We start from the raw sequence: 57671 nt of genomic DNA, 5'->3' as shown, positions 1-57671 counted from the left end.
CCCAGCCGCACAGTGTCACTTCCTGGTCGAGCAGGGACTCATCGACGATACCGCAGTAATGGGAGCGCATGGGGGATTCCTGGAGTGTCCTGAATGATTGAGGCTGTGGAAAACCGGTAATGGTACGGTCTTGCCAATTGGGGTGGCAAGTCCAGGGGAAGGCGCCTGGCGCCGCGGCCTCACTTCGCCCCCGTCTCGCCCTTCTTGACCGGGGGGTAGCGGGGCACCACCACGCCCAGGGACATGACGAACTTGAGGCCGTCCTCCACCGACATGTCGAGCACCACCACCTCGTCCCGAGGCACAAGGATGATGAAGCCAGAAGTGGGGTTGGGTGTGGTGGGAATGAAGACGCTGATCACATCCTTTTCGGTGCGCGCCTGCACCTCGCCCATGCCGGCCCCGGTCTGAAAGCCCAGGGTCCAGATCCCCTTCCTGGGATACTCCACCAGCAGCACCCGCCGGAAGGATTCCCCGCCCGCCCCCAACAGGGTCTCCATCACCTGCTTCACGGCGGAGTAGATGGTGCTCACCAGGGGGATACGGGCCAGGATGGCCTCCCAGATCTCCACCAGCTTGCGACCCAGCAGGTTGGCCACCACCAGGCCGGTGGTGAAGACGATGACCACAGCGATCACCACCCCGAAGCCCGGGATGGTGAAACCCAGCAGGGCCTCCGGTCGCAACCCCGGCGGCAGCAGCAGCAGGGTGCGATCCATCACGTCCAGGATGAACTTGATGATGGCCGCGGTGGCCACCAGGGGCACCCAGACCAGCAGGCCTGCGATCAGGTAGCGTCGCAGGCTCTGCATGGGTCCGCTGTGTTTGTCCGACAAGGATCACCCCCCGGAGTTGGCGGCAGCGGGACAGGCGCTGCAGGCCGGGGATTTGGCACTGCTGTCGGTGGCGCAGGGAGCGGCCTTGTCACCCTCCTTGAGATTGCGCTTGTTGTCCTTCTTGAAATCGGTCTCGTACCAGCCGCTACCACCTAGGCGAAAGGCGCTGGCCGACACCAGTTTGCGCAGTTCGGCCGTGTGGCAGGCGGGGCAGTCCACCAATGGGGCATCGGCAATCTTCTGCATGGCCTCCATGCGGTGGCCACAGGCATTGCATTCGTATTCGTAGATGGGCATCGTCGGGTCTCCGTGCGAGGCGGTCTGATCGTGCGCGAATTATACTGTCTTGGAGGCGCAATCGGGCGCCTTTCGGGTTATGGGGCCGATGGGGCATTTTGCAAGCCCCGAGAGGAGACGGGAATGGCCGAGAAGATCGTGATCATGCTGCTCAACACCCGCCTGGATGCGCCGGGCACCCTGGGCGCACCCTTCTTTCAGGCCACCGTGGCTGCAGCCATGGACCTGGAGGTGGAGATCTACTTCGCCGCCGAAACCACGCAGCTGCTCAAACAGGGCGTGGCACAGAACATCTTCCCGGGAGAAGCCCGTGAGAAGTCCGTGTACGACTTCATGCAGGATGCCCACGAGGCCGGCGTGAAGTTCTACGCCTGCGCCGGCGCCATGGGGGAACACGGGCTGGATGATGCCAATGCCATACCGGAACTGGACGGCAAGCGCGGCGGCGGGGCCTTCATCGGCGAGGTGGTGGAAGATGGGGTGGTGACGCTGACCTATTGAGTGCTAATCGGGCCGGAACACTTCCAGGGCCAGACCATCAATGTGACGGTAGTGTCGGTCATTGGCTGTCACCAGCACCTCACCCAGCTGCAGGGCCGTGGAGGCGATCAGCGCGTCGGCCATCTGCATGGAGTGACTGAGTGCATACTCTTCCACCAGATAGGTGGCACGACCGCAAATCTCGGTGTCGATGGGGATCAACTGAGCCCCCCAGTAGTGCATGGCCTGACGCAAGACACGCATTTCGTCCTTGTTTCGCAGGCCCTGAAGCAATTCCATGTACGTGACCGCGGACACTCTGAAGCCCGGGGAACCATCCAGCAGAGAAGCAGCCTGTTCGTTACCGCGTAGATTCCAGATCAGGACATCCGTATCGATCAGCACGGCCATTCATCCCAGGTCGGAGAAATCACGCCCCCTGCGCAGGGCACGAACCTGTTCGTCCACCGGGATATCCTGTTGGCCTCGCCAAAGACCGAAGGCCGGATTTCGCCCGCGGCGGACCTCCTGGGTGCCCTCCTGCCAGGCCACGAGGCGAGCACAGGGCTTGCCGCGGTAGGTGATGGCCACTTGCTCACCACGGCCCACCGCCGCCAGAAGTTCTCGTGTGTGCAAGCGCAGATCCTTGGTCGTGGCTTCCATGACGCCCTCCCGGGAAAAGTTACATCTCAAAGTGTAACCGTATCGATTGCAATCAACCAGTGACTGAAGAGCATCCACCCACGGCCCCAACCTATCGCGAGCCCCCTGCATCATGAACACCCACTCGACACCCCCATCCCCCAAAGATCGTCCCATCCTCATCACCGGCTGTTCCTCCGGGATCGGTCATTGTGCGGCCCATGCGCTGGCTCGCCGGGGATATCGGGTGTTTGCCACGGCGCGGCGGGAGGCGGATGTGGCGCGGCTGCAGGAGGAAGGGCTGGAGGCCGTGCAGCTGGATCTGGATGACAGCGCCTCCATCCGGGCCGCCCTGGAGCAGCTGCTTCAGGCCACCGATGGGCGGCTGTACGGCCTGTTCAATAATGGCGCCTACGGCCAGCCCGGGGCGGTGGAGGACCTCACCCGGGATGTGCTGCGCCGGCAGCTGGAGACCAATCTGCTGGGCTGGCTGGAGCTGACCAATCAGGTCATTCCGGTGATGCGCCGGCAAGGTGAGGGACGCATCGTGCAGAACAGCTCGGTGCTGGGCCTGATCGCCCTGCCCTTTCGTGGCGCCTACAACTGCTCCAAGTTCGCCCTGGAGGGGCTCACCGACACCCTGCGCATGGAACTGCATGGCAGCGGCGTGCAGGTGAGCCTGATCGAGCCCGGGCCCATCAGCAGCCGCTTCCGGGCCAATGCCCACGCGGCCCTGGCGGCCCATGTCGACCGGGAGAACAGTGTCTTTCGGGAACAGTATGCGGCGGCAGAGCGGCGCCTGACCAAGGCGGGGCCGGCGGCGCCCTTCACCCTGCCGCCGGAGGCGGTGGTGAAGAAGCTGATCCACGCGCTGGAGAGCCCCAGGCCGCGGGCCCGGTATTACGTGACGGTGCCCACGTATCTGTTTGGCATGCTGCGGCGTGTGTTGCCCACGCGGGGGCTGGACCGGGTGTTGAGGGGGGTGTCCCGGGGGGAAAATCGGTAGCCGGGCGGCTCCCCATTCGCGGCCGAGGGCCGCTCCCACAGAGGGCACAGGGATCTCACGAAGCCATGAGAGGGCACCCAGCACCCCGCAGTCCCCTGGGAGCAGGGTGACCCGAAGGATAGACGGGGCCCCGACAGCCGCAGCGGCCCGCAGCCCCCGTGGGAGCGGCCCTCGGCCGCGAACGGGGAGTTGATGATGCCACAAGGGTCATTGATGCTGGACCCTCCCCTTCAGGTAGCTGTAATACAGCACCGGGATCACCAGCAGGGTGAGCAGCGTGGACACCAGGATGCCGAAGATCAGCGAGATGGCCAGGCCGTTGAAGATCGGGTCGTCCAGGATGAAGCCGGCACCGATCATGGCGGCGAGCCCCGTGAGCACGATGGGCTTGGCACGCACGGCGCCGGCACGGATGACCGCATCCTCCAGGGCCAGGCCGCGACTCACCTCATGGTTGATGAAATCCACCAGCAGGATGGAGTTGCGCACGATGATCCCCGCCAGGGCGATCATGCCGATCATGGATGTGGCCGTGAACTTGGCGTCCATGACCAGACCATCCAGCAGGGCGTGGCCCGGCATGACGCCGATGACCGTCAGCGGGATGGGGGCCATGATGATCAGCGGCACCACGTAGGAGCGGAACTGCGCCACCACCAGGAGATAGATGAGCAACAGGCCCACGGAATAGGCCAGCCCCATGTCGCGGAAGGTCTCGTAGGTGACCTGCCATTCTCCATCCCACTTGATGCTGTACTGGTAGGGATCGTCCGGCTGCTGGATGAAGAACTGCTCCAGGGCCTCATCATGGACCAAGGGCTTGTCACGCAACTGGAACACCAGGTCGAACATGCCATACAGCGGGCTATCCAGACGCCCGGCCATATCGGCGGTAACATACACCACCGGCAGCATGTCCTTGTGATGAATGGAGCGCTCGCGGGTGCTCTCCACCACGTTCACCAGCTCCGACAGGGGCACCAGGCCTCCATCCATGGCACGCACCCGCACCCCGAGCACCGTCTCCAGATCCCCCTTGTCGGCGGCATCGAACTCCAGGCGAATGGGCACGGCATATTTCACGTTGGCACCGAAGAGAAAGCTCACATCCTCGCCGGCCAGGACCGTGTCCACTGCCTGGGCAATGGTCGTCTGCGACACACCCATCAAGGCAGCCTTTTCCCGGTCCACTTCCAGGATCAGACGGGGTCCGGGGTACTCCACCGAGTCGGACACATCCACCACCCCGGAGGTGTTCTCGAACATCTCCCTGAGCTGGCCGGCCAGGGCCATCTGGCCTTCGTAGTCCGGCCCATAGATTTCCGCCACGATGGGCGCGCGTACGGGCGGCCCCGGGGGGACTTCCACCAACTGGATGGTGGCCCCATGACGATCGGCAATGGCCTTGAGCGGCTCGCGCACATCCAGGGCGATGTCGTGGCTCTTGCGGCTGCGCTCCTTCTGGTGCACCAGGTTCACCTGCAAATCCCCCAGGTGGGCACCCTCGCGCAGGTAGTACTGACGCACCAGCCCATTGAAGTTGATGGGCGAGGCCGTACCGGCATAAACCTGATAATCATGCACCTCGGGCACGGTGGCCAGATAATCACCCATCTCGTGAAGCACACGCGCGGTGCGCTCAAGGCTCGTGCCCTCAGGCATTTCCAGCACCACCTGGAACTCCGACTTGTCGTCAAAGGGCAGCATCTTCAGGACCACGGCCTGCACGTAGACCAGCGACACCGAAGCCAGAATCAGCAACACCACGCCGCCGTAGAGGCCCCAGCGCTTGTAGCGGGCACCACCGCCACGCAGGAAGGGCCCCAGGGTCCCTTCGGACAGGCGCATCATCCGCATGCCGGCCTCCTCACTGCCACCCTGGCCGTGCCCACCTTCGGCAGGCGACTTGGCCTCCGCATGGCGACGCAGCAGTTTGTAGGTCATCCAGGGCGTCACCACATAGGCCACCGCCAGGGAGATGAGCATCCCCATGCTGGCGTTGATGGGGATGGGGCTCATGTAAGGCCCCATCAAACCCGTCACGAAGGCCATGGGCAGCAGCGCGGCAATCACCGCAAAGGTGGCCAGGATGGTGGGGGCGCCCACTTCATCCACCGCCAACGGAATGGCCTCCAGCAGCTTCTTCTTGCCCATCTGCATGTGCCGGTGGATGTTCTCCACCACCACGATGGCATCATCCACCAGGATGCCGATGGAAAAGATCAGGGCAAACAGGGAAACCCGGTTCAGGGTGAAGCCATAGGCCCATGAGGCGAACAAAGTGACCGCCAGGGTGATCACCACGGCGGTGCCGACGATAAAGGCCTCGCGCCAGCCCAGAGCCAGCCACACCAGCAGCACCACGGACAGCGTGGCGAAAATCAGCTTCTGGATCAGGGTGCTGGCCTTGTCGTCCCCCGTTTCCCCGTAATTACGGGTCACGGTCACTTGCACATCGTCGGGGATATGGGTGCCGCGCAACTGCTCCATGCGGATCATGAGCTGGTCGGCGATATCCACGGCATTGGTGCCCGGCTGCTTGGCAATGGCGATGGTCACCGCCGGCTCGCTGTGCCCGGGCAGCGCCCCCCGCTCGGAGCCCGCCCCCCAGCCAAAGCTGACGTAATTATGGGGAGTGGCCGGTCCCTGGCGCACCTGCGCCACATCCGAGAGGTACACCGGGGCGCCGTCGTGCACACCCACCACCAGGGAGGCCACCTCGTCCTCGGATGACAGGAAAGCCCCGGCCTTGACCGGTATCTCCTGGTTGTCGCGTACCAGGGCGCCGGCATCCCGGGACACATTGCTGGCCTGCAGGGCGTGGCGCAGATCATCCAGGCTTAAGCCGAAACCCGCGACCCGCTGCGGGTCCAGTCGCACCTGGACCACATGATCCGGACCGCCAATGGTGTAGATGTCCCGGGTGCCGGCCACCCGCTTGAGCTCCGTCTCCACCGTATGAGCCACCCGCTGCAGGTCATGGGCGCTACGCTGGCGATCCTCGGTCCACAGGGTAAAGGCGACGATGGGCACATCGTCGATCCCCTTGGGCTTGATGATGGGCTGCCCCACCCCCAGCCCCTGGGGCAGCCAGTCCTGATTGGAGAAGATCTGGTTGTAAAGGCGCACGATGGCCTCGGTACGCGGCTCACCCACCTCATATTGAACCGTGAGCACCGACATGCCGGGCTGCGAGGTGGAATACACGTGTTCCAGCCCCTCGATCTCCGACAGCACCTGTTGCGCCGGGATGCTCACCAGTTGCTCCACGTCCTCCACCGAGGCCCCGGGGAAGGGAATGAACACATTGGCAAAGGTCACATCAATCTGAGGCTCTTCCTCCCGAGGCGTGACCAGCACGGCGAACAGCCCCAGCAACAGGCCCGCAATGGCCAGTAACGGCGTGATCTGAGAGGTGAGAAAGGTCCTGGCGATGCGCCCGGAGATGCCCATGGCGCCGTCCTTGTCCGCATCACTCATCGGGCCGCCTCCCGCTGCGCCTTGAGGGCGATGCCGGCACGCACCGGATCCAGGGCCACCTGCTCACCGACCTCAAGGCCCGCCAGCACCTGCACATGACCACCCTCGGCTGGGCGCCCGGTGCGCACCTGACGCAGGCGGATGCGACCCTCCTCATCCATCACATAAACGGCCGAGACCTCCCCCCGCTGCATCACGGCCCCGGCCGGCACCAGCAGACGCTCCTGCTCGCCCACAGTGAAAACCACCTTCACGAACATGCCCGGGAAAAGACCCGGCGTACCATCGGGCAGCTGCACCCGCACACGAAAGCTGGCACTGCCGTGGTCGGCATAGGGGAACAGCGTCAGACCCTCGGCCTCCACCGGCATGGAATCATTGATCAACACCCGCGCCTGCTGATGTTCCCGCACCGCCTGAATATGCCGCTGAGGCACCTGGGTAACCACCCGCAAATGCTCCAGGGAGATCCCCGACACCAACGGCTGCCCGGGGCTGACACTCTCCCCCGTCTCCACATGACGCTCGGTGAGGATGCCCGCATAGGGTGCCGTCACCCGGGTGTGCTCCAGTTCCTCCCGTGCGCCTTCCACCGCGGCCTCGGCCGACTCCAGCCGGGCCCGGGCCGACTGCAGCGCCGCCGTGGCCCGATCCATCTCGGAACGGGAGATCAATTGCCGCTCGAAAATGCCCTCGATGCGCTCATGTTCACTGCGCGCCTCGTTGAAACGCGCCCGCGCCTCCCGAAGACTCGCCTCGGCCTGCTCCAGGCGCGACCGCTGCTCCGTATCCCGCAGCCGCAGGATCAGGTCCCCCTCGTCCACGAAGTCGTCCACGTCGAAGAAGACCTCCACCACCCGCCCGCTGGTCTGAGCCGACACGGTGGCTTGCTGCACCGCTTCGATGCGCCCGTCGAGCACCTGCTCCAGGGGCAGCGTGTGCATGCGGATCTGGGTGGTCTCTAGCGTCTGAGCCGCCACGGGTGAGGCCAGCAGGCAGAAGGCGGTGCCGACCAGCAGCCAGCGAAGTCCGGGGTGAATCATGTGGGGAGCGCTCCCTGGTTGGGCACCCCAAGGGGCGCCGACTGAATATTAGATTATGCTAATCTAGCACAAATTGATCCATTTCAAATCCCCTTGCCCCGCCCCACCCTCACCCCAACCCCTCTCCCGCCAGCGGGAGAGGGGCTCATTCGGGCGAAGCCGCCCAGGTGTCCAGATCCTCCGGGGCAGGGGATCCCGTAAGCGGGCTTCAGCCGCAGGAAGCGGCTGCAGAGCCTACATGGACGTATTCACGGCGTCCCGCTGGAGGGATCCCCTGCCCCGGAGGGTCCCACCGAACCCAACCCCAGGCACAAGCAGAAAAATGTAAAATCCCCACCCAAGCCCCCAACAAACACGATCTCCGGAACCCCCATATGCGTGTATCCCAATTCCCCCTGGCCACCCTCAAGGAAACCCCGGCCGATGCCGAGGTGATCAGCCACCAGTTGATGCTGCGGGCCGGCTACATCCGCCGCCTCGCCTCGGGGCTGTACACCTGGATGCCCCTGGGGCTGAGAGTATTGCGGCGGGTGGAGGCCATCGTACGCGAGGAAATGGATCGCGCCGGGGCGCTGGAAGTGCTGATGCCCGCCGTGCAACCGGCCGAACTGTGGCAGGAATCCGGCCGCTGGGAACAGTATGGACCGGAACTGTTGAGACTCAAGGACCGCCACGACCGCGACTTCTGCTTCGGCCCCACCCACGAAGAAGTCATCACCGACCTGGTGCGCAGGGAGATCAACAGCTACCGGCAACTGCCCGTCAACTTCTACCAGATCCAGACCAAGTTCCGGGATGAGATCCGCCCCCGCTTCGGCATCATGCGCGCCCGGGAATTCCTCATGAAGGACGCCTACTCCTTCCACACCAACCCCGAGAGCCTGCAAGAGACCTACCAGGCCATGTACGAGGCATACACCCGCATCTTCCAGCGCTGCGGCCTGGACTTTCGGGCCGTGCAAGCCGATACCGGCTCCATCGGCGGCCATCACTCCCATGAATTCCATGTACTGGCCGATTCCGGTGAAGACGCCATCGCCTTCTCCAACGGCAGCGACTACGCCGCCAACGTGGAACTGGCCGAAGCAACCGCCATTGGTCACGAACGCCCCGCCCCCAGCCAGGAAATGCGCATCGCGGACACCCCCAACGTCCGCACCATCCAGGACCTGGTGGACGGCTTCGACCTGCCGGTGGAAAAGACCATCAAGACCCTGGTGGTGGCAGCCTCCCAGGAGAATGCCACCCAACTGGTGGCCCTGCTGGTGCGCGGAGACCACGAACTCAACGCCCTCAAGGCAGAAAAACTGCCCCAGGTCGCCAGCCCCCTGCGCATGGCCAGCGAAGTGGAAATCCGCGCTGCCATCGGCGCCGGACCCGGCTCCCTGGGGCCGGTCAACCTGCCCATTCCCTGCATCGTCGACCGCTCCGTGGCCATGATGAGCGACTTCGCCGCCGGCGCCAACCAGGACGGCAAGCACCTGTTCGGCATCAACTGGGACCGGGACACCCCCCTGCCCGAGGTGGCCGATCTGCGCAACGTGCAGGAAGGCGACGCCAGCCCCGACGGCCAGGGCAAAGTGGTGATCCGCCGCGGCATCGAAGTGGGCCATATCTTCCAGCTAGGGGAGAAATACAGCCGGGCCCTGGATGCCACGGTGCTCGACGAACAGGGCCACAGCCAGATGATCACCATGGGCTGCTACGGCATCGGCGTCTCCCGGGTGGTGGCGTCAGCCATCGAACAGAACCACGACGAGCGGGGCATCATCTGGCCCGAGGCGCTGGCCCCCTTCCAGGTGGCCCTGTGCCCCATCAACGCCCACAAGTCCCAGCGCCTGCGCGACGCCGTGGAAGGACTCTATCGGGAACTCACCGAGGCAGGATTCCAGGTGCTGTACGACGACCGGGGCGCACGACCGGGGGTCATGTTCGCCGACATGGAACTGATCGGCATCCCGCACCGGGTGGTGCTGGGCGAGAAGGGACTGGATGCCGGCGAAGCGGAATACAAGGGGCGACGGGATGAAGAAGCCACCATGGTGGCGCTGGACGGACTGGTGGCGTTCCTCAAGGAGCGCATGCAGGCCGCGTGAGGCCGATGCCCACCTGACAGGACACCCCCGGGCCACCCGACCGCGGCCCGGGGGACGGGCGTCAGATCCCCAGGTAGGCTGCCCTCACCTGTTCGTTCTCCAGCAACTCCTCACCCCGCCCTTCCAGGACCACCTTCCCTGCCTCCAGCACATAGCCCCGATGGGACACCGACAACGCCTGGGCGGCGTTCTGCTCCACCAGGAAGATGGTGATCCCCTCCTGGTTGAGTTCCCGGATGATATCGAAGATCTCCTCCACCACCAGCGGCGCCAGCCCCATGCTGGGCTCATCCAGCAACAGCAGTCGAGGCCGGGCCATGAGGGCGCGACCAATTACCAGCATTTGCTGCTGACCACCGGAAAGCGTGCCCGCCAGTTGACGCTGCTTCTGGCGCAGGATGGGAAAGCGCCCGTACACCCGTTCCAGATCCTGATCCACCTCCTTGCCATGCCCGCGGGTGTAGGCCCCCATGAGCAGGTTGTCGTGCACCGTCATGTCACGAAAGACCTGCCGGCCCTCCGGGACCTGGACGATGCCCTGCGCCACGCGGCGGTGTGAAGGCCAGCGGCGCAGATCCTCCCCCTCGTAGGTCATGCGCCCGGCGTCCACCGGCTGCAGCCCGGAAAGGGTCATCAGCAGGGTGCTCTTGCCAGCGCCATTGGCCCCCACCAGGGAGACAATCTCACCACGCCGGATGGTCAGGTCCACTTCGTGCAGCACCTGGATGCGCCCATAGGAGGACACCAGACCCTGGATGGCCAGCATCTCGTGGCGATCCGGTGGAGCCTCCAGGCGGGTGGGATGACTGATCCCCAGCCCCCCCACGTGCTCCGGCGCCAGGTTGATGATGCAGTGGCGCAGGTCGCGGAACTCCTCCCGCACCCGCTCACCGAACAGGGGATCATTGTACTGGTCCCGGGCCTCGGCGATGGCCGTCCAGTCCGCCTCGTTGAGCACCTTCAGGGCCTGGGGTATGAGGATCTGCTCTTCCAGCAGGATGTGCCGGCGCAGGGTATGACTGAATCGGTCCAGGGCCGCACACAGCTCATCGCGCCCCTCGGGCCAGTGCTCCACACAGCGGTGCAGCAGCACGCGCAGGTGCTGCAGGGCGTCGTGGGCCGTCAGATAATCCGCCTCCAGCTCATCCAGCTCCTCGAAACCCCCACCCGCCCGGGCCCGCAGGCGCTCGAAAAGCAGGATCTCGTTGGGACGGCTCTGCACCCGCTCCGAGTAATGCTCGAAATAATCCAGGATGGCATTGATCAGCACCTCGTCCGGCTCGGTGCCCTGCTGATCCATGTCCTGTTGCAGGCGTTCCAGCAGCAGGATGATGCGCCACAGGTTCAGGTGCTCCTCGGAGATCGTGCCCGTGGCTCGCTGACTGGCGGTCTTGTTCGGCTCGTTCATGGCCCTCACCCCCCCAGGTAGGCGGCAATGACATCGGGATTGTGGCGTACTTCCTGCGGCGTCCCCTCTGCCAGCTTGCGGCCGTAATCCAGCACCAGCACCTGATCGGAGACAGCCATGACCAGCTTCATGTCATGCTCCACCAGCACCACGGTCACCCCCTGATCGGCAACGCGCTGGATCAGGCGCTCCAGGGCGGCGGTTTCGGCGCTGTTCAGGCCCGCTGCCGGCTCATCCAGCAGCAGGATGCCCGGCTCCGTGGCCAGTGCCCGGGCGATCTCCAGGCGCTTGAGGGCACCATAAGGCATGGCCGAGGCCTCTGCCTCCAGGTAAGCCTCGCAACCCACGAAGCACAGCAACTCCCGCGCCTGCTCCCGGCAGGCCCGCTCGCTGCGCCGCAGGGAGGGCCAGCGCAGCAAGGCGGCGAGAAAGTTGCGCTTGAGGTGAAGATGCCGGCCCAGCATGACATTTTCCACCGCAGACATATTCATGCAGATTTGCAGGTTCTGAAAGGTGCGGGACATGCCGAGCCGGGCCAGGCGCTCAGGGGGCATGCCCTGTACCGATTGTCCGTTGAGCAGCACCTCCCCCTGATCCGGTTGGTAAAGACCGGTGATCAGATTGAACAGGGTGGTCTTGCCTGCCCCGTTGGGGCCGATCACGGAATGGATGGTGCCGGCACGAATATGAAAGCTAAGGTCCTCCACCGCATGCACGCCGCCGAAGGCCTTGCTCAAAGATAGCACCGCCAGATCTGCACCGGCACGCCTGACGTTGCCCGCATCAGGCTCGGCGGACGCATTCTGTGACAATACGGCATTCATGCGCTCACCCCTCCGGACCCGACGACCGGACACCCGCCGGCCAATGACGTTTTACCAGGGCGCTCAGGGTGGGCAGCAAACCCTTGGGCATGAAGATCATGGTGAGCATCAGGATGAGGCCGAACATCATCATCTCGTACTCGTGAAAGTCGGTAAGCAACTGGGGCAGCAGCAATAGCAGGACGGCCCCGATGATCACCCCATAGGTGGACCCCATCCCCCCCAGCACCACCATGGTGATCAGCTCGATGGAGTGTTCGAAGGTGGCCAGCTGCGGTGTGATGAAGCCGGTGTAGTGGGCGAAAAAACTCCCCATGACGCTGGCATACACCGCCGAGATCACGAAGATCAGCAGCTTGTAGTGACTGGTATCCACCCCCACGGTGCGGGCCGCCACCTCGGAGCCATGCACTGCGCGCAGGGCCCGGCCGATGGGGGAGTCGATCAGATTCTGCGCAATCCACACCGCCAGCACGAGCAGGACCCCAGCCAGGGCATACCAGGCATGGGTACCCGAGATGACCAGCCCGAAGAGGTGGTATTCATCGAAGATGCTCAGTTCAAAGCCCATCAGCGACAGGGGTTGAACCGGAATCCCATCGGGCCCTCCGGTGAGCCAGCCCTCGTTGTTGATGACGATGGCGATGATGATGCCCAGGCCCAGGGTGGCCATGGATAGATAATGCCCCTTCAGGCGCAGGATGGGGCGCCCCACCAGCCAGGCCAGGGTGGCCACCAGCAAGGCCGCGCACAGCAGGGCCGGCACCGGCGTCCAGCCGTAGGTACCCGTGAGAATGGCACTGCCGTAGGCCCCCATGGCAAAGAAGGCCGCGTGCCCCAGACTCACCTGTCCTGCATAGCCCACCAAAAGGTTGAGCCCCACCACGGTGGCCGCGATCAGGGCCATCTGGGTGGCGATATCCAGATAGAACTCGTCGTTCAGAATGATGGGCACCAGCAGCAGGACAAGCACCAGCACCGGCAGACCCGGCATCTTAGAAGGCATGGACAAACGCATCACACCCGCTCCGCCACACGGCTACCGAACAGTCCACGGGGCATGAACAGCAGGATCACCAGGATGAGCAAAAAGGCCACCGCGTCCTTGTAATCGGAGGAGATGTAACCGGCGGTCATGGCCTCGGCAATACCCAGCAGCAGACCGCCCACCACGGCACCCACGCCGCTGCCCAACCCGCCGATGGCCGCGGCCACGAACCCCTTGAGGCCCAGCATGATGCCAATGTCGTAGGAGGTCAGCGTGATGGGCGCGGCCACCGCGCCGGCCACGGCGCCAAGAATGGCCGCCAGGGTGAAGGCCAGCATCACCACAAACTGGATGCGCACCCCCATGAGACGGGCGGCCTGCTTGTTCATGCAGGTGGCCAGGATGGCCTTGCCCAGCAAGGTGCGCTTGAAGAACAGGGCCAGCACCAGCACCAGGACGGTGGCAATGCCCAGCACCCACAGGCTCTGGGTGTACATCACCGCCCCCATCACCTCGATGGATGCCCGCTCACTGAAGGAAGGCAGGGCATGGTACTCCTTGCCCCAGATCACCTGGGCGATGCCCCTGAGGAAGATGGCAGCACCGATGGTGATGATGATCAGGGTGACCACATCCGCCTGCCGGGCCGTGGCGATGGCGAGCCGATGCAGGAGCGCGCCCAGCACCGCCGCCAGGAGGATCGCCATGGCAATGGCCAGAGGCATGGGCAGCCCCATGGCCATGAAGGCCAGGGTGGCCATGCCACCGATCATGATGAACTCGCCCTGGGCAAAGTTGATCACATGGCTGGCGTTGTACACCAGGGTGAACCCCAGGGCCACCAGGGCATAGATGGCACCGGTGGTGACGCCAGCGAACAGGTACTGTAGGAACTCGGCAAACATGCGGGACTCGAGGCAGGCTAACAAGGGTCATATGGAACACCCGGGTCAGGAGTCACCCGGGCGCCCATGCACTGAGGGACACGGGGTTCAGTCGATCAACGCCCAGCGACCATCGCGAACCTCCAGCAAACGGAAGGATTCCGGCTCAAGACCGTTGTGATCCTCCGGCGTCATGTTGAAGACACCGGTCACTCCGACGAAATCCTGGATCGATTCCAGGGCTTCGCGAATGGCCGCGGGGTCGGTACTGCCCGCCTGCTCGATGGCGTGAACGGCCAGGTGCAGGGCATCGTAGGCGTAACCGCCAAAGGTGGACACGGAAGTATTCCAGCGCTCCTCGTAGGCCTCCTTGTAACCCTGCACCACCGGCTTCTGCGGGTCGTCATCCGGCAATGCATCAGGCACCAGAAGCGCGGAGGCAGGCAGGCGCACCCCTTCGGCGGCCGGTCCGGCCAGATCCAGGAAGCGGTCGGAGGCCACGCCGTGGGACTGGTACAAAGGCAGATCAATGCCCAGGTGGGCATAGTTGCGCGTGACAATGGCCGGACCCTGACCAAAACCGAAATTGAATACCGCCTCAACGCCCTCGGTGTTGCGGATACGGGTGAGCTGTGAAGTCATGTCCGTATCCTGGGGGCCGTAGGTCTGATCCGCCACCACCTGGATCCCGAACTGTTCCACCACTTCCAGGGTCTGTTCCCGACCGGAACGACCAAACCCGTCGGTGCCGGAGATCAGGCCGATGCGCGTGATGCCGCGCGCCTGCATGTCGCTCAGGACACGCTCCGCCGCCATGCGATCCGACTGCGGGGTCTTGAACACCCAGGGACGCACGGGTTCGACAATGGTGAGGGCGCCGGCCATGGAAATCATCGGTGTGCGGGCCCGCTCGGCCAGGGGCACGGCGGCCATGGTGGTGCCGGTGGTACTGCCGCCGATGAGCACGTCCACGCGATCGCGGCGGAGCAGACGATTGGCGAAGTTGCGGGCCTCGGAGGCACTGCCACCATCATCATAATGGATGAGTTGCAGAGGCCGACCCAGCACCCCGCCCGCCTCATTGATGCGCTCCACATACATCTCCAGGGTCTTGAGTTCCGGGTCACCCAGGAAGGATGCGGGACCGGTGGCGGAGACGAAGGCGCCGATGCGTATCGGATCTTCGGAGGCCGGGGCGGGCCCGGCAAGGGCCAGGGCAAGGAGGGTCGTGACAGCGGCCATGCCGCGCAGCAAGCTCTTCTTGTTCACCGGGTACTCCAGTCTGTGGGGGGTGGCCAGATGGAAAAACCCGCTAATAAAACCACAAATTTGTCATAGGTGGCTAGGGGCGCCGCCCGAGCACCCCTATTTCAGGCTGGACAGGAGGGTCTCGATGGCCCGATCGAAGACCGGTACATCCTCGATGATTCGCGCCCGACCGGCGCGGAACTCGGCGGCCAGGGCGTGGGAAGTCATCTCACGGACCTTCAGACCCTGACGATTCACAAAGAAGTACTTGCCGCTGATGAGGCTTTTCCAGGACAACTTGATCCGCTCGGGCTGGTTCTCCGCATCCAACAGTTCCAGCCAGGTACCCTCGGCCAGTTCCCGGGCGGTCATCAGATGCAGATCCTCCACGGAATCATCTCCAGCGCCCTCGCCTTCGGACGCCTCCGGGGTGCTCTGACCCGGCACGCTGAAGCGCCCTTCGGAGATCAGCTGGTTGATTTCCGCTACCTTGCGAGCCATGAAGGAACGACCATCATGGATATCCGCCGCCGCGCCCTCGGCCGGGGTCTCGCGGGCCGGTGACTGAAGAAGCGGATCCGCGGCAGGCTTCGCCTCCCCGCTGGTTGGCGCGGGGTCGACAGCCTGCTTGCGGGTGGAGGGTGTCGCCGCCATCTCCTCCAGGTCGGGCGCCACCGCAGCGGCATCCCCGGCAGGCATCGGCGTCTTCACCATGCGCGTGTGTTCCCGAGCCAGCAGGGCCATGACTTCCTGCTGTTCCTCCGGCGGCCGGGACATGCGGGCCATACCGTCCTGGAGGGCCTTGAGCAAGGAGGGCAACAGACCCGTGAGTTGATCTCTTTCGTCCTGCCGCTCCTTGGGGATGAGACTCCACACCAGCAGTGAGGCCACGTTCAAGGCCTTCTGCCACAATTGGCTGTGCTGACCGTTTCTGAGGTAGATCAGCACCAGCAATTCCTTCCAGGTGTGGCGCAACAGATGCTCGATGGGTTCGGGCAGGGTACGTCCATCGATCACCCGCTCGATGGCCTCGTCCGCAACGCCCCTGGCCAGCAGCAGATTCTCGCGACCCTGGGTGGCCAGGGCCGCCTGCTCCTCCCGTTGGGCGGCCCGCTCGGCCTGCTGGGCACAGAAATCCTGCAGATCCTCGAGAACCTCCTCGAAGATACCCACATCGTCCTCGAAGTCATTCAGCAGGCGCTCCACCAGGGACTCGATCTTGACCCGCAGGCCTTCCTCCTCATCGGCGGCCTCGGACCAGCCCACGCCCACCCGGGACAGTTCCGTGAGCAGGCGGCGGGCAGGGTGGCGCTTGCGGCTGAAAAAGCCCTTGTCCAGCAGGGCCACCTTGAGTACGGGAATCTGCAGACGGCCTATGAGTTCCTTGATGGGAGCCGGCAGCGCCGGGTCATCAAAGATGAATTCGAACAGCATGGCGACGATATCGATGGCCGACTCGTCCATGCCGTTCAGGGCGACGGCCTGATCTCCACCGGTGTTCAACGCACCGACCACGGCACCCTTGAGTTCGGCAGCTCCACCCCCTGCAACGCCCATCTGCCCCCGGGAGGGCAGCGAGGACAGGGCGGCGATCACCGACCCCATATCGGCCGTGACCGCCCTGCCCTGGCCCGAAGCGGCGCCGCCCGTGCCGGAGCCTCCCCCGGGCACACCGGCACCCATGCCCCCGGAGCGTCCACCCTGGTGGATTGACCCCTGCGCGTCCCGACGACCTACCCAATGCCGCAGCAGCGCCACCAGATCGCCCTCATCATCCTCACCGTCGACACCATAGGCACCCGAGTCCATCTCCGCTTCGTCCCCGAAGCCCTCCGGGGCATCCCTGCGAGACTCGGAAACGGGCCGTCCTTCCCGGCTCTCGTGTCGCAGGTCCGGGAGGATGCGCATTTCCACCAGGTAGCGATTGATCTCGTGGTACAACGGAGCCAGGCGGGAGACCACGAACTGATCAAACAGCTTGAAGATGATCAGACGGATGCGGATATCCACATCCAGCACCTGCATGGCATCCCGAAACCCCCGACAGAACGCCACGGGGTCCACCGGGTTATCCTCCTCGCTCAAGCGGGATCGCTCCATCACCGCAGCCAGACGACGCTCAATGGCGTGCAGGTCATGCTCGTTCAGGCGCCGCGCCTTGCCCACCATGCCATCGATGGCCAGGTTTTCCTCCAGTTCCTCATCGTCCACCAGACTGAGCTCATCCGGTTCGGCGGTGGGGGACCGCGACGCTGCGGGCCTGGCGCGCAGGCATTGATCGAAGACCCGTGCCATCTGGGTGGCGTACTCGCTCTCCATGGTGGAGCGCTGCCGGCGCAACTCCCGCATGGCGTCGAAATAGGCCGTCTGGGAGCGATTGTCCTCGGCCTTCTCCGCCAGCTTGAAGAGGGCGTCGTCGGCGTTATCCAGCATCTCCCGCAGCAGTGGTTCCACGTGACGGGTAGACAGGTTCCGGCAATGGCCCAGGATCTGAATAGGCATGCGCCCCCCCGCCTTTGATTGACCTGGGGCCTTGAACGCGACCACGTTGTGTACGGCTTTCTCGTTCATGGCGATAACCTGGGGTTGCTTGGAACCGCTCCCGGCGCGGTTGACTTCAGTGTCTTATAGTCCATAGTTAGGCTTGGGAAACGCGACAAAATTCAAATTTTTTCGAGACCAATCAAGCGCATGGGCGACCTTTCAGACAAGCGGTTCGATCTCGGCGACCTGTTGAAGGACGTGTCGCACCTGATATCCCCGCCGGAAATCATCATCCGGCTGCGCCAGGCGCTGGAGGCGCCCCACTCTTCGGCCAACAGCATTGCCGCCATTGTGACACAGGATCCCAACCTGAGCGCCCAGGTGCTGCACCTGGCCAACTCGGCCATGTACGGCCTGCCCAACCGGATTGATACGGTCTCCCGGGCCATATCCATCATCGGCACGCGCGCCCTTTATCACCTGGCGCTGGCAGTAAGCGCAACGAACACTTTCTCGCGCCTGCCCTGCGAACTGGTCAATGTGGCGGTGTTCTGGCGTCACAGCATCTTCACTGCCCTGGTGGCCCGCTCGCTGGCCCAACGCTGCCACGTACTGCATCCGGAGAGGCTGTTCGTGGCAGGCCTGCTGCACGATGTGGGCAGCCTGGTGCTGTACAGCCGTTATCCCGAGGAGTTGCGGGAGGCCCTGATGATCTCCCGGGGCAATGAACAGGTGCTGGCGGAGCAGGAGCGGGAGGTCCTGGGATTCGATCACGCAGACGTGGGCGGGGAGCTGCTGCGCATCTGGGGCCTGCCACCGGTCCTGCAGGAAGCGGTGGGGCGGCATCATCGGCCTGGCGCCGCTCACCAGGCCAGCCTGGAGGTATCGGTGGTGCACCTGGCCGATGCTCTGAGCAATCGCACCGAGCACGGCAGTTTCAGTGAATATGGTGGCTATGCGTGCCTGGTGGATCCAGGCATCTGGACAACACTGAAATTGGAGGAAGAGGACACGGACGACATCTGGGACGAGATCACGCCCCAGTTCCTGGAAATCCTCACCGTCATCCTGCCCAGGGCCAGGGCCTGAGACAGGATGGCCCAGCACCTCAGCGGGTGTGAAACCCCGACTCCACCGGCCCGGCAAAGGCCTCGCAGTCGAGACTGTCCACCCTCGCCTGGGGTGGTCCCTGGCGCAGCCATTGCCTGAGCGACTCCAGCGCAGCTTCCGGGCCTCGGGCCACCACTTCAACCCGCCCATCCGGCAGGTTCATGGCATATCCATCCAGTCCCAACTCCCGTGCCTTGCCCTGGGTGGACGCCCGAAAGAACACGCCCTGCACACGGCCTGATACCCAGCAGCGCATGGTCTGGTGGTTGGTCTGCGACATGATGTTTGACTCCGTATCCGGCTGTCTTTCGACAGGTGGGCACAACGTGGAAGGGCCCGCCAAGGCGGGCCCTTCCATCAAGTACTGCGGCATTGGTCATGTTCGGGCCCGAAGCCCCCCAGGATCAACGCTTGGGAGACAGCCCATACTGTTCCAGGTAGCGCAGGTCAGAGCGCTCCACCGGGCCGACCTGCCAGGCGCCCCGGGTGCGGGCATGCCGTACCGCCTCGTCCACGTCGGCCGATGCCGGATTCCGCTCGATCCGCAACTCCTGCCCCGGGAAGATCAGGTCGGCATCGCGGATCTGGTCCACGTTGGCGCGGTAGATCAGGGGCCACTGGTAGGGGTTGCCGTACACGGAACTCTTGCCAGAGATTTTCCAGAGGCTATCACCCCGCTCCACGTGATACGACATGAAACTGGGCTCAGGTTCCGGCTCCGGCTCGGCCGGAGGCGGTGCAGGCTCGGGGGTGGGCTCTGGAGCCGGCTCAGGGGCACGGGCAAACAGCTGCGGATCGCAGGTCTCGTTGGCTCGCTCTTCGGTCCAGTAGCCGGTGCGCCAGCAGTCCCCGGCGGCGCTTCTCACATGCTCGCCACTTGCATCCACCAGGTAGGCTGTTCCTACAGGGGTCTCCGACACGGTGGCGCAGCCCGACAGCAGGGCCGCGGACACCACGCCCGCCAAAAGTATCGTGTTCTTTTTGGTTTTCACGGCCACAGACTCCCTTTTTTGATCTTGGTAAGCGAGACAAAGGGGACGCCCCCCGATGCCTGTTATTCTAGACGATCCCGCAGCGCAACGCGAACCGCACGACGGGGTCAATCCCCGGACCGAATGCGGGCCTCAATGGCCAGACGCTTGGCCTCCTTGGCCTTGTAGCGTGCTGAGCGGTACTCACCCTGCTGCAACCGGGTTTCGGCCTGCTCCAGCAGTTCTCGGGAACGCTGATAGGTGTCGCCCGCAAGGTCGGGGGCCCGAGCCTCCTCGGCTGCCCTCAGGGCCTGCCGGGCATCACTCATCTCCTGAACGGGCGGCGTGGTGGCACAGCCCGACAGCATCAGCACGGCCCCCACAAGCAGGGCCAGGGCGTATAATATGGCGCGACGCCGGCCGACAGGGCGGGGAAAGAAAAGCAGCATGCGATTAGAGTTCACGATGGCGTCTGAGGCTCCCGTGAGAGATGTGAGGACACTAGCATCAGACTACAAAACCGTCAAGGCAACAACCACCTACAGACAAAACCTTTGACGACTGTTTAAATACGGTTCGTCCCATGGCCCAGCAGGAGTGAGCATGACACTCAATCCCCAGGCAGAAATCCTTGTCGTCTATTACAGCCGCTACGGCGCCACCGCCACGATGGCTCGCCACGTAGCGCGCGGCATTGAGGAGGTGGCCGGGTGCACCGCCCGACTGCGTACCGTCCCGACGGTATCCACCACCTGCGAGGCCGTGGAGGATGCCATCCCGGCGGACGGCCCACCCTACGCCACCATGGAAGACCTGCAGGCCTGCGACGGCGCAGCCTTCGGCACGCCCACGCGCTTTGGCAACATGGCAGCGCCCCTCAAGTACTTTCTGGACCAGACCAGCAACCTTTGGTTCTCGGGTGACCTGGTGGGCAAGCCGGCGGGCGTATTCACCTCCACCGCCACGCAGCACGGCGGCCAGGAATCCACCCTGCTGAGCATGATCAACCCATTGCTGCATCATGGCATGCTCATCGTCGGCGTGCCCTACTCGGAGGCCGCACTGACCGAGACCACCTCCGGCGGGACGCCCTACGGCCCCAGTCATGTCTCGGGCCCCAAGGGAGACAACCCCTTCACGGAACACGAACGGATACTCTGCCATGCGCTGGGCCGCCGCCTGGCCCGCACCGCCCTCGCCCTGAAACAGGGTGGCGATCAAAAGGGGTGATATCGTGTCGAAGCGCAACTACCGCATGCTCACCCTGGGCGGCTTCTTCGGTCTGCTGGCCCTGATCGTGATCGCCACCACCTGGGCCTCGCCCCCGGAGGACTTCCCCCGCTCCCTGCTGCTGCTTCTGCTGGGCGGGCCACTACTGATCCCCTTGCGAGGGCTGCTGTACGGGCGCCCCCAGACCCACGTCTGGAGCAGCCTGCTGGCCCTGCCCTATGTGGTGATCGGTGTAGGCATGGCCACGACAGGCGGGCATCAGGCGTATGGGCTGCTGATGCTGGTGCTGAGTCTGGTATTTTTCGCCGGATGCCTGGGGTATGCGAAGGCCGCGCGCGGCGAGGCCGCGAAGGCCTAGTCGGCCTGGAGCACCTTGCGCACGAAAGGCAGGGTGATCTTGCGCTTGTCCCGGAGCGAGGCCTTGTCCAGGCGGTCCAGAAGCCCCATGAGTGAAGTCAGATCCCGGCGCTTGTGGCGCAGCAGGTAGTCACAGGCGTCCGGGGGCAGGTCAAAACCGCGACGGCGGGCACGGTGCACGAGCACCTCACGCTTGTGGACGTCACTGAGCTCATGGAGCTGGAACACCGGCCCCCAGAGCAGACGCGATCGCAAATCCGGGAGGGCCACGGAGAGGGACTGCGGGGCCGTGCGCGAGGCGAGCACCAGGCGCGTCCCGGCATCCCGCTGACGATTGATGAAGTCGAACAGGGCCCGCTCGAAATCTGCCGCCCTCGGCATCCGGTCCAGGTCGTCCAGAGCGATGAGATCCAGCCCCTCCCAGCCATCCAGGACGCCCGGGCCACTATCGGCCAGCAGCCCCATGGGCAGATAGGCGATCCGTCCCCCCGCCCGGCAAACCTCATGGCAGGCCGCCTCCAGCAGATGCGTCTTGCCGCAGCCGGCTTCACCGAAAAGGTACACCTGGGGCTCCCCCGTGCCCTGAGCGGCCGCACGCACCGCCTCCGGGCCCAAAGGATGGTCACCGGAGTGAAAGACATCGAAAGTGGCGCCATCACGCAGCGCCACATCCAGGGTCAGTTGCTGGGTCATGACGTCACCGCGGGGGTTCAACGGTGGCACGGCCATGATTGAAGGCCTTGCGACTCCAGGCCACCACATAGGCCAGGCCGCTGCTGACCGTGGTGAAAAGCACCAGCAGGAGCATGCCATCCAGATACCAGGCCGGCAGGGAGAGCACCCCCGCGCTCACGATGACCGAGAGGACCAGCACGATCTGCATGAAGGTGTTCACCTTGCTGATGAACAGCGGTTGCATCTCCAGGCTGCGCGTCACCGCCCGGAAGGCCAGGGCACCACTGAGAATGATGACCTCCCGGGCCACCACCAGGGCCACCAGCCACCAGGGCAGCAGCCCCGTCCAGGCCACGGTGAAGTAGGTGCTCACCACCAGTATCTTGTCCGCCAGCGGGTCCAGATATCCGCCCAGGCGGGTGTACCAGCCGTAGCGGCGCACAAGCCAGCCGTCCAGGGCATCGGACAGTCCGGCCAGGAGCAGCAGCCACAGCACCAGCCCGTATTGCTCGACCAGCAGCGCCCAGACAATGGGCACCGTCAGGGCGATGCGCAGCAGTGTGATCGTGTTGGGTAGTTGACGCAGACTCACCGCAGCAACCTGAATCCAAGGGCCTCGCCGGCCTCGTTTTCATCATCCAGGGATGCGGGCGCCAGGGTGGAGCCCAGCCGCGCGGCCCGTTCCAGATCCCTGGCCTCGCCACGCACCTGCACCAGGAACAGGGCCCGCTCAGCATCCAGGCCCTGGGGCTGCACACGGCTCACCGGGGCCATATTCGACAGGTACCGGCCGGCGCGCAGGTAGTCGGACAGGGAGCCGATCCCCGTCACCACGACCTTCACACCCTCCCGGTCCTGCTGCAGACCCGTGACCACCATCTGCCGGCTCAGATTATCCGCCACCTGGTCCACTCCCTGCTGCATGAGGCCTGACAGTTGACCATCCCGCATCTCCCAGCTGCCGCCGCCTTGCTCCACATGCAGTTGGAAACGCCCCTCCCAGTTGCCGCCGCGCTCACGGACACGCACCACGAGCATGCCATCGGGGCTGTAGCGGGCAGAGGCCTCGCGCAAGGAATCGTCAAACCCACCCACCACATCGGCGGGGCTGACACGGGCCTGGTCTTCCATGTCCAGCAGAGGGAAGATCAACGGCAGGCCGCGCTCGCGGGCAACACGCTCCATGGCGTGGCGTGCCTCACCGGCATCCTGATCGCCCACCAGGCGCCGCTCTTCATCATCCTGCACCAGCATCCAGACCAGCAAGGCCGGCCTGTCCCGTCCCCAGACCGGCAGACCACTGTCGCGCAGGAAACGCTCCAGGGGGGCCGTGTCAAAGCGCACCCATAGGGCATTGCTGCCGTCAGGTTGCTCCTGGTAGCGGTATTGACGGACATGACGGGGGGCCTGTTCCAGGAACCCGGCCACCCGCTCATCGTCAGCCAGGGCACGATCTCCGGTATATTTGACCAGCACCTGACCCAGGGCCCTGGAGAAGGCCTCGGCGCGCTCGGGCCGATCGCGGGTATCCACGGGCACCTGGGCCTCATCCAGGCCTGCCGGGGGCAGCGCCAGCGCGACCGGAGCCCAGGCCAGGGCGGCGAGCGCCAAAACCACGGATAGGAACGGCCGGGACTGAACAACTGATTTCATGGCACCAGGACTAGGGCTAGGGGTGTCTGTGCGGCTAAAATACCATAACTGCCGGGCCCACCGCCTCGGTTTACAGCAACACCCGGCGTCGCTAACATCACAGCCCCCGTCAGCACCCGGCAGGCACCGGTTCGCGACCCGATTGCCGGCCCTGCCCCGCCAAGCGCCAGCCGGCATCCATCCACTCAAGGACATGCACCATGGCCCAGAACGACAAACCACCCGCCCAGGGCATCCGGTACCAGGATGCTGGCGTCAATATCGATGCAGGCAATGCCCTTGTGGAGCGCATCAAGCCCCATGCCCAGCGCACCCGGCGCCCCGGCGTGATGGCGGGCCTGGGGAGCTTTGGTGCCCTGTTCGAGCTCCCCTGGCAGGATTACCGCGAACCGGTGCTGGTCTCCGGCACGGATGGCGTGGGCACCAAGCTGAAGCTGGCCCAGCAGCTGGGACGCCACGACAGCATCGGGATCGACCTGGTGGGCATGTGCGTCAATGACATCATCGTTCAGGGGGCCGAACCCCTGTTCTTTCTGGATTACTACGCCACCGGCGCCCTGGACGTGGACACCGCCGCCGACGTGGTGAAGGGCATTGCCGACGGCTGCGCTCTGGCAGGCTGCGCACTGGTGGGTGGAGAAACCGCCGAGATGCCGGGCATGTACGGAGACGGAGAATACGATCTGGCCGGGTTTGCGGTGGGCATCGTGGAAAAGTCCCGTCTGATCGACGGCAGCCAGGTGGGCCCCGGTGATGTCCTGCTCGGCCTGGAGGCCTCCGGCCCCCATTCCAACGGCTATTCCCTGATCCGGCGACTGATCGAGCTGACCGAAGCGGATCTGGACGCCCCCTGTGGCGAGGTGACCCTGGGTGAGGCCCTGATGGCCCCCACGCGGATCTATGTCAAACCCCTGCTGGCCCTGATGCAGGCCCAGCCCGTGCACGCCCTGGCCCATATCACCGGGGGCGGTCTGCTGGAAAACCTGCCCCGGGTGATGCCCGAAGGCACCCAGGCCCGGGTGAACCCGGATGCCTGGCCACGACCGGCCGTGTTCGACTGGCTGCGCCAGGCCGGGGGCGTGGAGGAACGGGAGATGCTGCGCACCTTCAACTGCGGCATCGGCATGGTGGTGGTGCTACCCTCCCAGGCGGTTGCTGCCGCCCAGGAACTCCTGAAGAACGAGGGCATCAACAGCTGGCGCCTGGGTGAGATCGCCCCGGGCGAGGGTGCACCTCACGTGGAACTGGTACGCTGATGGGCGCTGCCGCACAGCCGGGCATCGTGGTGCTCATCTCGGGATCGGGCACCAACCTCCAGGCCCTGATCGACGCCGTGAAGGATGGCCGCATCCCCGGTTGCATTCGCGCCGTGATCAGCAACCGCCCCGGCGTGGCGGGCCTTGATCGGGCTGCCCGCGCAGGGATTCACCATGAGGTCATCAATCATCGGGATCATGGGGACCGAGAGGCCTTCGACGCCGCCCTGATGACCGGCATCGATGCCCATGCCCCGGATCTGGTGGTGCTGGCCGGCTTCATGCGTGTGCTCACTCCGGACTTCGTGGGTCACTACGCGGGCCGACTGATCAACATCCACCCATCGCTGCTGCCCGCCTACCGGGGGCTGCATACTCATGAACGGGCGCTCAAGGACGGTGTCGAAGGTCACGGCTGCAGCGTTCATTTCGTCAACACCGAACTGGACGGCGGTCCGGTGATCATACAGGCCCGGGTGCCGGTGCTCAGGGATGACACACCCGACATCCTGGCCGCCCGCGTACAGCAGCAGGAACACCGCGTTTATCCCCAGGTGGTGCGCTGGTTCTGCCAGGGGCGGCTGACACTCGCAGATGGACAGGTAAGGCTTGATGAAAAAACCCTGCACACCCCCCTCCAGGTGGAGGCCGACACACCATTGGACGCCTGATCGGGCACCCAGGCCCCTGGCCGCGGCGCTCGCCATGGTGCTGGGCCTGGTACTGTTGCTGGCCTGTCTGCCGGTGGCGGCCCAGTCCATGCCCTTCGTCCCGCCCTCCTACACCGCGGAGTACGAGGCCCAGAAGATGGGGCTCTCGGTGGTGGGACACATCACCCTCACCCGCGAGGGGCAGTTCCTGCGATACCGCGCCCGCCTGCGACCCACCGGCGTGCTCTCCTGGGTGCGTAGTGACGAGATCATCGAACAAAGCATCATGCGCATGACGCCCGACGGCCTGCGCAGCGAGGAGTACCTCTACAGCCATACCGGCGGCAGCCGCAAGCGGCTCACCGAGAGCCGTTTCGACTGGGAGGAGTATCGGGTGAAGGGCATGCACAATGACAAGCCCTTCGAACTGGACCTGCCCCACGACGCGGTGGATCGTTTTGCCCTGCAACTGGCCATGATCAACAGGCTGCACCGGGGCGAGAAGGAATTCAGCCAGACCATCGTGGATCGCGACCGTGTTCGCACCTATCACTTCACGGTGGGAGAGCCGCGCAACATCACCACCCCCATGGGCCGGGTGGAGGCCATTCCCGTGATCCGGGAGATCGAGGATAGGGATACCACTGTCAGCACCTGGTTCGCGCCGCGCATGAACTACCTGCCGGTGCGCCTGGAGCAGGAGCAGAACGGCGATAGCGTGGTTCTCAACCTCCGCTCCCTGGAGTGGCACGACAGTCCCCGATGACATCCTCTCCCACCAGCCCACAGGGAGCCCCCATGTCCGACAACGCACCCAAGGAAGTTGACCTGGCAGTGATCGGCTCCGGACCCGGCGGCTATCGGGCGGCCGTGCTGGGCGCCCTGCGGGGACTGTCGGTGGTCATCATCGAGAAGGCCGACTGGGGCGGCTGCTGCCTCAACCGGGGCTGTGTGCCCAAGAAGGACTGGTATCACACCGCCCGCCTGGTGGCCTCGCAATCCAGTTTTGCCAACCGGGGACTGGAGGGAGAACTCAAGGCCCGCATGGACCAGGCCTGGAACCATCAGCGCGCCGTGGTGGAGCACATCCGGGGCAGCTACCAGGAATATCTGCATCACCTGAAGGTGGCCACACTCACCGGCCATGCCCGTTTTCAGGATGCCCACACCCTGGTGGTAACGACTCAGCATGGCGAACAGGCCATCAGCGCCCGTCACATCATCATCGCCACCGGTGCCCATAGCCATGTTCCCCCACCGTTTGAGGCCGTGCCGGGCCGGGTGCTCACCAGCGACATGCTGTTTGATGATCCGCCACCGCCCGGGGACCGCGTCGCCATCATCGGCAGCGGCGTGGTGGCCACGGAGTTTGCCTTCATCTTCAGCCAGATGGGCAAGCAGGTCACCTGGCTGGCCCGATCACCCATGCTCCGACGCCTGAACTTCAGCCGCCCGGCCCTGACCGCCCTCCGGGATGCGCTTTCGGCCCAGGGGGTCACATTGCAAAGCGGGGTGAGCTTCGTGTCGGTGGATGTCCATGACGATGGCGTCACACTGGGGATGGAGGGCGGCGAGGCAGTGACCGTGGACTGGGTCTGCCTGGGGACGGGACGGGTGCCCCACACCGAGGGACTGGCACTGGATGCCGCCGGGGTGGAGACGGACGATGCCGGCTTTGTGCAACGGGACGGTCACCTGCGTACCAGCGCCGATCACGTATATGCCATCGGCGACGTGGCCAGCCCCTGGATGACAGCCAATCACGCCCTGTCCGACGCCACCGTGGCCATTGAAAACATCATCACCGGCAACACCCGGGAGCAGGACCCCGGGCAGGTGCCCGTGGTGGTCTACAGTGCCCTGGAACTGGCCCGCCTGGGCATGGACGAGGATGCCGCGGAGGACGCCGGCCACGAACCGGCCGTGGGGTTTGCCGCCTTCGAGACCTCCCCCTGTGCGCTGGGCCAGGATGACACGGCGGGCTTCGTCCGGCTCATCGCCGACATGGACACGGCCACACTGCTGGGGGGAGAGATCACGGGCGCCCAGGCGGGGGAGTTGATCCATCTGCTCTCCCTGGCGCCGGACCGGGAAACGGCCCTGGCCTGGATTGCCCGCGGCCGCTTCAACCACCCGGCCCGGGCCGAGGAAGTGCTCAACGCCGTGGAGACCCTGGCAGGCAAATGGGGGCTTCGTGAACCCATCTTCGGCAGTGAAACCTCTACCACCTGACGGGGCGTGGCCCCTCGCTGCATGGGCACATGTGCTGGCTCCCCACCGGCTCGGGTCTATTCCCCAGCCACCGTCAGCCCATCAATCAGCAGCGAACCGGTGCGCACATTGCCGCGCAGGTCCATGTCCGAGCCCACGGCCCGCAGGTCGCGGAACATGTCCTTGAGGTTGCCGGCCACGGTGATCTCTTCCACGGGATACTGGATCTGGCCATTCTCCACCCAGAACCCGGCCGCGCCCCGGGAATAGTCTCCGGTGACCATGTTGATGCCATGGCCAATCAACTCCGTCACCAGCAGGCCCGTGCCCATCTCGGCAAGCAGCTGCTCAAAGTCCATGGGGCCGGGGTCGATGGTCAGGTTGCGCAGTCCGCCGGCATTGCCGGTGCTCTGCATGCCCAGCTTGCGGGCCGCGTAGGTATCCAGGGCGTAGGACTCCAGTCGTCCGCCGCTGACCAGATCCCGGGCCCGGGTGGCCACACCCTCGTTGTCGAAAGGGGCACTGCCCAGGGCCCGGGGGATGTGCGGCTGCTCGTGGATGTGCACGAACTCCGGAAAGATCGGATCGCCCAGGCGATCCACCAGGAACGAGGCCTTGCGATACACGGTGCTGCCCCGGATGGCGGCAATGAAGTGACCCAGCACGGAGCGGGCCACATCCGGGGAATACAGCACCGGGCAGCGGCGCGTGGACAGGCGACGTCCTCCCAGACGACGCAGGGCCCGGTCGGCCGCCTCCACGCCCACGGCCTGTGCCGCCTGCAGGGCGTCCCGGTGCCGGGCCACGGTGTACCAGTAGTCTCGCTGCATGTTGCCGTCATCGTCACCGGCCAGCACCGAGCAACTCAGGGAGTGCCGGGTGGTGGCATAGCCGCCCACGAAGCCGTGGGTATTACCGTAGACCGCCGTGCCACGAAAACTGTTGATTCCGGCTCCCTCGGAATTGACGATGCGCGCATCCCGCTCCCGGGCGGCCGCCTCACAGGCACGGGCAATCTCGATGCCCTCATCGGCCGTCAGACCCCAGGGATGGTCCAGGTCCAGTGCCGGGTAGTCCTGCGCCATCAGTGCCGGATCGGCCAGACCGGCACAGGGGTCCTCGGCCGTGTAACGGGCGATGCGGCAGGCTGCCTCGGCCGCCTCCCGAAGCGACTCGGGCTTGAGATCGGAGGTGCTGGCCGTGCCCTTGCGCTGCCCCATGTAGACGGTGACGGCGATGCCCTGATCCTTGTGGTATTCCAGGGTTTCCACCTCACCCAGGCGCACATTGACCGACAGCCCGGCGTCCTGGCTGGCAGCGGCCTCGGCGCTGGTGGCACCGGCGCGGCGGGCCTCGTCCAGCACCTGGCTGACGATGGCTTCCAGATCTTTCTCGTCCAGGGCCGAGGTGGTTGTTTGCGACATGGGGGCTCCTTTGTGGGATAGGTGCAAGACTGCCAGGGAATGCATCGGGCGCAGCCTGAGACAATGAGGGGTCAGTGGCTGGTGCCACCCACCGTGAGGCCATCCACCCGCAGGGTGGGCTGACCCACACCCACCGGGACACTCTGGCCCTCCTTGCCACAGGTGCCCACGCCGGTATCCAGATCCAGGTCATTGCCCACCATGGACACCCGAGTGAGCACATCGGGCCCGTTGCCGATCAGGGTGGCTCCTTTCACCGGGCGGGTGAGCTTGCCACCCTCGATGAGATAGGCCTCCGAGGCGGAGAACACGAATTTACCGGAGGTGATGTCCACCTGGCCGCCACCGAAGTTGACGGCATACAGCCCCTTGTCCACGGAGGCGATGATTTCACCCGGATCATGGGGCCCGGCCAGCATGTAGGTGTTGGTCATGCGCGGCATGGGCAGGTGGGCGTAGGACTCCCGGCGACCATTGCCGGTGGGCTTCAGGCCCATGAGACGGGCATTGAGGCGATCCTGCATGAAGCATTTGAGGACACCGTCCTCGATCAGCGTGGTGGACTGGGTGGGCGTACCCTCGTCGTCCACGTTCAGCGATCCACGACGCCCTTCCAGGGTGCCATCGTCCACCACCGTGACCCCGGGGGCGGCCACGCGCTGTCCCATGCGACCACTGAAGGCCGAGGTGCCCTTGCGGTTGAAATCGCCTTCCAGGCCATGGCCAATGGCCTCATGCAGCAGCACACCCGGCCAGCCCGACCCCAGCACCACGGTCATGGTGCCGGCGGGGGCGTCCACGGCTTCCAGGTTCAACAGGGCCTGGCGGGCGGCCTCGCGGGCGTAGCCCAGGCCACGTTCCTTCTCCAGGAAGAAGCCATAGCCGGTACGACCGCCGCCGCCGCTGGAACCTTGTTCCCGCCGCCCTTCCCGATCCTCGGCAATCACGTGCACATTCATGCGCACCAGGGGGCGAATATCCGCCGCAAGGGTGCCGTCCGTATTGAGCACCATGACCACCTCGTGGACGCCGGCAAGACTGACCATGACCTGGCTGATACGGGGATCCTGGCCACGGGCCTCGGCATCCAGGGACTGCAGCAGTTCGATCTTGGCCTGCTCATCCAGGGTGCCCAAGGGATCCACCGGGAGGTAAAGGCGATGGGCCGGGGTGGCCCGCCGCACCGGCACGCTGCCATCCCGGTGATCGCGACCGATGGCCCGGGCGGTCAGGGCCGCCTCCATCAGGGAGGCGGGGGCGATCTCGTCGGTGTAGGCGAACCCGGTCTTGTCGCCGCTCAGGGCGCGGACGCCCACGCCCTGCTCGATGTTGTAGCCCCCTTCCTTGACGATGCCATCTTCCAGCACCCAGGACTCGTGCCGGGCCAGTTGAAAGTAAAGGTCGCCACCGTCCAGTCCGGGACCGGCCAGGGTGCCCAGCACCCGATCCAGATCCGAATCGGTCAGGCCGGAGGGATCAAGCAGGTGATGACGTGCGGTTTCCAGTGTCTGGGTCATGGATAGGGGCCTTCCGGGTTTGGGATCGCTGACAGCTCATCCCGGTCGCAGTGCCGGGCCTGAGATCAGTGTTGGGGGGCTGGTTCTGTAATTCAAGCCCGAGGGCCCTGGGGTTTTTATGCCCACCGGGCCTCGGGCAACCCTCAGGTCAGATCGCCTCAGGTCAAGTCGCAGGACAGACGCCGATGATAGATCGAGGGGAAGCTGCGGCGGATGACCTTCTGGCGCTCTGGATCCATTTCGCCACACACCACGCCGGAGCCCCGGGGCAGACGGTCCAGCACGTTGCCCCAGGGGTCCACCACCATGCTGTCACCGTGGGTTTCCCGGCCGTTCACGTGGTATCCCCCCTGGGCAGCAGCCACCATGTAGACCTGGTTCTCGATGGCCCGGGCCCGCACCAGAGGCTCCCAATGGGCCCGCCCCGTAACGGCGGTGAAGGCCGCTGGCAAGGCGATGATCTCCACCCCCCGATCCAGGAGTCCGCGGAAGAGCTCCGGGAAACGCAGGTCATAGCATACCGCCAGCCCGAGCACACCAAAGGGTGTCTCCACCACCACCACCTGGTCACCGCTCATGATGGTGTCGGATTCCTCGTAGTGTTCCTCGTTGTCCGGCAGGCGCACATCGAACAGGTGGATCTTGTCGTAACGACCGACCCGTTGGCCCTGATCGTCATACACAAGGCAACTGGCGTAGATCTTCCCGGGGTCGGGACAGGCCAGGGGCACGGTCCCGCCCACCAGCCAGATGCCATGCTGGCGAGCCTGTTCGGCCAGGAACTCCTGGATGGGACCCTGACCATCCTCCTCGCGGATCTCCACCTTGTGGAGTTCGCTCTTGCCCATCAGGGCGAAATTCTCCGGCAGCACCACCAGACGGGCCCCCGACTGGGCAGCCGCGGTGATCAGGCGTCGCGTTTCCTGCAGATTGGCGGTCAGGTTGGTACCCGAGGCCATTTGAATGGCGGCGGCAATCGTCACGTTGAGTCCCTTGGATGGTCAGGGTGATGGATTGATGGTGAGTTCGATGTGTGTTTCCAGGTCGTCCGTGGGTGCCTGCCGGATGTGCTCGGAGGGCACGCCCAGGGCAACCAGCCAGTCCTGCAATTCCGCCACCCAGAGATGCCCCCGCTCGCCCGAGGGGTGGCGCAGCACGATGTGACCGCCGCCACTGGATTCGTAGCGCGACAGGGTACTGCGCAGCGCGGGCTCGGACACCAGGGATCCGGCATCGCGGGGACGGGACCAGGTGTCGGCACTCATGGAGTAGACGGGTTCGCCGGCCACCGCCAGCATGGGCGCAGCCATAAGGTACGGGAACAGCGCCCTGCGGAGGTTTGGCAACATGTCGGTACTATAGCAATACTCAGATGGAATTGACGAACCTGCGCCTACTCCCCCCCTCTCGCCACGCCCTTCACGTGGGGGCTGGACCAGGGGCCGGTGACACGATATTCCACCCGGGCAGCCTCGTCGATGTGCTCGCCCACGCCAGCCACCCGATCGAAGACGAACACAGCCAGGCCCGCCACCGGACCGCCCAGCAGGGCCCCCGCCAGGGGCAGGGTGCCGCGCACGCTGGGAATCACCACGATGGTCTGGTCGTAATCCCGCTCCACCAGCCCGGTGCGTCCCTGGATGCGGATGCGGGCGGCGGGGCCGTCGATGCGCAGGTCCGGGGTGTACACATTGCCCTCGGACAGACGGAAACTGCCGGTGAGTTCATCAAAGACAAATCCCCGCTGGAAGAAATCACGAAAGTCCAGGGCCAGGCGCCGCGGCAACAGGTTGAGACTGAACAGGCCCAGTAGGCGTCCAGCCCCCGGCTCCACCTCGACGAGGCGACCATCCCTGACCTTGAACTCACCCGTCCCCTCCAGTGTTGCCAGGTCAAAGCGATGAGGAGCCTCGGGCCAATCCAGGCTGGCCTCCACCCGGGCGCGGCCACCGCTGAAGGCGTGATCAAAGCCCAGGTCGGTGAGGCCGCGGCCCAGGTCATCGCTGTCCAGCTCCAGATCCAGCCGGGTGTGATGGGCCCCGTCATCATCCACGTTCCAGTGCCCCTGCATCCGTCCCTGCAGTTGTTCCCCCGCCGTCGCCAGCTGGCCCTCACGGATCACCAGCCCCTCGGGGGTCGGCTCGGTAACCAGGGTCAGTGAGCGAAAACGCCGCCCGTCCGTCATCAGCGTGCCCAGGCGAATATCCATGGGCGGCAACCGACGCGGGTCCACCTGGGCGGCCAGCCCCTGCCCTTCCCCGCCCGGGGTGAGCTGATCCAGATCCAGCAGGTCCAGGTCCAGCACCAGGGGCGTTTCATCGTCGGGTTCAAGCGGGATCAGCACCTGGCCCAGCACCAGCGGCGAGGCCAGTTGCAGGTCCCATTGGCCGGACTCCCGCCGGGCATGGATACTCATGTCCTGGGTTTCGCGGCCGCCGGCCAGGGTCACCGCCCCCAGTTGCAGGTCCACTTCATTGAGCGCCCCGCCTACACCTTCCAGGGGGGCCGACTCCAGCTCCGAGGCCAGCCCCCACCAGTCATCCACGTCCACCCGATCCAGCTGGCCCACCACCCGGATTCCCTCGGTCGGCAACAGGGCCGCCCCGCGGCCAATGCGCAGCTCCCCCGTGGTCCCATCGGGTTGCTCACCGGGGGAGAAGACAGCCTGAATATCCCCTTCAAGGCGCGCCCGGATGGAACCACCGGCCTCCCCAAGGGGAATCTCCACCTCCAGAGGACGACTGGATGAACGGGACTTTTCAAAGGGCACCGGCAGACTTGAGGCCACCCCCACAAGATCCGAGTCCAGCTCCAGCCTGGGCGATCCCTCCGGCGGCATGTGAAGCTGCGCCCGCCAGTGTGAGGCCCCCTCCAGCCGGGCGCCCACAGCCTCGGGGAGGGCCTCGCCCAGCAGGGCATGAAGCGATTGCATCCCCTCGGCCCGGGCCTGCAGTGCCCCGTCGGCGAAGCGGTCCACACTCAGGGTGACCGGGACGTCATTGAACCGGGCCGAAATGTCCCGGGCCTCAACGGTCTGTTCCGTGAAATCCACCTGCCCCCGGATGGCCTCCAGGGCCAGATCCTGCCCCGTCATGGACAGGCGATTACCCTGGAGCGCAAGGACACCCTCCACCTGATCCGGACGCTCCATGGCCTCGCGCCCCTGCAGGGGGATGTTCAGGCGCAGATCCAGCTGCCCCTCGCCGTCCACCTGCACATCGGGCAACCAGGCCTCCAGCCCTTCACCCAGGGGGCTTGCCGAGACATAGCGAAGATAATCGGTGAGCCTGCCCTGAACCCCGCCTTCGATTTCAAGGCGCGGGCTTTGCAGATCGTCGATCCGCACCCGGGCGTCGCTCACCTGGGCATCGAACAGACGCCCCCGGGCGCCACGCACCTCCATGGCCTGATTCTCGAAGACCAGTTCTCCAAAGAGCGCCTCGATGCGCGGCCAGCCCTCCTGGTAGTCCAGGATGCCGTCCTCGATACGCGCTTGCACCTGGAAACGCCCTTCATCCTCACGGAACGGAAAGGCAGCGAAAGGCCCCCGAAAAAGCATGCCTCCTGAGACCACACGCCCATCCACCACCGCCCGGCTCACCCATTCATGGGCTTCCTCGGGCATGATGCCTCGTGGCAGATAATGGGCAGTGCGGGCGCCGTTGCCTTCGCGAAACTCCACCACCAGATCCATGCCCGGATGCTGGCCCAGGGTCAACCCGCCTCGGGCACGGGCCTGAATATCCTCGTTGGCCAGGAGCAGATCCGGCGTGCTCAGCACGCCCCCTCCCGGGCCTTGTTTCCAGTGGATCGTGCCCCGGGCAGTGTCCGCCCACAGGGGGTGGTCGAACAGATCCGGCAGAGTCAATTCCAGCCCCTCGCTGTCGACCCAGATCTCTCCCTCATCCCCCGTGAAGGCAAAGCCCCCCTCCAGTCCGCGCAAGCCGGGTACCGGCCCGTGGGGAGATACCCCAAGCCCGCGAAAATGTCCGTGGGCGTGCAGGTTGGGGGGAGCATCGTGGGGCAGGTGCAGATCCAGGCTCACCTGATGCACCGTGCCCCTGGGGGCCAGCACGGACACATATTCCCGCCAGGCCTGGGCCAGAACCGGTTGATGTACCCACAAGGGAGCAATGTCGTCCAGGCGCAGGTAATCGATGCGGCCCTGCAACTGACGAGCCTCGTCGTCTTGCCGATAGCGCAGATCGAATCCGCCTTCGGGCCAGGCCAGGCCCTGGCGCTGCAACTGGATATCACTACCCCGCAACTGCCAGCCCCCGGGTTCTCGTAGCCACAGCAACCGCCCCGCCATATGGTCCAGGCCGGCAGGCACAACCTCTCCCACCTCATCGGCTGCCAGCTCCAGTTCGCGACCCTCCAGCTCCATGTGAACCTGCTCCACCCGACCCTGGTCCCAGGTGAGCCACACCCGGGCACCCAGTCGGCCCGACTCCAGCCCCACACGTTGGCCCGCCTCCCTGGGCAGACCCTGAACGTGGAGATTCTGGGCCTTCAGGTAGGCCCGACCGCGCCATTGATCCCGCTTCGGGGACAGGCGCAGGTCCATGCCCACCTGAAGGGCATGCCCCAACTGGGCCGGCAAAAAGACGTCGCCCGCCAGCCGCAGGCGATTCCCCTCCAGGGCCACGGCAAGATTCAGATCGTCGAACTGGTAGTCGATGCCCAGGGTGCGATCCTCCCAGCGCAGCCGACTGTCCGTGAGGGTGAGGTGGCGCCCGGCCAGGAGTTCGGTGAGATCGGCCGGTGGTGACGCCTCGCCATTCGCGGCGGGGGTGCCCTGAACCTGCACGCGACCGGACTCATCCCGCAGCACATGCACATCGGCGTCCTGCACCTGGATCCGCCCCAATGCGGGCTGGCCGCGCCACAGGCTGGCGGGCAGGTTCACGTCCAGTTGCAAACCGCCCACCTGGAGCAGGGGCGCGTGAGCATCGGCGTCATCGGGGGCGTGGATGCGCACATCGGTCAGACTCACCCGGGCCGCGACCAGGCGCCAGCGCAGGTCCACGTCACCCACCGTCACCGGGTGACCCGTCAGCTGGGAGAGCTCGGTCTCCAGCCGCGACTCCAGTCCCGGCAGGCGGGGCACCACCAGCCGAAGGACCAGGGTAAGGGCAGCCAGCAGGATGATGGCGGCCACGACAACCCGGATGGAGATGGCGAGAATCCTGACTGACAAGTGATCTGCCCCGGGGTTAGTGAATCATGCGGTTTGCCGTCAGAGCAACACCACGTCGAACTGCTCCTGGGTGTACAGGCTCTCCACCTGAAAACGAATGGGGATGCCGATGAATTCCTGCAGTTGCGCCACGCTGGCGGATTCCTCGTCCAGCAACAGATCCACCACTGCCTGGGAGGCCAGCACCAGCAATTCCCGGGCATCGAACTGCCGTGCCTCCCGCAGGATCTCGCGGAACATCTCGTAGCAGACGGTCTCGGCGGACTTGACATAGCCACGCCCGCTACAGGTGGGACAGGGTTCGCACAGTTGATGTTCCAGGCTCTCGCGGGTGCGCTTCCGGGTCATCTCCACCAGTCCCAGGGGCGAGACGTCGCAGATCTGGCTCTTGGCGTAGTCCTTTTCCATGGCCTTTTCCAGGGAGCGCAGCACCTGGCGCTTGTGCTCATCCTGGGTCATGTCGATGAAATCGACGATGATGATGCCTCCCAGATTGCGCAGCCGCAGTTGCCGGGCAATGGCCTGGGCCGCCTCCAGATTCGTCTTGAAGATGGTCTCTTCCAGGTTGCGGTGACCCACGAAGGCGCCGGTATTGATGTCGATGGTGGTCATGGCCTCGGTCTGATCAAAGATCAGATACCCGCCGGACTTGAGCTCCACCTTGCGCTCCAGGGCCTTCTGGATCTCCTCTTCCACGTTGTAGAGATCGAAGATGGGTCGCTCGCCGGGATAATGCTCAATGCGATCCACCAGTTCCGGCACGTATTCCCGGGCGAACTCGCTCACCCGCTGCACGGTCTCCCGGGAGTCGATGCGGATCTTTTCCAGATCCACCCCCACCATGTCCCGCAGGATGCGCAGGGTGAGCGGCAGGTCTGCGTAAACCTCGGAGCCGGCCTTGGCCGCCCGGGCCGATTGCTGGATGGTCTGCCAGAGTTTTTCCAGGAAGATCACATCGTTCTTCAAGGCCTCCACGGGGGCAGCTTCAGCCGCGGTGCGCACGATGAAACCATAGGAGGTCTGCACCTCCGCCTGCAGGGCCTCCAGGGTGGTCTTGAGCCGCGCACGCTCGGTGTCCGCCTCGATGCGGGTGGAGATGCCGATGGTGGTATTGCCGGGCATGAGCACCAGATAGCGGGACGGCACCGTGATGTAGGTGGTCAGACGGGCTCCCTTGGAACCCAGCGGGTCCTTGATCACCTGCACCAGGATGTCCTGCCCCTCGCGCAACAGCCGCTGGATGGGCTCGTTGCGTTCGGTTTCTTCCCGGGGCAGTTCCTCGCGTTCCACTGGTGCCACATCGGAAGCGTGCAGGAAGGCGGCACGCTCCAGGCCGATGTCCACAAAGGCGGCATCCATCCCGGGCAGCACGCGGCTCACCCGGCCCTTGTAGATGTTGCCCACAAGACCGCGCCGTCGGGCGCGCTCCATGTTCAGCTCCATCAACACGCCGTTTTCCACCAGGGCCACACGGGTCTCCTGGGGAGTGACATTCATGAGAATTTCCGTACCCATCATTCTTCGGTGCCTTGTTGCTAGGTGTCTGGGCGCCCGGAGAGGCGAAGCCCACTACACGATACAGGATGCCAAGGGTTTCAGTCCCCGGCCAGCAAGGCCCCGGTCTCGAACAGCGGCAGGCCCACCACGCCGCTGTAACTGCCCTCGATATGTTCCACGAACAGGGCAGCGAGGCCCTGGATGCCATAGGCACCGGCCTTGTCCACCGGTTCGCCACTGGCCCAATAGTCCTCCCGCTCACGCAACGACAGGCACTTGAAGCGCACGCGGGTGGCACTGAGGGCATCCCGGATCCGTTCCCCCTGAACCAGAGCCACGGCGGAATACACCGTGTGATCCCGCCCTGAAAGGCGGCCCAGCATGTCCAGGGCATGCTCCCTGTCCATGGGCTTGCCCAGGATGTCACCGTCAATACTGACCACCGTGTCGGCCCCCAGCACCGGACGTCCCGCAGCATGGTGGGCACCGGCCAGGGCCTTGGACCGGGCCATGCGCCGGGCGAACTCATCGGGCGCCTCCCCCGGGTGAGGGGTTTCGTCCACATCCACGGGGCGCACCTCATGGCAGACCCCGATCTGATCCAGCAGTTCACGGCGACGGGGCGAGGCGGAGGCAAGGATCAGCATGACGGATGAAACTCTATTCGCGGTGATAGGGGTGCCCGCGCAGCAGGGACCACGCCCGGTACAGCTGTTCGGCCAGGATCACCCTGACCATGGGGTGCGGGAAGGTCAGCGGCGACAGGGACCAGGTGAAATCGGCCCGCGCCCGGCACGCCGGTGCAAGGCCATCGGGGCCACCCACCAGCAGGCACACATCCCGACCCGACTGCATCCAGTCGTCCAGCTTGCCCGACAGGGTGGCCGTGTCCAGACCACGGCCATTTTCATCCAGGGCCACCACCCAGGCATCCCGGGGCACGGCGGCCAGCAGGGCCTCGCCCTCCTGTTCCCGCAGACGCTCCACCGGCACGCTACGCCCCCGGCGTGGCGCGGCGATCTCACGCAGTTCAAGCCGGCATTCCGCAGGCAGGCGCTGGGCATAGGTGCGGTAGCCCTCGTTGACCCAGGCCGGCATGCGGTGGCCGATGGCCAGCAGATGAATGCGCACGGTCTAGCGGCGCAGGCGACGCACGGCTGCCTCGGGGGAGTCCTCATCGGGCTCGGGCTGGGCCTGCTCATCGGTGAGCCAGAGTTTTTCCAGGTTGTAGAAATCACGCACCTGGGGGAGCATCACATGCACCACCACATCGTTCAGATCCACCAGCACCCACTCCGCATCCTGTTCGCCCTCCGAGCCCAAAGGCATGACGCCGGCCTCCTTGGTCTTGACCAGGACGTTCTCGGCCAGGGACTTCACATGGCGGTTGGAAGTGCCGGTGGCAATGACCATGGTGTCGGTGATGGAGGTCTTGCCACGCACGTCGATCACCTTGAGGTCCTGAGCCTTCATGTCTTCCAGGGCATCGGTGACGATCTGCGTCAGTGTTTCTGTCTGCATCTTGAGTCTCTTGTTTAACGGGTGGCCGCGGGACCGTAAAGGCCATGGTCGGCGATGTAATCCACCACCACCCTGGGGGTCAGGTACAGGGGGCTGTACCCCCGGGCAATCAGGCGACGAATGGCGGTGGCGGAAATATCCAGCTGGGTCACCGGCAGAAAGAACACCCGCCCTGCCGGTGTTCGGCGCAGATCCTGGGGATCCAGGGTGCAATGATCCTGCATCCAGTCACCCAGGTCATGGGACGCGGGACTCCCGGGGCGGTGGGAAACCACCACATGGGCAAGTCGGGTGATCTCCCGCCAGCGGTGCCAGGAGGACAACCCGGCAAAGGCGTCCATGCCCAGCATCAGGCACAAGGGCACCTCCTGGCCCAGCTCCGCCCGCAGGCTCTCCAGGGTGTCCACGCTGTAGGAGGGGCCTTCGCGCTGCAACTCCCTGGGGTCCATGACGAACCCTGGCTGCCCCTGCACGGCAAGCTCCACCATGGCCGCGCGATGCGCCACCGATACCGCCGGCTGCCGCCGGTGCGGCGGCAGACCACAGGGGATGAAGCGCACCTCATCCATGCCCAGGTGTTCCTGCACCTCCAGGGCCGGACGCAGATGGCCGAAGTGGATGGGGTCGAAGGTGCCGCCCAGGATGCCGATCATGAGTCCAACGGGCGCCTCACTCCACCCTGATCAGCCACGTACATGGCCATCACCCAGAACGATGAACTTGAGGGTGGTGAGCCCCTCCAGACCCACCGGCCCGCGGGCATGCAACTTGTCGGTGCTGATGCCGATCTCGGCACCCAGGCCGTATTCGAACCCGTCGGCGAAGCGGGTGGAGGTATTGACCATCACGGAACTGGAATCCACCTCGCGCAGGAAGCGCCGGGCACGGGTGTAGTCCTCGGTGATGATGCTGTCGGTATGCTGGGAACCATGGGTGTTGATGTGCTCGATGGCCTCATCCAGACCTGCCACCACCCGGATGGACAGCACCGGGGCCAGGTATTCGGTATCCCAGTCCGCATCCGAGGCCTGGGCGATATCCGGCAGGAAATCGCGGGTACGTGGACATCCGCGCAGTTCCACGCCCTTTTCATCGAACAGGGGCTTGAGGGCCTTGAGGGCGCGGGGGGCAATGCCCTCGGCCACCAGCAGGGTTTCCAGGGTATTGCAGGTGCCGTAGCGCTGTGTCTTGGCGTTCACGGTGACCCGCGTGGCCTTGTCCAGCTGAGCGTGGTCATCGATGTACACATGGCAGATGCCGTCCAGGTGCTTGATCACCGGGATCAGGGATTCCTCGCTCACCCGGGCGATCAGGCTCTTGCCGCCCCGGGGCACGATCACATCCACGTGATCCTTCAGGCGCAGCAGGGCACCCACGGCCGCACGGTCGGTGGTGGCAACAACCTGCACCGCATTCGCCGGCAGGCCCGCGGCGGCCAGGCCATCACGGATGCAGCCAGCCAGGGCCTGGTTGGAATGAATGGCCTCGGAGCCGCCCCGCAGGATGGCCGCGTTGCCGGATTTGAGACACAGGCCGGCGGCGTCCACGGTGACGTTGGGCCGGGATTCGAAGATGATGCCGATCACCCCCAGGGGCACCCGCATGCGCCCCACCTGAATACCGCTGGGGCGATAATTCAGATCACTGATGGCCCCCACCGGATCCGGCAGTGCGGCAATCTGACGCAGGCCTTCGGCCATGACGCCGAGGCGCTCCGGGGTGAAGGCCAGCCGGTCCAGCATGGCTGCATCCAGGCCGTTACGCTCACCAGCCTCCAGATCCTTGCGGTTTTCCGTCATGAGTTGATCGGCACGCTGCTCGATCAACTCCGCCATGGCCGTGAGCGCGGCATTCTTGGCGCCGGACTCGGCCCGCGCCAGTTCCCGGGACGCAGCACGGGCCTGATGACCCATCTCCTGCATCATGTTCCGGATGTCATCGTTTGCTGTATCGGACACTACGGTGTTCCTGTCAGAGGGGAATGGTCCGGGACCACACGGGTCCCCGCCAGATTCAAGGTCAAGTCTAACAACTCATCCCAGGGGTTGCCCGGATGGCGGCCCTTGATGGCCCGATCCACCCGGGCGCAGCTGGCCAGCAGGCGCCCAAGGCCCATCTCACCATGGCGCCGCAGCGCCTGACGCACGATGGGCTGACGGCGCTGGGGGCGCACGCCGCTCAGGATCTGCTGGACCGGTTTGTTGGCCTCCACCTGTTCGGCCATGCGATGCAGGCTGCGGATTTCCCGGGCCAGGGCCCAGAGCACCAGCACCGCCTCGATGCCCTCATCCCTCAGGCCCTGGAGCACACGCACGGCCCGGGCAGTTTCGCCTGCCAGGGCCGCATCCACCAGGTCGAAAACGCCGAAGCGGGCACTGTCGGCCACGGCGCTCAGCACCGCATCGGCATCCACCGGCCCCGGGCCGCTCAGCAACACAAGCTTGTCGATCTCCTGAGTTGCGGCCAGCAGGTTGCCCTCCACGCGTTCTGACAGCAGACGCAACGCATCGGCGGTGGGCTGCAGACCATGCCGGCGCATTCGCCGCTGCATCCAGCCCTGGGTGCCGGCCAGATCCAGCGGCCACACCTGCACCAGCACACCCGCCGATTCCAGAGCCTTGCACCAGGCAGTCTTGCGGTCACTGGCGTCCAGTCGACCGGTCTCGATCAGGAGTACTGTGTCCTCTGCCGGTCGCCGGGCGTAGGCCTGCAGCACCTTGCTGCCATGAGCGCCCGGCTTGCCCGTGGGCATGCGCAACTCCAGCAGGCGTCGGCGGGCGAACAGGGACAGACTCTCGGCGGCGGCGGAGAGTTGCTCCCAGTCAAACCCCTTGTCCACGTTGAAGACCTCACGATCCTCCACGCCCTGGACCCGGGCGGCGGCGCGCACGGCATCCGCCGCTTCCATCAATTGCAAGGGCTCGTCACCGGAGAGCAGATAGATGGGCGCCAGGGCCTTTTCCAGGTGAGACTCCAGTTGCTCGGGACGAAGCTGCATGGGCTGCAGGCTCAGCGGGCGGCGCTTTGCAGGCGCAGCAGGATGAGTTGCACCGCGTCCCGGCGCATGGATTCGCGCAGCACCCGCTCCTGTTCCGAGCGCCCCAGCACCCCGGCGGGATCAAAGAGATAATCCCGGGTGAGGGTCAGGGTCTGGGTGGGGATCTCGAACTCCGAACCCAGGCCCTCCACCTGGAAGCCGATGGTGAGATAAACCTCGTATTCACTCACCCGCGCATCTCCACCCACCGACAGCGTGCGGCGCCCCGTATCCATTCGGGTGATGCGCAACAGCGCATCGGCCTCGTCCCGCTCCACCACCCGGACGCCGTTGGCCCGCAGGGACTGGGCCAGGTCCCGCGCCAGTGCATCTTGCTCACTGATGCCGGAGATGGCCGTCCGGGCCATCTCCGGCGGCAGTTCCCCCGCCCCACGCAACTGAAATCCGCAGGCGACGAGGGTGAGACACACCAGCACCACCCCGATCCAGGCCAGGCTGCGACCGCCGCCCGCAGGCAGGGTGGCTCGCGGAGCCCGGTGAGCCATGGGGATCACTTGGCCACCACGTTGACCAGCTTGCCGGGCACGACGATCACCTTGGCCACGGACTTGCCTTCCGTATGACGCTGCACGTTGTCGTCAGCCAGGGCCATTTGCTCGATGGCGGCCCGATCGGCCCCTGTGGGTACGCGGATATGGCTACGCAGTTTGCCGTTGACCTGCACCACCAGTTCCTGGGTGTCGCTTTGCAGGGCGGATTCATCCACCTGTGGCCAGGCGCAGTCCACCACGGCCCGATCATGCCCCAGCTCCCGCCATAGGCGATGGGTCACGTGGGGGATGATGGGCGAGAGCATGAGCACCACCGATTCCAGCACCTCCTGAGTGAGGGCCCGATCCTGATCGGTGTCCCCTTCCAGACGCCCCAGGTCGTTCATCAGCTCCATGCAGGCGGCGATGGCGGTGTTGAAGGTATAGCGGCGGCCCACGTCATCGCTCACCTTGCCGATGGTCTGGTGCAGCTTGCGGCGCAGATCCGCCTGGGCATCGTTCAGGCTGGCGGGATCCAGGGCCGGGGCGGCGCCCTGGCTGACGTGATCATGCACCTGCTTCCACAGCCGCTTGATGAAGCGGAAGGCACCCTCCACGCCGGAATCCGACCATTCCAGAGACAGCTCCGGGGGGGCGGCAAACATCATGAACAGACGCACGGTATCGGCGCCGTAGCGCTGGATCAGCTCCTGGGGGTCCACGGTGTTGCCCTTGGACTTGGACATCTTGGCGCCGTCCTTGAGCACCATGCCCTGGGTGAGCAGATGGGTGAAGGGCTCATCCCCCGGGACCAGGCCCTCGTCGCGCATCAGCTTGTGGAAGAAGCGGGCGTACAGCAGGTGCAGTACGGCATGCTCGATACCCCCCACATACTGATTGACGGGCAGCCAGTGCCCGGCACGCTCATCCATCATGGCGTCATGGTTGTCCGGGCAGGTATAGCGGGCGTAATACCAGGAGGACTCGAAGAAGGTATCGAAGGTGTCCGTTTCCCGCTCGGCCTCGCCGCCGCATTCCGGGCAGGTGGTCTTGTAGAATTCCGGCATCTTCTTGATGGGTGACCCGGTGCCATCGAACGCCACGTCCTCGGGCAGCACCACCGGCAACTGTGACTCGGGCACCGGCACGGCACCGCAACCGGGGCAGTTGATGATAGGGATGGGGCAACCCCAGTAACGCTGCCGGGATACACCCCAGTCCCGCAAACGGTAATTCACCTGACGGGTACCCAGTTCCCGGGACTCCAGATAACCGGCGATGGCCTCGAAGGCCTGGGGGAAGTCCAGCCCATCGAACTCGCCGGAGGCCATCAGTACCCCCTTGTCGGTGAAGGCCTCCTGCGCCAGGTCCACGCTTGCCGTCTCGTCCGCCGGACGAATGACCTGGCGAATGGGCAGCCCGTGGGCGCGGGCGAACTCCCAGTCCCGCTGATCGTGGGCGGGCACGGACATGACGGCGCCGGTGCCATATTCCATGAGCACGAAGTTGGCCACCCAGACGGGCACGGGCTCTCCGGTGATGGGGTGGCGTGCCTCGATCCCGGTGGCCACGCCCCGCTTCTCCAGGGTGGCCATGTCGGCCTCGGAGACACTGTTGTGCCGGCATTCCTCGATGAAGGCAGCCACTTCCGGGCGCGTTTCCGCGGCCTGCCGGGCCAGGGGGTGATCGGCAGCCACGGCCATGTAGGTCACACCCATGAGGGTGTCGGGGCGGGTGGTATAGATCCGCAGCGGTTCACCACCGTCCACCGGGAAGGCCACCTCCACGCCCTCGGAGCGACCGATCCAGTTGCGCTGCATGGTGCGCACCTGCTCCGGCCAGCCGGTCAGATTGTCCAGCCCATTGAGCAGTTCCTCGGCATAGTCGGTGATGCGCAGAAACCACTGGGGGATCTCGCGACGCTCCACCTTGGCGCCGGAGCGCCAGCCGCGGCCCTCGATGACCTGTTCGTTGGCCAGCACGGTCTGATCCACCGGGTCCCAGTTGACCACGGCGGTCTTCTTGTAGACCAGCCCCTTTTTGAACAGTCGGGTGAACAGCCATTGCTCCCAGCGGTAGTACTCGGGCGTACAGGTGGCCAGTTCCCGGGACCAATCATAGGCAAAACCCAGGCGCTGCAACTGGCCGCGCATGTAATCGATGTTCTCGTAGGTCCACTGGGCCGGGGGCACACCATGCTTCATGGCGGCGTTCTCGGCGGGCAGGCCGAAGGCGTCCCAGCCCATGGGCTGCAGCACATTGCGGCCCTGCATGCGCTGGTAACGGGCAATCACATCGCCGATGGTGTAGTTGCGCACGTGCCCCATGTGCAGCCGCCCACTGGGATAGGGAAACATGGATAGACAGTAGAAGGTTTCCCGGGACGGGTCCTCCTGGGCGCGAAAGCAATCCTGCTCGGCCCACCAGGCCTGCGCTTCAGTCTCGACGGTCTCGGGTTGATACTGTTCTTGCATGGTCACACCGGCTGGGATCTGGATACGGGTTCGCGGGACGCAACGGGGCATGCCCAGAGCGGCATGGGTCGGGCCCGGGACGTGCGGAAAGACCGAAAAGAATACCAGTGCGCGCGGCAGGGGAACAACTGATGGGGTCGTCAAGCCGTGACCCCCGAGACGATGGGCACGCATAGCTGTCCAACGGAAGAGTTGGTAGGCTCTGAGACTGCGGCGTCAGCGATTTCCACCAGGAGGGCACAACCATGGCCGAACAAGAGCAGCAAAAATCAGAACATCCGGTGAAGGACACTCTGGCCCATGCCTACGACACCATGCTGGAGCGGGTGAAGCATGCCGTGGAAACGGCTGAGGAGCGGGCTGCGCCCAGTCTGGAGCAGGCCATTCAGCATGCCCGCAAGCGGGCGGTGGACCTGGGGGAGATCACTCGGGAAGAGGCGCACGAGGTGGCCGATTACATCCGCCGGGACCTGCACGACATGGGCGACTACCTGACCGAGTCCAGCCGCGACTACCAGACATGGTTCCGCATGGACCTGCAACTGATCGAGGCCCGGCTGCTGGACCTGCTGGGCTCCATTGCCGATCGCACCCGGGTGGAACTGGCAGAACTGGAGGCCCAGGCCCGGGTGGTGGGCGTCTGGCATACCGGTGAAGTGGCTGGCCCGGGTGTGCTCCGCTGCGACAAGTGCGGCAAGGAGCTGCACTTCACCGAAAGCGGGCGCATCCCACCCTGCCCCAAATGCCGCGCCACCGAATTTCACCGCGTACGGGGCTGAAGCGACGGGCGGGGCAGCCAGGGCCGTCGCTCAGGTGGTGCGACGGCGGGCCAGCAGCGGCAGGGCCACCACCATGGCAACAGCCCACAGGACCACCGGCCAGTTGCCCCAGATCACGTAGGGGGTGGCCCCATCCCGGGGTTGTGTGTGTCCGGTCAGCACATGGGTCTCGAACTGGGGTGACTGATCCCGTATGCGGCCCCGATGGTCGATGACCGCTGAAATACCCGTGTTGGTGGCCCGCAGCATTTCACGCCCCGTTTCCAGGCTGCGGGCCCGGGCGATCTCGAGATGCTGATGAGGGGCGATGGAATCGCCGAACCATGCGTCGTTGGTCACATTCACCAGCAACTGGGCCCGGGGCAGCGCGCGGATGATCTGCGAGCCAAAGGCATCCTCGTAGCAGATGGAGGGTCCCAGAATGACCCCCGCCGCCTTCAGGGTCCAGCCTCCGTGCCCACGGGACAGGTCCGCCATGGGCAGTTCGATGAAGTCGTCCAGCCACATGAGCAGGCCCCGCAACGGCAGATACTCACCAAAGGGCACCAGTTTGCGCTTGTGGTAGAACTCGGCCTCGCCTGCCCCATCCAGACGGGCAATGCTGTTGTACATGTTCCCGGTTTCCGGATCGTAGGTGAAGATGCCGGTGATCATCGTGCTGCCCTGGGCCCGCGCCGCCCGGGCCAGGGGGCCGAGAAATTCCGGCTCCAGTCGGCGGTGAAAGGTGGGTACCGCGGTCTCGGGCCAGACGATCAAATCGCTGCCAAAGGCCTCCTCCGTGAGTTGGGCGTACAGGGCCATGGACTGGGGCAGATGCTCCGGCAGCAGTTTCTCCTCCTGGGCGACGTTGCCCTGGAGCAGACTGGCGGTGAGGGGCTGGCCGGTGGGACGCGTCCACTCCACCTGGGAGAGCAGCGCACCGCCCAGCCACAGGGCCAGGATGACACCGCCGGCCCACAGTGCTGCCCGTTGCCCGCGAATCAGTCCCCAGGCCAGGCAGCCGGCCATCACCGCCACCAGCGCACTCACTCCAAAGACACCCACCACCGGCACGTAGCCAGCCAGTTGGGTGTCCAGATGGGCCGTCCCCAGCAGCAGCCAGGGGAAGCCGGTGAGGAACCAGCCCCGCCACCATTCAAACAGCACCCACAGGGCCGGCATCAGCAGGATCAATGCCCAGGGCCCGGGCATCCGCACGCGCAAACGCGCCACCAGGTAGCCCATGAAGGCCGGGAACAGGGCCAGGGCCAGCACGAAACCCGCCGTGATCAGGGCCGCCAGGGGCGCGATGGCCGCCCCGAACAGGTGCAGGCTGTGATACACCCAGTAGACGCCCGCACCAAACAGGCCCACCCCAAAGGCATAGCCCCGCCAGGCGGCCTGGCGCGGGCTGGCACCCACCCAGAGGATGAAGAGGATGGCGGGGGCCAGAATGCTCAGGGCACGCACTTCAAAAGGTGCGAAGGCAAGCACCTGCAGCACACCGGCCAGGGCGGCCACCAGGGCCGCCAGGCGCGGGTGTTGCTCAATGCGCCGCGGCAGAGAGAGGTCCGAAACGGATGCAGTCATGGGAGGGAGGGGTCTTTAACGTCAGCGGGACCGCAGTCAGGAGGCGTTTTCGGATTCAACTGCGGGCATGTCCCGGTAGCTGAGCTCCAACAGATGAACACGGCGGTTATCGGCGCGCAGCACGCGCACGTGGAAACGATCGAATACCAGCTCCTCGCCCCGCTTGGGTACATGCCCGAATCGATGGACGATGAAACCGCCGATGGTGTCGAAGGCCTCGTCGCTGTACTGGGTGTTGAAATAGGCGTTGAACTCCTCGATGGGAGTGAGTGCCTTGACGGTGAAGCGGCCATTGGTATGACGCAGGATATGGGTAAGAAAATCGTCGATATCGTGCTCGTCATCGATCTCGCCGACGATCTGTTCCAGCACATCCTCGATGGTGACCAGTCCGGCCACGCCACCATACTCGTCCACGACGATGGCCATGTGGTTGCGGCTGTTCCGAAACTCCTTGAGCAGGATATTCAGCCGCTTGGCCTCTGGGACGAACACGGCGGGGCGCAGGATGTCCTGCATGTCGAAACCCTCCGCCCCCTCCGGGGTGAAATAACGCAGCATGTCCTTGGCCAGCAAAATGCCCACCACTTCATCCCGGTCATCACCGATCACGGGAAAGCGGGAATGGGCCGATTCCGCCAAAAAGGGCACGATTTCATCAAGCCGGGCATCCCGGTTCACCACATCCATCTGTGCCCGCGGGATCATGATATCCCGCACCTGCATGTCGGCCACCTGCATCACGCCCTCAAGCATCCCCAGGGCATCCGGATCGATGATCTGGCGCTGGTGGGCATTGCGCAGCAGTTCCACCAACTGGCTACGATCCCGGGGCTCCGAGGAGAGGGCGAGGCTGAAGCGCTCCACCCAGCTGCGGGTCCCGGGGTGACTAGATCGATCAGTGTTCATGAGGGTGTCGTTTCAGAGGGGTTGTCAGGGAGGGAATAGGGGTCGTCATAACCGCATTCTGCCATCAGCAATGTTTCAATCGTTTCCATCTCGTGTGCATCGGCCTCGTCCAGATGGTCGTAACCGCGCAGATGCAGGACGCCGTGGATCACCATGTGAGCCCAGTGACTGCGGGACGCCTTGCCCTGCTCCCGGGCCTCGCGGGCCACCACAGGGGCGCAGATCACCAGATCGCCCAGATGATCCACCGGAATGCCTTCCGGCGCCTCGAAGGGGAAGGACAGGACATTGGTGGGGCCCCGCTTGCCACGATAGGCGCCATTGAGCTGGGCGCTCTCATGCTCGTCCACAACCCGGATGACCACGGAACCCGGGGCGCCCTGGCGTGCCAGATCCACCCAACGGCTCAGGGACACGGGGGCGGGGATGCCCCGGCGAGGCACCGCATACTGGACCTGGGTCCGAGAGTCCATGGTCAGGCACCCTGGCCGCCGGCATCTCCGGCGTCATAGGCCTCGACAATACGCTGCACCAGGGGATGGCGCACCACGTCCCGGGCGGTGAAGAAGGTGAAGCTGACGCCCTTCACATCCTTGAGGATTTCCACCCCATGGCGCAGACCCGACTGCCGGGGATGGGGAAGGTCCGTCTGCGTCACGTCCCCGTTGACCACGGCGGTGGAGCCAAAGCCGATGCGGGTGAGGAACATCTTCATCTGTTCCGGTGTGGTGTTCTGGGCTTCATCCAGGATCACGAAGGCATCATTGAGCGTGCGCCCGCGCATATAGGCCAGCGGGGCCACCTCGATGACGCTGCGTTCCTGAAGTTTGGCCACCTTCTCGAATCCCAGCATCTCGTAAAGCGCGTCGTACATGGGACGCAGATAGGGGTCGATCTTCTGGGCCAGATCCCCCGGCAGGAATCCCAGGCGTTCACCCGCCTCCACCGCCGGGCGCACCAGCACCAGGCGACGCACCCGGTCCGTCTCCAGAGCCTCGCAGGCAGCGGCCACGGCCAGATAGGTCTTGCCGGTCCCCGCAGGACCCACGCCAAAATTGAGATCGTGGGTGCGGATGTTGCGCAGATAACGCATCTGATGGGCACCGCGCCCCCGGATCACGCCGCGGCGCAGGCGCAGGACGGGCTCATCCTCGTCGGCGGCACTGTCCCGGCGCTCCATGAGCAGGTCCACCTGAGACTCCTGCAGGTGCAGGTGCACCCGCTCGGGCGTCAGGGCCTCGCCCGCAGTGATGCGATATAGATCACGAATCACCTCGGCACCGGCCTGGGCAGGCTCCGTGTCACCAATGATATTGAAGCGGGCGCCCCGGTTATTGATTTCCACCCCCAGGCGCTTTTCCAGCAATCGAAGGTGTTCATCAAACTGGCCACAGAGATTGGCCAGGCGCAGGTTGTCAGCGGGCTCCAGCGACAACTCCACAGAGGAGGGTCGGGCCGCGGATTTGGGGTCGGCAGGTTGATCTGTCAAGGTCGGGTCAGGCCACTGGACGTGTTGCGTGTCTTGAAAAGTATAGCTGGATCAGGCGCCGTTCGCCGCCACGGGCGTCGGTCGTGGGTGTGCGGGATCACGCACGAGTTCACCGCGCAGGGAGTTGCTCATGGCCTGGGTGATGCGCACGGGGACAAAACGCCCCAACAGCTCCGGGCCACCGGGGAAGTTGACCATGCGGTGATTGGCGGTGCGACCGGCCATGCAGGCCGGATCCTTGCGGGACGGGCCCTCCACCAGCACGGTTTCCACCGAACCCACCATGGCCTCGCTGATGGCCCGCGCCGATGCGTTGATGCGATCCTGCAGGCGTTGCAGGCGCGCCTTCTTCACCTCCAGGGGTACGGAGTCCTCCAGATTGGCAGCCGGCGTGCCCGGGCGAGGGCTGTAGATGAAACTGAAGGACTGATCGAACCCCAGGTCCTCAATCAGTCGCATGGTGGCCTCGAAGTCGGTGTCGGTCTCACCCGGAAAGCCCACGATGAAATCCGAGGACAGGGACAGGTCCGGGCGTGCCTCCCGCAGCCGCCGGATGCGGGACTTGTATTCCAGGGCCGTGTGGCCGCGCTTCATGGCCGCCAGGATGCGATCCGAACCACTCTGCACCGGCAGATGCAGGTGGCTGGCCAGCTCGGGCACATCGGCAAAGGCCTGGATGAGGCTGTCGGAGAACTCCACCGGGTGGGAGGTGGTGAAGCGGATGCGGTCGATGCCGTCCACCGCCGCCACATAGTGGATCAGCAGGGCCAGGTCGGCGATCTCGCCATCATGCATGGGGCCACGATAGGCATTCACGTTCTGCCCCAGCAGATTCACCTCCCGCACCCCCTGGGCGGCCAGCTGCGCCACCTCGGCCAGCACATCATCGAAAGGCCGGCTGATCTCCTCGCCGCGGGTGAAGGGCACGACGCAGTAGGTGCAGTACTTGCTGCAGCCCTCCATCACCGAGACAAAGGCCGTGGGGCCCTCGGCCCGGGGCTCGGGCAGGCGGTCGAACTTCTCGATCTCGGGGAAGGAGACATCCACCACCGGCTGTTTCTCCCGGCGGGCGCGATCCAGCATTTCGGGAAGACGATGCAAGGTCTGGGGGCCGAACACCAGATCCACGAAGGGCGCCCGCTCGCGCAGCACCTCCCCTTCCTGACTGGCCACGCAGCCCCCCACGCCGATCAGCACGCCCGGGCGGCTGTCCTTTAGCTGGCGCCAGCGGCCCAACAGCGAAAAGACCTTTTCCTGGGCCTTCTCGCGGATGGAGCAGGTATTGAGCAGCAACAGATCAGCCGAGGCAGGATCGTCCGTCAACTCCGCCCCATGGGAAGCCCGCAGCACGTCCACCATCTTGCCCGAGTCATACTCGTTCATCTGGCAGCCGTGGGTCTGGATATGGATCTTGAGAGTCATGGGAAGATTTTAACCGTGATCCGGCTGAATGTCGCGGGCCGATGGGGCCCGGCCGTGTGCCGCCTGTTGTGGGAGCGCCCCCCGGCCGCGAATGCGGGTGGCACAGGCCAAAAGCCCGGCATCACCGCCATTCGCGGGCAAGCCCGCTCCCACGGTGCCCCCACCAAAACAGTGCCCCTTCATCAGGGGCACTCAAATCTGCGGGGGCATCATCCTGGAACAGGCATCCAGTCTCAGAAGGCCCGCCAAAACGCCAGCTGCGGGGCAGCCCGGCATGAGGGACCGCCCGGTAGCGGTGGGGACAGATCGACCCTTGTGGGAGCGGGCCTGCCCGCGAATCGCTGCGTTAGCAGCGCTTGGGGGATTGGGGCCGCCGCTTTCGCGGGCAGGCCCGCTCCCACAGGGGGCATGTCAGGTCCTATTTAGAACGGTATATCGTCATCAAAATCACTGGGCCCGGGGCGCGAGCCGGACGGTTGACCCGAGGACTGCCCCCCGGATGATCCGGGACCGCCCTGGTCACGGGGTGGGCTCTGGTCCCACTGGCCGCCGCTGGAATCGAAGCCACTGGAGCTACCGCCTCCACTGCCACCCCGGCCACCGAGCATCTGCATCTCGTTGGCCACGATCTCGGTGCTGTAACGATCCTGACCGTCCTGGGTCTGCCATTTGCGCGTTTGCAAACGGCCCTCCACATACACCTGGGAGCCCTTGCGCAGGTACTCCCCGGCGATCTCCGCCAGACGACCGAAGAACACCACCCGGTGCCACTCGGTGCGATCCTGCATCTCGCCGCTCTGCTTGTCCTTCCAGCGATCCGTGGTGGCGATGCTCACATTGGCCACCGCCGAGCCACTGGGCATGTATTTCACTTCCGGGTCATTCCCCAGGTTGCCCACCAGGATGACTTTATTGATACCTCTTGCCATGTTCGCTCCTAACGCCTCATTGGGTCCATTTCAAATCGATTCGAATCATTCCCTGATGCCCGGATCATCCGTGATGCCGGACGCACTCCCCGACCCACGGATCCCCTGTGCCGGGACGGCTTGGGGGGCGGGGATCATGTTACATTAGTCGTTTGCCTGCAATCTGTCACTGGGGTGGATCCACTCCTTCCGCCCCCTCGAAGCGATCACTCCATGGAACAGATCATCATCCGCGGCGCCCGGACCCACAATCTTCAGAGTGTGGACCTGGTGCTTCCCCGAGACCGTCTCATCGTCATCACCGGCGTGTCCGGATCGGGCAAGTCCTCGCTCGCCTTCGACACCCTGTTCGCCGAGGGGCAGCGACGCTATGTGGAGTCCCTGTCGGCCTATGCGCGGCAGTTCCTGTCCATGATGGAAAAGCCGGATGTGGACCACATCGAGGGGCTCTCCCCGGCCATTTCCATCGAACAGAAGACAACCTCCCACAACCCGCGTTCCACCGTGGGCACCATCACCGAGATCTACGACTACCTGCGCCTGCTGTTCGCCCGGGCCGGCACGCCCCGTTGCCCGGAGCATGGCACCACCCTGGAGGCACAGACGGTGAGTCAGATGGTGGATCAGATCCTGGCGCTCCCGGAAGGCGACAAACTGATGCTGCTGGCCCCGGTGGTGCAGGAACGCAAGGGCGAACACCTGAACGTGCTGGAAGGCTTGCGGGCCCAGGGCTATCTGCGGGCCCGGATTGATGGAGAACTCATCGAACTGGACGACCCGCCCAGCCTGGAGCCACGGCGCAAGCACACCATCGAAGTGGTGGTGGATCGGTTCCGGGTAAGAGAAGACATCGGCCTGCGCCTGGCCGAGTCCCTGGAAACCGCCCTGAACCTCTCCGAGGGCCTGGCCCTGGTGGCCTGGCTGGACGACCCGAAACGCGCACCGCTGGTGTTCTCCTCCCAGTTCGCCTGCGCCCATTGCGGCTATGCCATCCAGGAGATGGAGCCGCGCATGTTCTCCTTCAACAACCCGGTGGGCGCCTGCCCCACCTGCGATGGGCTGGGCGTGCAGCAGTTCTTCGACCCGGAGCGCGTGGTGGCTCATCCGGAACTGAGTCTGGCCGGCGGCGCCGTGCGCGGCTGGGACCGGCGCAACGCCTACTACTTCCAGCTCATCCAGTCCCTGGCGGCCCATTACGGCTTTGACATTGAAACCCCGTTCGAGGAACTGCCCGACGAAGTCCGCCAGGTGGTGCTCCACGGCAGCGGCCGGGAAAAGATCCATTTCGAGTACGCCAACGAACGGGGCCGCCGCTCCCGATCCGAACATGCATTCGAGGGCATCATCCCCAATCTGCAGCGCCGCTACCGGGAAACCGATTCCAGCGCCGTTCGGGAGGAACTGGCCAAGTACCGGTCCATGCATCCTTGTCCCGCCTGCCAGGGCACCCGCTTGAACCAGGCCGCACGCAACGTCTTCGTGGACGACCGCACCCTCCCCCAGATCACCGCGCTTCCCATCGGCGATGCCCACAGTTTCTTCACGGAACTGTCCCTGCCAGGCAAGCAGGGACAGATCGCCGACAAGATCGTCAAGGAGATCGTGGCGCGCTTGAACTTCCTGGTGAACGTGGGCCTGGACTACCTCACCCTGGACCGCTCCGCCGACACCCTCTCTGGAGGCGAGGCCCAGCGCATCCGCCTGGCCTCGCAGATCGGTGCTGGTCTGGTGGGCGTGATGTACATCCTGGACGAACCGTCCATCGGACTGCACCAACGGGATAACGAAAGATTGCTCAACACCCTCACCTACCTGCGGGACCTGGGCAACACCGTCCTGGTGGTGGAACACGACGAGGACGCCATCCGGCGCGCCGACCACGTGGTGGACATGGGTCCGGGCGCCGGACGCCACGGAGGCCGCGTGGTGGCCCAGGGCACACCCGCACAGGTGAGCCAGACAGAACAGTCCCTCACGGGTCAGTATCTGAGCGGGCGCCGACGCATTGAAGTCCCGACCCAAAGACACCCGGTGGACCCGGAGCGCCTGCTGCGCATCATCGGCGCCCGGGGCAACAACCTGCGAAACGTGGACATGGACGTCCCGGTAGGCCTGCTCACCTGCGTTACCGGGGTATCCGGCTCCGGGAAATCCACCCTGATCAACGACACCCTGTATCGGCTCATGGCCTTGCGGATCAACAAGGCGGGCGAACAACCGGCGCCCTACGAGCGCGTGGAGGGGGCGGAATACCTGGACAAGGTGGTGGACATCGACCAAAGCCCCATCGGTCGCACCCCGCGCTCCAACCCGGCCACCTATACCGGCCTGTTCACCCCCATTCGCGAACTCTTCGCGGGCACACAGGAGGCCCGTTCCCGCGGTTATGCCCCCGGCCGGTTTTCATTCAACGTCCGCGGTGGACGCTGCGAGGCCTGCCAGGGAGACGGCGTCATCAAAGTGGAAATGCACTTCCTGCCCGACGTCTACGTGCCCTGCGACATCTGCCGGGGCAAGCGCTACAACCGCGAAACCCTGGATGTGCGCTACAAGGGCAAGAACATCCACGAAGTGCTGGAGATGACCGTGGAAGAGGCCGTGGACTTCTTTGAAGCCGTCCCGGTGGTCAAACGCAAGCTGGACACACTGATGGACGTGGGGCTCTCCTACGTCCAACTGGGACAGAACGCCACCACCCTATCAGGTGGCGAGGCCCAACGGGTGAAACTGGCCCGGGAGCTCTCCAAACGGGACACCGGCCGCACCCTGTACATTCTGGACGAACCCACCACCGGCCTGCACTTCGAGGACGTGGATCAACTGCTCAAGGTACTGCATCGCCTTCGGGATCACGGCAACACTGTGGTGGTCATCGAGCACAATCTGGACGTGATCAAGACCGCCGACTGGCTCATCGACCTGGGCCCTGAAGGCGGCTCCGGCGGCGGCGAGATCATTGCCACGGGGACGCCGGAGGCGGTCGCTGCAGTGCCTGTGTCGCATACGGGCAGATTCCTGGCACCGATGCTAGGCATGAGCGATTCGCCAGCGGTTTCCTCCACCGGGGGTTAGCGGCCGTCCCAGTCGCTCCCGCGCAGCGCCCCCCAGCCCATCAAGGCAGCGCCGGGCGCCTGAGCCACCCCGAACGCCGGGCAAAAAAAAACCCCGACCGTTTGACCGATCGGGGTTTTCAGGATAAGAGCCTGGCAGTGACCTACTCTCGCATGGGGAAGCCCCACACTACCATCGGCGCTGAGCAGTTTCACTTCCGAGTTCGAGATGGGATCGGGTGGTTCCTACTCGCCATGGCCGCCAGGCAAACTGGGTGTGATCCATTTCAATCAATGGGATCACCAATTCAGGAAAGTTCCAGGTGTTGTCATGTTGCTGTGATGACCGCACACCCTCAAACTGCTTGGGTGTTATATGGTCAAGCCTCACGGGCAATTAGTACGGGTTAGCTTCACACATTACTGCGCTTTCACACCCCGCCTATCAACGTTGTCGTCTTCAACGGCCCTTCAGGGGCATCAAGTGCCCAGGGAGATCTCATCTTGAGGAAGGCTTCCCGCTTAGATGCTTTCAGCGGTTATCCCGTCCGTACTTAGCTACCCGGCAATGCCACTGGCGTGACAACCGGAACACCAGAGGTACGTCCACTCCGGTCCTCTCGTACTAGGAGCAGATCCTCTCAAATCTCCGACGCCCACGGCAGATAGGGACCGAACTGTCTCACGACGTTCTAAACCCAGCTCGCGTACCACTTTAAATGGCGAACAGCCATACCCTTGGGACCTGCTTCAGCCCCAGGATGTGATGAGCCGACATCGAGGTGCCAAACACCGCCGTCGATATGGACTCTTGGGCGGTATCAGCCTGTTATCCCCGGAGTACCTTTTATCCGTTGAGCGATGGCCCTTCCATACAGAACCACCGGATCACTAAGACCTGCTTTCGCACCTGCTCGACGTGTCTGTCTCGCAGTCAAGCACCCTTACGCCTTTGCACGCACTGCGCGATGTCCGACCGCGCTGAGGGTACCTTCGCGCTCCTCCGTTACTCTTTGGGAGGAGACCGCCCCAGTCAAACTACCCACCACACACGGTCCCTGTCCTGGATTACAGGACGAGGTTAGAACTCCAAACATGCCAGGGTGGTATTTCAAGGTTGGCTCCACCGAAACTAGCGTTCCGGCTTCAAAGCCTCCCACCTATCCTACACAAGCAGGTTCAAAGTTCAGTGTGAAGCTGTAGTAAAGGTTCACGGGGTCTTTCCGTCTAGCCGCGGGTACACTGCATCTTCACAGCGATTTCAATTTCACTGAGTCTCGGGTGGAGACAGTGCCGCCATCGTTACGCCATTCGTGCAGGTCGGAACTTACCCGACAAGGAATTTCGCTACCTTAGGACCGTTATAGTTACGGCCGCCGTTTACCGGGGCTTCGATCAAGAGCTTCGCTTACGCTAACCCCATCAATTAACCTTCCGGCACCGGGCAGGCGTCACACCCTATACGTCCTCTTTCGAGTTTGCAGAGTGCTGTGTTTTTAATAAACAGTCGCAGCGGCCTGGTCTCTGCGGCCCCCAGCAGCTCCAGGTGCAAGACCCTTCACCACCAGAGGCGTACCTTCTCCCGAAGTTACGGTACCATTTTGCCTAGTTCCTTCACCCGAGTTCTCTCAAGCGCCTTGGGATTCTCACCCTGCCCACCTGTGTCGGTTTCGGGTACGGTCACTTCATACCTGAAGCTTAGAGGCTTTTCTTGGAAGCTTGGCATCGACCACTTCGCTCCACATGGGAGCTCGTCATCACGTCTCAGAATTGTGCCACCGGATTTGCCTGGAAGCACTCCCTACACGTTTAAACCGGACACCAACTGCCGGCTGATCTAGCCTACTCCGTCCCCCCATCGCAGTATGAAGCGGTACAGGAATATTAACCTGTTTCCCATCGACTACGCATTTCTGCCTCGCCTTAGGGGCCGACTAACCCTGCGCCGATTGACGTTGCGCAGGAAACCTTGGGCTTTCGGCGGATGGGGTTTTCACCCATCTTATCGTTACTCATGTCAGCATTCGCACTTCTGATACCTCCAGCATGCCTTACGACACACCTTCGCAGGCGTACAGAACGCTCCCCTACCACTTGACCATTAGGTCAAATCCGCAGCTTCGGTACATGGCTTAAGCCCCGTTGAATCTTCCGCGCGGGCCGACTCGACCAGTGAGCTATTACGCTTTCTTTAAAGGATGGCTGCTTCTAAGCCAACCTCCTGGCTGTCTGGGCCTTCCCACATCGTTTCCCACTGAGCCATGATTTGGGGACCTTAGCTGGCGGTCTGGGTTGTTTCCCTCTCCACGACGAAAGTTAGCTCCCGCCGTGTGTCTCCCATGCTCGCACTTCCTGGTATTCGGAGTTTGCAATGGTTTGGTAAGCCGGGATGGCCCCCTAGCCATAACAGTGCTCTACCCCCAGGAGTGATACATGAGGCACTACCTAAATAGCTTTCGGGGAGAACCAGCTATCTCCGGGCTTGATTAGCCTTTCACTCCTATCCACAGCTCATCCCCTAATTTTTCAACATT

51 protein-coding genes and 2 rRNA genes (2 of these 53 only partly in view) are annotated in these 57671 nt (G+C 64.6%); 12 read left to right on the top strand and 41 right to left on the bottom strand.

The window, feature by feature from the left end; genetic code table 11:
• From aspS to ECTHA_RS0109595, 3 genes are all read right to left on the bottom strand, one after another.
• On the bottom strand, positions 1-70 hold the beginning of the coding sequence (gene aspS, locus ECTHA_RS0109605; RefSeq protein ID WP_025282139.1) for an aspartate--tRNA ligase. It extends 1718 nt beyond the left edge of the window; only the first 70 of its 1788 coding nucleotides appear in the window; the start codon lies at positions 68-70; its stop codon lies off the left edge, out of view.
• A 109-nt stretch (positions 71-179) separates the two neighbouring features.
• Positions 180-812: a DUF502 domain-containing protein gene (locus ECTHA_RS0109600; protein ID WP_035369555.1), complete on the bottom strand. Its 633-nt coding sequence runs from the start codon at positions 810-812 to the stop codon at positions 180-182.
• 27 nt (positions 813-839) lie between these two features.
• Entirely contained in the window at positions 840-1133 is a 294-nt protein-coding gene (locus ECTHA_RS0109595) for an FmdB family zinc ribbon protein (RefSeq protein WP_025282141.1), read from the bottom strand.
• Positions 1134-1256: 123 nt separating this feature from the next.
• On the opposite strand from ECTHA_RS0109595, the gene ECTHA_RS0109590 reads away from it, so the two are divergent.
• On the top strand, positions 1257-1634 hold the full coding sequence (locus tag ECTHA_RS0109590; protein WP_025282142.1) for a DsrE family protein: 378 nt from the start codon (positions 1257-1259) through the stop codon (positions 1632-1634).
• A gap of 3 nt (positions 1635-1637) precedes the next feature.
• On the opposite strand, the gene ECTHA_RS0109585 is transcribed toward ECTHA_RS0109590, so the two are convergent.
• The gene (locus ECTHA_RS0109585) at positions 1638-2018 is read right to left on the bottom strand and encodes a type II toxin-antitoxin system VapC family toxin (protein WP_025282143.1); all 381 of its coding nucleotides are present in this window, start codon (positions 2016-2018) and stop codon (positions 1638-1640) included.
• A gap of 6 nt (positions 2019-2024) precedes the next feature.
• Positions 2025-2276, bottom strand: coding sequence for a type II toxin-antitoxin system Phd/YefM family antitoxin (locus tag ECTHA_RS0109580; protein ID WP_025282144.1), 252 nt, complete (start codon positions 2274-2276; stop codon positions 2025-2027).
• A 112-nt stretch (positions 2277-2388) separates the two neighbouring features.
• On the opposite strand from ECTHA_RS0109580, the gene ECTHA_RS0109575 reads away from it, so the two are divergent.
• A complete protein-coding gene (locus ECTHA_RS0109575; protein ID WP_025282145.1) occupies positions 2389-3261 on the top strand; it encodes an SDR family oxidoreductase in 873 nt (290 codons plus the stop codon).
• 207 nt (positions 3262-3468) lie between these two features.
• On the opposite strand, the gene ECTHA_RS0109570 is transcribed toward ECTHA_RS0109575, so the two are convergent.
• Positions 3469-6741, bottom strand: a complete 3273-nt coding sequence (locus tag ECTHA_RS0109570; protein WP_025282146.1) for an efflux RND transporter permease subunit — start codon at positions 6739-6741, stop codon at positions 3469-3471.
• On the bottom strand, positions 6738-7784 hold the full coding sequence (locus ECTHA_RS0109565) for an efflux RND transporter periplasmic adaptor subunit (RefSeq protein WP_025282147.1): 1047 nt from the start codon (positions 7782-7784) through the stop codon (positions 6738-6740). The genes ECTHA_RS0109570 and ECTHA_RS0109565 overlap by 4 nt, the downstream gene beginning before the upstream one ends.
• 374 nt (positions 7785-8158) lie before the next feature.
• On the opposite strand from ECTHA_RS0109565, the gene ECTHA_RS0109560 reads away from it, so the two are divergent.
• Complete coding sequence (locus ECTHA_RS0109560; RefSeq protein WP_025282148.1) at positions 8159-9880, top strand: proline--tRNA ligase; 1722 nt, start codon at positions 8159-8161, stop codon at positions 9878-9880.
• Between the two features lie 61 nt (positions 9881-9941).
• Here the strand turns inward: ECTHA_RS0109560 and ECTHA_RS20690 are convergent, their stop codons facing one another.
• From ECTHA_RS20690 to ECTHA_RS0109530, 6 genes are all read right to left on the bottom strand, one after another.
• Positions 9942-11288, bottom strand: a complete 1347-nt coding sequence (locus ECTHA_RS20690) for an ATP-binding cassette domain-containing protein (protein WP_084306899.1) — start codon at positions 11286-11288, stop codon at positions 9942-9944.
• Positions 11289-11293: 5 nt separating this feature from the next.
• Entirely contained in the window at positions 11294-12112 is an 819-nt protein-coding gene (locus ECTHA_RS0109550) for an ABC transporter ATP-binding protein (protein WP_084306897.1), read from the bottom strand.
• 4 nt (positions 12113-12116) lie between these two features.
• Entirely contained in the window at positions 12117-13118 is a 1002-nt protein-coding gene (locus ECTHA_RS0109545) for a branched-chain amino acid ABC transporter permease (protein WP_238984748.1), read from the bottom strand.
• Positions 13119-13129: 11 nt separating this feature from the next.
• Complete coding sequence (locus tag ECTHA_RS0109540) at positions 13130-14005, bottom strand: branched-chain amino acid ABC transporter permease (RefSeq protein ID WP_025282150.1); 876 nt, start codon at positions 14003-14005, stop codon at positions 13130-13132.
• 87 nt (positions 14006-14092) lie between these two features.
• Positions 14093-15253, bottom strand: a complete 1161-nt coding sequence (locus ECTHA_RS0109535) for an ABC transporter substrate-binding protein (RefSeq protein ID WP_238984749.1) — start codon at positions 15251-15253, stop codon at positions 14093-14095.
• A gap of 96 nt (positions 15254-15349) precedes the next feature.
• Complete coding sequence (locus ECTHA_RS0109530) at positions 15350-17734, bottom strand: DUF1631 domain-containing protein (protein ID WP_244875625.1); 2385 nt, start codon at positions 17732-17734, stop codon at positions 15350-15352.
• A gap of 189 nt (positions 17735-17923) precedes the next feature.
• On the opposite strand from ECTHA_RS0109530, the gene ECTHA_RS0109525 reads away from it, so the two are divergent.
• A complete protein-coding gene (locus ECTHA_RS0109525) occupies positions 17924-18805 on the top strand; it encodes an HDOD domain-containing protein (RefSeq protein WP_025282152.1) in 882 nt (293 codons plus the stop codon).
• Between the two features lie 19 nt (positions 18806-18824).
• Here ECTHA_RS0109525 and ECTHA_RS0109520 read toward each other — a convergent pair whose 3' ends face one another.
• The 3 genes from ECTHA_RS0109520 to ECTHA_RS0109510 form a co-directional block, all read right to left on the bottom strand.
• Entirely contained in the window at positions 18825-19106 is a 282-nt protein-coding gene (locus ECTHA_RS0109520; protein ID WP_025282153.1) for an acylphosphatase, read from the bottom strand.
• Between the two features lie 124 nt (positions 19107-19230).
• Positions 19231-19818, bottom strand: coding sequence for a LysM peptidoglycan-binding domain-containing protein (locus ECTHA_RS20380; protein ID WP_026623684.1), 588 nt, complete (start codon positions 19816-19818; stop codon positions 19231-19233).
• A gap of 107 nt (positions 19819-19925) precedes the next feature.
• Positions 19926-20261 carry a DUF4398 domain-containing protein gene (locus ECTHA_RS0109510; protein WP_238984750.1) on the bottom strand — a complete coding sequence of 112 codons (336 nt, stop codon included), beginning with the start codon at positions 20259-20261 and terminating at the stop codon, positions 19926-19928.
• Between the two features lie 139 nt (positions 20262-20400).
• On the opposite strand from ECTHA_RS0109510, the gene wrbA reads away from it, so the two are divergent.
• Together wrbA and ECTHA_RS0109500 are read left to right on the top strand one after the other, a co-directional pair.
• Positions 20401-21027: an NAD(P)H:quinone oxidoreductase gene (gene wrbA / locus ECTHA_RS0109505; protein ID WP_025282156.1), complete on the top strand. Its 627-nt coding sequence runs from the start codon at positions 20401-20403 to the stop codon at positions 21025-21027.
• Positions 21028-21031: 4 nt separating this feature from the next.
• Positions 21032-21385, top strand: a complete 354-nt coding sequence (locus tag ECTHA_RS0109500) for a DUF2069 domain-containing protein (protein ID WP_419397966.1) — start codon at positions 21032-21034, stop codon at positions 21383-21385.
• On the opposite strand, the gene hda is transcribed toward ECTHA_RS0109500, so the two are convergent.
• From hda to ECTHA_RS0109485, 3 genes are read right to left on the bottom strand one after another with little or no spacing between them, the layout of a single operon-like run.
• A complete protein-coding gene (gene hda, locus ECTHA_RS0109495) occupies positions 21382-22077 on the bottom strand; it encodes a DnaA regulatory inactivator Hda (RefSeq protein WP_026623681.1) in 696 nt (231 codons plus the stop codon). The two genes, ECTHA_RS0109500 and hda, sit on opposite strands and share 4 nt — an antisense overlap.
• A 4-nt stretch (positions 22078-22081) precedes the next feature.
• A complete protein-coding gene (locus ECTHA_RS0109490) occupies positions 22082-22651 on the bottom strand; it encodes a CDP-alcohol phosphatidyltransferase family protein (RefSeq protein WP_025282159.1) in 570 nt (189 codons plus the stop codon).
• Positions 22648-23712 (bottom strand): DUF2066 domain-containing protein, encoded by a 1065-nt coding sequence (locus ECTHA_RS0109485; protein WP_158407561.1) that lies wholly within the window; start codon positions 23710-23712, stop codon positions 22648-22650. The genes ECTHA_RS0109490 and ECTHA_RS0109485 overlap by 4 nt, the downstream gene beginning before the upstream one ends.
• 200 nt (positions 23713-23912) lie before the next feature.
• Here ECTHA_RS0109485 and purM point away from each other — a divergent pair, with 200 nt between their 5' ends.
• From purM to ECTHA_RS0109465, 4 genes are read left to right on the top strand one after another with little or no spacing between them, the layout of a single operon-like run.
• The gene (purM, locus tag ECTHA_RS0109480; protein WP_025282161.1) at positions 23913-24968 is read left to right on the top strand and encodes a phosphoribosylformylglycinamidine cyclo-ligase; all 1056 of its coding nucleotides are present in this window, start codon (positions 23913-23915) and stop codon (positions 24966-24968) included.
• Positions 24968-25639: a phosphoribosylglycinamide formyltransferase gene (purN, locus tag ECTHA_RS0109475; protein WP_025282162.1), complete on the top strand. Its 672-nt coding sequence runs from the start codon at positions 24968-24970 to the stop codon at positions 25637-25639. The genes purM and purN overlap by 1 nt, the downstream gene beginning before the upstream one ends.
• A 34-nt stretch (positions 25640-25673) precedes the next feature.
• Positions 25674-26384 carry a DUF3108 domain-containing protein gene (locus ECTHA_RS17855; protein ID WP_025282163.1) on the top strand — a complete coding sequence of 237 codons (711 nt, stop codon included), beginning with the start codon at positions 25674-25676 and terminating at the stop codon, positions 26382-26384.
• A gap of 32 nt (positions 26385-26416) precedes the next feature.
• Entirely contained in the window at positions 26417-27850 is a 1434-nt protein-coding gene (locus ECTHA_RS0109465; RefSeq protein WP_026623680.1) for a dihydrolipoyl dehydrogenase family protein, read from the top strand.
• Between the two features lie 56 nt (positions 27851-27906).
• Here the strand turns inward: ECTHA_RS0109465 and pmbA are convergent, their stop codons facing one another.
• The 14 genes from pmbA to leuS all read right to left on the bottom strand — a co-directional run bounded on the left by pmbA (position 27907) and on the right by leuS (position 44990).
• Positions 27907-29253: a metalloprotease PmbA gene (gene pmbA, locus ECTHA_RS0109460; RefSeq protein ID WP_025282164.1), complete on the bottom strand. Its 1347-nt coding sequence runs from the start codon at positions 29251-29253 to the stop codon at positions 27907-27909.
• 71 nt (positions 29254-29324) lie between these two features.
• A complete protein-coding gene (tldD, locus tag ECTHA_RS0109455) occupies positions 29325-30770 on the bottom strand; it encodes a metalloprotease TldD (RefSeq protein WP_025282165.1) in 1446 nt (481 codons plus the stop codon).
• A gap of 158 nt (positions 30771-30928) precedes the next feature.
• Entirely contained in the window at positions 30929-31753 is an 825-nt protein-coding gene (locus tag ECTHA_RS0109450; RefSeq protein ID WP_026623678.1) for a carbon-nitrogen hydrolase family protein, read from the bottom strand.
• Positions 31754-31771: 18 nt separating this feature from the next.
• Positions 31772-32080, bottom strand: coding sequence for a hypothetical protein (locus ECTHA_RS17850; protein ID WP_051582632.1), 309 nt, complete (start codon positions 32078-32080; stop codon positions 31772-31774).
• Between the two features lie 83 nt (positions 32081-32163).
• Positions 32164-35970, bottom strand: a complete 3807-nt coding sequence (locus tag ECTHA_RS0109440; RefSeq protein WP_025282168.1) for a YhdP family protein — start codon at positions 35968-35970, stop codon at positions 32164-32166.
• A gap of 39 nt (positions 35971-36009) precedes the next feature.
• Entirely contained in the window at positions 36010-37488 is a 1479-nt protein-coding gene (gene rng / locus ECTHA_RS0109435) for a ribonuclease G (RefSeq protein ID WP_025282169.1), read from the bottom strand.
• 77 nt (positions 37489-37565) lie between these two features.
• On the bottom strand, positions 37566-38114 hold the full coding sequence (locus ECTHA_RS0109430) for a Maf family protein (protein ID WP_025282170.1): 549 nt from the start codon (positions 38112-38114) through the stop codon (positions 37566-37568).
• A 13-nt stretch (positions 38115-38127) separates the two neighbouring features.
• Complete coding sequence (gene rlmH / locus ECTHA_RS0109425; RefSeq protein WP_025282171.1) at positions 38128-38598, bottom strand: 23S rRNA (pseudouridine(1915)-N(3))-methyltransferase RlmH; 471 nt, start codon at positions 38596-38598, stop codon at positions 38128-38130.
• 3 nt (positions 38599-38601) lie between these two features.
• The gene (gene rsfS, locus ECTHA_RS0109420; protein WP_025282172.1) at positions 38602-38988 is read right to left on the bottom strand and encodes a ribosome silencing factor; all 387 of its coding nucleotides are present in this window, start codon (positions 38986-38988) and stop codon (positions 38602-38604) included.
• Positions 38989-39002: 14 nt separating this feature from the next.
• Positions 39003-39641: a nicotinate-nucleotide adenylyltransferase gene (gene nadD, locus ECTHA_RS0109415; protein ID WP_025282173.1), complete on the bottom strand. Its 639-nt coding sequence runs from the start codon at positions 39639-39641 to the stop codon at positions 39003-39005.
• Between the two features lie 30 nt (positions 39642-39671).
• Positions 39672-40946, bottom strand: a complete 1275-nt coding sequence (locus ECTHA_RS0109410) for a glutamate-5-semialdehyde dehydrogenase (protein ID WP_025282174.1) — start codon at positions 40944-40946, stop codon at positions 39672-39674.
• Entirely contained in the window at positions 40946-41986 is a 1041-nt protein-coding gene (holA, locus tag ECTHA_RS0109405; protein ID WP_025282175.1) for a DNA polymerase III subunit delta, read from the bottom strand. The genes ECTHA_RS0109410 and holA overlap by 1 nt, the downstream gene beginning before the upstream one ends.
• Before the next feature lie 11 nt (positions 41987-41997).
• The gene (locus ECTHA_RS0109400) at positions 41998-42531 is read right to left on the bottom strand and encodes an LPS-assembly lipoprotein LptE (protein WP_025282176.1); all 534 of its coding nucleotides are present in this window, start codon (positions 42529-42531) and stop codon (positions 41998-42000) included.
• A gap of 5 nt (positions 42532-42536) precedes the next feature.
• Positions 42537-44990, bottom strand: coding sequence for a leucine--tRNA ligase (gene leuS / locus ECTHA_RS0109395; protein WP_025282177.1), 2454 nt, complete (start codon positions 44988-44990; stop codon positions 42537-42539).
• A gap of 245 nt (positions 44991-45235) precedes the next feature.
• Here leuS and ECTHA_RS0109390 point away from each other — a divergent pair, with 245 nt between their 5' ends.
• Entirely contained in the window at positions 45236-45769 is a 534-nt protein-coding gene (locus tag ECTHA_RS0109390) for a zinc ribbon-containing protein (RefSeq protein ID WP_025282178.1), read from the top strand.
• A gap of 30 nt (positions 45770-45799) precedes the next feature.
• On the opposite strand, the gene lnt is transcribed toward ECTHA_RS0109390, so the two are convergent.
• The 6 genes from lnt to ssb form a co-directional block, all read right to left on the bottom strand.
• The gene (gene lnt / locus ECTHA_RS0109385; RefSeq protein WP_025282179.1) at positions 45800-47338 is read right to left on the bottom strand and encodes an apolipoprotein N-acyltransferase; all 1539 of its coding nucleotides are present in this window, start codon (positions 47336-47338) and stop codon (positions 45800-45802) included.
• A 36-nt stretch (positions 47339-47374) separates the two neighbouring features.
• Positions 47375-48247: a CorC family transporter gene (locus tag ECTHA_RS0109380; protein WP_025282180.1), complete on the bottom strand. Its 873-nt coding sequence runs from the start codon at positions 48245-48247 to the stop codon at positions 47375-47377.
• Positions 48244-48720: an rRNA maturation RNase YbeY gene (gene ybeY, locus ECTHA_RS0109375; protein WP_025282181.1), complete on the bottom strand. Its 477-nt coding sequence runs from the start codon at positions 48718-48720 to the stop codon at positions 48244-48246. The genes ECTHA_RS0109380 and ybeY overlap by 4 nt, the downstream gene beginning before the upstream one ends.
• A 2-nt stretch (positions 48721-48722) precedes the next feature.
• Positions 48723-49736: a PhoH family protein gene (locus tag ECTHA_RS0109370; protein ID WP_025282182.1), complete on the bottom strand. Its 1014-nt coding sequence runs from the start codon at positions 49734-49736 to the stop codon at positions 48723-48725.
• A 51-nt stretch (positions 49737-49787) separates the two neighbouring features.
• Positions 49788-51158, bottom strand: a complete 1371-nt coding sequence (miaB, locus tag ECTHA_RS17845; RefSeq protein WP_025282183.1) for a tRNA (N6-isopentenyl adenosine(37)-C2)-methylthiotransferase MiaB — start codon at positions 51156-51158, stop codon at positions 49788-49790.
• Positions 51159-51580: 422 nt separating this feature from the next.
• Positions 51581-52087, bottom strand: coding sequence for a single-stranded DNA-binding protein (gene ssb, locus ECTHA_RS0109360; protein ID WP_025282184.1), 507 nt, complete (start codon positions 52085-52087; stop codon positions 51581-51583).
• Positions 52088-52300: 213 nt separating this feature from the next.
• Here ssb and uvrA point away from each other — a divergent pair, with 213 nt between their 5' ends.
• Positions 52301-55159: an excinuclease ABC subunit UvrA gene (gene uvrA / locus ECTHA_RS0109355; protein ID WP_026623674.1), complete on the top strand. Its 2859-nt coding sequence runs from the start codon at positions 52301-52303 to the stop codon at positions 55157-55159.
• 129 nt (positions 55160-55288) lie between these two features.
• Here uvrA and rrf read toward each other — a convergent pair.
• Positions 55289-55404 (bottom strand): 5S ribosomal RNA (gene rrf / locus ECTHA_RS0109350).
• Positions 55405-55513: 109 nt separating this feature from the next.
• A 23S ribosomal RNA gene (locus tag ECTHA_RS0109345) occupies positions 55514-57671 on the bottom strand; it runs 729 nt beyond the window's last position.

The sequence above is a fragment of the Ectothiorhodospira haloalkaliphila ATCC 51935 genome, from assembly GCF_000633935.1.
Classification (GTDB): domain Bacteria; phylum Pseudomonadota; class Gammaproteobacteria; order Ectothiorhodospirales; family Ectothiorhodospiraceae; genus Ectothiorhodospira; species Ectothiorhodospira haloalkaliphila.
Note: the sequence above shows the minus strand (reverse complement) of the source record. Positions and strands in the feature narration are given on the sequence as shown.

Excerpts from the sequence above, each read along its gene's own strand:
- ECTHA_RS0109600 (WP_035369555.1), bottom strand. The coding sequence starts at position 812 with ATGCAGAGCCTGCGACGCTACCTGATCGCAGGCCTGCTGGTCTGGGTG.
- ECTHA_RS0109595 (WP_025282141.1), bottom strand. The coding sequence starts at position 1,133 with ATGCCCATCTACGAATACGAATGCAATGCCTGTGGCCACCGCATGGAG.
- ECTHA_RS0109590 (WP_025282142.1), top strand. The coding sequence starts at position 1,257 with ATGGCCGAGAAGATCGTGATCATGCTGCTCAACACCCGCCTGGATGCG.
- ECTHA_RS0109580 (WP_025282144.1), bottom strand. The coding sequence starts at position 2,276 with ATGGAAGCCACGACCAAGGATCTGCGCTTGCACACACGAGAACTTCTG.
- ECTHA_RS0109575 (WP_025282145.1), top strand. The coding sequence starts at position 2,389 with ATGAACACCCACTCGACACCCCCATCCCCCAAAGATCGTCCCATCCTC.
- ECTHA_RS0109570 (WP_025282146.1), bottom strand. The coding sequence starts at position 6,741 with ATGAGTGATGCGGACAAGGACGGCGCCATGGGCATCTCCGGGCGCATC.
- ECTHA_RS0109565 (WP_025282147.1), bottom strand. The coding sequence starts at position 7,784 with ATGATTCACCCCGGACTTCGCTGGCTGCTGGTCGGCACCGCCTTCTGC.
- ECTHA_RS0109560 (WP_025282148.1), top strand. The coding sequence starts at position 8,159 with ATGCGTGTATCCCAATTCCCCCTGGCCACCCTCAAGGAAACCCCGGCC.
- ECTHA_RS20690 (WP_084306899.1), bottom strand. The coding sequence starts at position 11,288 with ATGAACGAGCCGAACAAGACCGCCAGTCAGCGAGCCACGGGCACGATC.
- ECTHA_RS0109550 (WP_084306897.1), bottom strand. The coding sequence starts at position 12,112 with ATGAATGCCGTATTGTCACAGAATGCGTCCGCCGAGCCTGATGCGGGC.
- ECTHA_RS0109545 (WP_238984748.1), bottom strand. The coding sequence starts at position 13,118 with ATGCCTTCTAAGATGCCGGGTCTGCCGGTGCTGGTGCTTGTCCTGCTG.
- ECTHA_RS0109540 (WP_025282150.1), bottom strand. The coding sequence starts at position 14,005 with ATGTTTGCCGAGTTCCTACAGTACCTGTTCGCTGGCGTCACCACCGGT.
- ECTHA_RS0109530 (WP_244875625.1), bottom strand. The coding sequence starts at position 17,734 with ATGCCTATTCAGATCCTGGGCCATTGCCGGAACCTGTCTACCCGTCAC.
- ECTHA_RS0109525 (WP_025282152.1), top strand. The coding sequence starts at position 17,924 with ATGGGCGACCTTTCAGACAAGCGGTTCGATCTCGGCGACCTGTTGAAG.
- ECTHA_RS0109520 (WP_025282153.1), bottom strand. The coding sequence starts at position 19,106 with ATGTCGCAGACCAACCACCAGACCATGCGCTGCTGGGTATCAGGCCGT.
- wrbA (WP_025282156.1), top strand. The coding sequence starts at position 20,401 with ATGACACTCAATCCCCAGGCAGAAATCCTTGTCGTCTATTACAGCCGC.
- hda (WP_026623681.1), bottom strand. The coding sequence starts at position 22,077 with ATGACCCAGCAACTGACCCTGGATGTGGCGCTGCGTGATGGCGCCACT.
- ECTHA_RS0109485 (WP_158407561.1), bottom strand. The coding sequence starts at position 23,712 with ATGAAATCAGTTGTTCAGTCCCGGCCGTTCCTATCCGTGGTTTTGGCG.
- purM (WP_025282161.1), top strand. The coding sequence starts at position 23,913 with ATGGCCCAGAACGACAAACCACCCGCCCAGGGCATCCGGTACCAGGAT.
- purN (WP_025282162.1), top strand. The coding sequence starts at position 24,968 with ATGGGCGCTGCCGCACAGCCGGGCATCGTGGTGCTCATCTCGGGATCG.
- ECTHA_RS17855 (WP_025282163.1), top strand. The coding sequence starts at position 25,674 with ATGGTGCTGGGCCTGGTACTGTTGCTGGCCTGTCTGCCGGTGGCGGCC.
- ECTHA_RS0109465 (WP_026623680.1), top strand. The coding sequence starts at position 26,417 with ATGTCCGACAACGCACCCAAGGAAGTTGACCTGGCAGTGATCGGCTCC.
- pmbA (WP_025282164.1), bottom strand. The coding sequence starts at position 29,253 with ATGTCGCAAACAACCACCTCGGCCCTGGACGAGAAAGATCTGGAAGCC.
- tldD (WP_025282165.1), bottom strand. The coding sequence starts at position 30,770 with ATGACCCAGACACTGGAAACCGCACGTCATCACCTGCTTGATCCCTCC.
- ECTHA_RS17850 (WP_051582632.1), bottom strand. The coding sequence starts at position 32,080 with ATGGCTGCGCCCATGCTGGCGGTGGCCGGCGAACCCGTCTACTCCATG.
- rng (WP_025282169.1), bottom strand. The coding sequence starts at position 37,488 with ATGATGGGTACGGAAATTCTCATGAATGTCACTCCCCAGGAGACCCGT.
- ECTHA_RS0109430 (WP_025282170.1), bottom strand. The coding sequence starts at position 38,114 with ATGCTGATCCTTGCCTCCGCCTCGCCCCGTCGCCGTGAACTGCTGGAT.
- rsfS (WP_025282172.1), bottom strand. The coding sequence starts at position 38,988 with ATGCAGACAGAAACACTGACGCAGATCGTCACCGATGCCCTGGAAGAC.
- nadD (WP_025282173.1), bottom strand. The coding sequence starts at position 39,641 with ATGATCGGCATCCTGGGCGGCACCTTCGACCCCATCCACTTCGGCCAT.
- holA (WP_025282175.1), bottom strand. The coding sequence starts at position 41,986 with ATGCAGCTTCGTCCCGAGCAACTGGAGTCTCACCTGGAAAAGGCCCTG.
- ECTHA_RS0109400 (WP_025282176.1), bottom strand. The coding sequence starts at position 42,531 with ATGGCTCACCGGGCTCCGCGAGCCACCCTGCCTGCGGGCGGCGGTCGC.
- leuS (WP_025282177.1), bottom strand. The coding sequence starts at position 44,990 with ATGCAAGAACAGTATCAACCCGAGACCGTCGAGACTGAAGCGCAGGCC.
- ECTHA_RS0109390 (WP_025282178.1), top strand. The coding sequence starts at position 45,236 with ATGGCCGAACAAGAGCAGCAAAAATCAGAACATCCGGTGAAGGACACT.
- lnt (WP_025282179.1), bottom strand. The coding sequence starts at position 47,338 with ATGACTGCATCCGTTTCGGACCTCTCTCTGCCGCGGCGCATTGAGCAA.
- ECTHA_RS0109380 (WP_025282180.1), bottom strand. The coding sequence starts at position 48,247 with ATGAACACTGATCGATCTAGTCACCCCGGGACCCGCAGCTGGGTGGAG.
- ybeY (WP_025282181.1), bottom strand. The coding sequence starts at position 48,720 with ATGGACTCTCGGACCCAGGTCCAGTATGCGGTGCCTCGCCGGGGCATC.
- miaB (WP_025282183.1), bottom strand. The coding sequence starts at position 51,158 with ATGACTCTCAAGATCCATATCCAGACCCACGGCTGCCAGATGAACGAG.
- ssb (WP_025282184.1), bottom strand. The coding sequence starts at position 52,087 with ATGGCAAGAGGTATCAATAAAGTCATCCTGGTGGGCAACCTGGGGAAT.
- uvrA (WP_026623674.1), top strand. The coding sequence starts at position 52,301 with ATGGAACAGATCATCATCCGCGGCGCCCGGACCCACAATCTTCAGAGT.